The 51,664-nt window shown below is 51.2% G+C and carries 68 protein-coding genes, 1 tRNA gene, 1 rRNA gene and 1 pseudogene (1 of these 71 cut by a window edge); 35 read left to right on the forward strand and 36 right to left on the reverse strand.

Translation table 11 applies throughout. The annotated features are described in order from the left end of the window. The 4 genes from F7B33_RS07755 to F7B33_RS07770 all read right to left on the reverse strand — a co-directional run. Positions 1-531, reverse strand: a 531-nt coding sequence (locus tag F7B33_RS07755) for a nicotinamide-nucleotide adenylyltransferase (protein WP_297074033.1), incomplete at its 3' end; no start/stop codon positions are given. Then, on the reverse strand, positions 524-964 hold the full coding sequence (locus F7B33_RS07760; protein ID WP_297063555.1) for a HEPN domain-containing protein: 441 nt from the start codon (positions 962-964) through the stop codon (positions 524-526). The genes F7B33_RS07760 and F7B33_RS07755, both read right to left, overlap by 8 nt. Next, positions 954-1,493, reverse strand: coding sequence for a nucleotidyltransferase domain-containing protein (locus tag F7B33_RS07765; RefSeq protein WP_297063557.1), 540 nt, complete (start codon positions 1,491-1,493; stop codon positions 954-956). Before F7B33_RS07765 ends, F7B33_RS07760 begins: the two co-directional genes overlap by 11 nt. A gap of 37 nt (positions 1,494-1,530) precedes the next feature. Beyond that, positions 1,531-2,310 (reverse strand): S-adenosyl-l-methionine hydroxide adenosyltransferase family protein, encoded by a 780-nt coding sequence (locus tag F7B33_RS07770; protein WP_297063571.1) that lies wholly within the window; start codon positions 2,308-2,310, stop codon positions 1,531-1,533. Positions 2,311-2,359: 49 nt separating this feature from the next. Here F7B33_RS07770 and F7B33_RS07775 point away from each other — a divergent pair, with 49 nt between their 5' ends. Genes F7B33_RS07775 through pgsA form a run of 3 tightly spaced genes read left to right on the forward strand, consistent with a single transcriptional unit; the run spans position 2,360 to position 5,073 of the window. After that, positions 2,360-3,961: a transglutaminase-like domain-containing protein gene (locus tag F7B33_RS07775; protein ID WP_297074075.1), complete on the forward strand. Its 1,602-nt coding sequence runs from the start codon at positions 2,360-2,362 to the stop codon at positions 3,959-3,961. After that, positions 3,961-4,503 (forward strand): tRNA (cytidine(56)-2'-O)-methyltransferase, encoded by a 543-nt coding sequence (locus F7B33_RS07780; RefSeq protein WP_297063561.1) that lies wholly within the window; start codon positions 3,961-3,963, stop codon positions 4,501-4,503. The genes F7B33_RS07775 and F7B33_RS07780 overlap by 1 nt, the downstream gene beginning before the upstream one ends. Further along, a complete protein-coding gene (gene pgsA / locus F7B33_RS07785; RefSeq protein ID WP_297074034.1) occupies positions 4,504-5,073 on the forward strand; it encodes an archaetidylinositol phosphate synthase in 570 nt (189 codons plus the stop codon). 69 nt (positions 5,074-5,142) lie between these two features. On the opposite strand, the gene F7B33_RS07790 is transcribed toward pgsA, so the two are convergent. Beyond that, entirely contained in the window at positions 5,143-5,844 is a 702-nt protein-coding gene (locus F7B33_RS07790) for a TIGR02253 family HAD-type hydrolase (RefSeq protein WP_297074076.1), read from the reverse strand. 150 nt (positions 5,845-5,994) lie between these two features. Between F7B33_RS07790 and F7B33_RS07795 the strand changes: the two genes are divergently transcribed. Continuing rightward, positions 5,995-6,276, forward strand: coding sequence for a hypothetical protein (locus F7B33_RS07795; protein ID WP_297063565.1), 282 nt, complete (start codon positions 5,995-5,997; stop codon positions 6,274-6,276). Here the strand turns inward: F7B33_RS07795 and F7B33_RS07800 are convergent. Both F7B33_RS07800 and F7B33_RS07805 read right to left on the reverse strand, forming a co-directional pair. Beyond that, positions 6,257-6,826, reverse strand: coding sequence for an ASCH domain-containing protein (locus F7B33_RS07800; RefSeq protein WP_297074036.1), 570 nt, complete (start codon positions 6,824-6,826; stop codon positions 6,257-6,259). The two genes, F7B33_RS07795 and F7B33_RS07800, sit on opposite strands and share 20 nt — an antisense overlap. Next, on the reverse strand, positions 6,823-7,161 hold the full coding sequence (locus F7B33_RS07805) for an ASCH domain-containing protein (RefSeq protein ID WP_297063576.1): 339 nt from the start codon (positions 7,159-7,161) through the stop codon (positions 6,823-6,825). Before F7B33_RS07805 ends, F7B33_RS07800 begins: the two co-directional genes overlap by 4 nt. A gap of 68 nt (positions 7,162-7,229) precedes the next feature. Between F7B33_RS07805 and F7B33_RS07810 the strand changes: the two genes are divergently transcribed. Both F7B33_RS07810 and F7B33_RS07815 read left to right on the forward strand, forming a co-directional pair. Further along, a complete protein-coding gene (locus F7B33_RS07810; RefSeq protein ID WP_297062888.1) occupies positions 7,230-7,394 on the forward strand; it encodes a class III signal peptide-containing protein in 165 nt (54 codons plus the stop codon). A 9-nt stretch (positions 7,395-7,403) separates the two neighbouring features. Then, a complete protein-coding gene (locus F7B33_RS07815; protein ID WP_297062890.1) occupies positions 7,404-8,621 on the forward strand; it encodes an A24 family peptidase C-terminal domain-containing protein in 1,218 nt (405 codons plus the stop codon). A 136-nt stretch (positions 8,622-8,757) separates the two neighbouring features. On the opposite strand, the gene F7B33_RS07820 is transcribed toward F7B33_RS07815, so the two are convergent. From F7B33_RS07820 to rrf, 3 genes are all read right to left on the reverse strand, one after another. Next, positions 8,758-9,378 (reverse strand): HAD-IB family phosphatase, encoded by a 621-nt coding sequence (locus tag F7B33_RS07820; protein ID WP_297074037.1) that lies wholly within the window; start codon positions 9,376-9,378, stop codon positions 8,758-8,760. Between the two features lie 39 nt (positions 9,379-9,417). After that, positions 9,418-10,080 (reverse strand): protein-L-isoaspartate(D-aspartate) O-methyltransferase, encoded by a 663-nt coding sequence (locus F7B33_RS07825; protein ID WP_297074039.1) that lies wholly within the window; start codon positions 10,078-10,080, stop codon positions 9,418-9,420. A gap of 47 nt (positions 10,081-10,127) precedes the next feature. Next, positions 10,128-10,249 (reverse strand): 5S ribosomal RNA (gene rrf, locus F7B33_RS07830). A gap of 143 nt (positions 10,250-10,392) precedes the next feature. On the opposite strand from rrf, the gene F7B33_RS07835 reads away from it, so the two are divergent. The 5 genes from F7B33_RS07835 (at position 10,393) to F7B33_RS07855 (ending at position 14,445) form a co-directional block, all read left to right on the forward strand. Continuing rightward, positions 10,393-11,421 (forward strand): DUF835 domain-containing protein, encoded by a 1,029-nt coding sequence (locus F7B33_RS07835; protein WP_297074040.1) that lies wholly within the window; start codon positions 10,393-10,395, stop codon positions 11,419-11,421. Positions 11,422-11,470: 49 nt separating this feature from the next. After that, the gene (gene scpB, locus F7B33_RS07840; RefSeq protein ID WP_297074041.1) at positions 11,471-12,067 is read left to right on the forward strand and encodes an SMC-Scp complex subunit ScpB; all 597 of its coding nucleotides are present in this window, start codon (positions 11,471-11,473) and stop codon (positions 12,065-12,067) included. 125 nt (positions 12,068-12,192) lie between these two features. Beyond that, a complete protein-coding gene (locus F7B33_RS07845) occupies positions 12,193-13,263 on the forward strand; it encodes an OB-fold nucleic acid binding domain-containing protein (RefSeq protein ID WP_297074078.1) in 1,071 nt (356 codons plus the stop codon). Between the two features lies 1 nt (position 13,264). Continuing rightward, complete coding sequence (locus F7B33_RS07850; protein WP_297064074.1) at positions 13,265-13,642, forward strand: replication protein RepA; 378 nt, start codon at positions 13,265-13,267, stop codon at positions 13,640-13,642. Beyond that, a complete protein-coding gene (locus tag F7B33_RS07855; protein ID WP_297064065.1) occupies positions 13,639-14,445 on the forward strand; it encodes an OB-fold nucleic acid binding domain-containing protein in 807 nt (268 codons plus the stop codon). The genes F7B33_RS07850 and F7B33_RS07855 overlap by 4 nt, the downstream gene beginning before the upstream one ends. A gap of 37 nt (positions 14,446-14,482) precedes the next feature. On the opposite strand, the gene F7B33_RS07860 is transcribed toward F7B33_RS07855, so the two are convergent. From F7B33_RS07860 to F7B33_RS07870, 3 genes are read right to left on the reverse strand one after another with little or no spacing between them, the layout of a single operon-like run. Then, positions 14,483-14,863 carry a ribonucleoside-triphosphate reductase gene (locus F7B33_RS07860; protein ID WP_297064068.1) on the reverse strand — a complete coding sequence of 127 codons (381 nt, stop codon included), beginning with the start codon at positions 14,861-14,863 and terminating at the stop codon, positions 14,483-14,485. Positions 14,864-14,868: 5 nt separating this feature from the next. Continuing rightward, complete coding sequence (locus F7B33_RS07865; RefSeq protein WP_297074043.1) at positions 14,869-15,702, reverse strand: geranylgeranylglycerol-phosphate geranylgeranyltransferase; 834 nt, start codon at positions 15,700-15,702, stop codon at positions 14,869-14,871. A 47-nt stretch (positions 15,703-15,749) separates the two neighbouring features. Next, positions 15,750-16,811, reverse strand: coding sequence for a Clp1/GlmU family protein (locus tag F7B33_RS07870; protein ID WP_297066426.1), 1,062 nt, complete (start codon positions 16,809-16,811; stop codon positions 15,750-15,752). 145 nt (positions 16,812-16,956) lie between these two features. On the opposite strand from F7B33_RS07870, the gene F7B33_RS07875 reads away from it, so the two are divergent. Then, entirely contained in the window at positions 16,957-17,421 is a 465-nt protein-coding gene (locus F7B33_RS07875) for an Lrp/AsnC family transcriptional regulator (RefSeq protein WP_297074045.1), read from the forward strand. Here the strand turns inward: F7B33_RS07875 and engB are convergent. Beyond that, positions 17,416-17,964, reverse strand: coding sequence for a GTP-binding protein EngB (gene engB / locus F7B33_RS07880; RefSeq protein ID WP_297074047.1), 549 nt, complete (start codon positions 17,962-17,964; stop codon positions 17,416-17,418). The two genes, F7B33_RS07875 and engB, sit on opposite strands and share 6 nt — an antisense overlap. Before the next feature lie 92 nt (positions 17,965-18,056). Here engB and F7B33_RS07885 point away from each other — a divergent pair, with 92 nt between their 5' ends. Continuing rightward, positions 18,057-18,707 carry a hypothetical protein gene (locus F7B33_RS07885; RefSeq protein ID WP_297074049.1) on the forward strand — a complete coding sequence of 217 codons (651 nt, stop codon included), beginning with the start codon at positions 18,057-18,059 and terminating at the stop codon, positions 18,705-18,707. Here the strand turns inward: F7B33_RS07885 and F7B33_RS07890 are convergent. Next, positions 18,704-18,874, reverse strand: coding sequence for a preprotein translocase subunit Sec61beta (locus F7B33_RS07890; RefSeq protein ID WP_297066434.1), 171 nt, complete (start codon positions 18,872-18,874; stop codon positions 18,704-18,706). The genes F7B33_RS07885 and F7B33_RS07890 overlap by 4 nt on opposite strands. Positions 18,875-19,004: 130 nt before the next feature. On the opposite strand from F7B33_RS07890, the gene F7B33_RS07895 reads away from it, so the two are divergent. The 9 genes from F7B33_RS07895 (at position 19,005) to F7B33_RS07935 (ending at position 26,593) form a co-directional block, all read left to right on the forward strand. Then, complete coding sequence (locus F7B33_RS07895) at positions 19,005-19,385, forward strand: 30S ribosomal protein S6e (protein WP_297066436.1); 381 nt, start codon at positions 19,005-19,007, stop codon at positions 19,383-19,385. 154 nt (positions 19,386-19,539) lie between these two features. Further along, a complete protein-coding gene (locus tag F7B33_RS07900; protein WP_297074050.1) occupies positions 19,540-19,953 on the forward strand; it encodes a hypothetical protein in 414 nt (137 codons plus the stop codon). A gap of 510 nt (positions 19,954-20,463) precedes the next feature. Beyond that, complete coding sequence (gene eif2g / locus F7B33_RS07905; RefSeq protein WP_297074051.1) at positions 20,464-21,690, forward strand: translation initiation factor IF-2 subunit gamma; 1,227 nt, start codon at positions 20,464-20,466, stop codon at positions 21,688-21,690. 30 nt (positions 21,691-21,720) lie between these two features. Then, positions 21,721-22,131 (forward strand): PIN domain-containing protein, encoded by a 411-nt coding sequence (locus F7B33_RS07910; protein ID WP_297074052.1) that lies wholly within the window; start codon positions 21,721-21,723, stop codon positions 22,129-22,131. 87 nt (positions 22,132-22,218) lie between these two features. Continuing rightward, positions 22,219-22,995 carry an HD domain-containing protein gene (locus F7B33_RS07915; protein ID WP_297062601.1) on the forward strand — a complete coding sequence of 259 codons (777 nt, stop codon included), beginning with the start codon at positions 22,219-22,221 and terminating at the stop codon, positions 22,993-22,995. Between the two features lie 20 nt (positions 22,996-23,015). After that, positions 23,016-23,690: a DUF434 domain-containing protein gene (locus F7B33_RS07920; protein ID WP_297074054.1), complete on the forward strand. Its 675-nt coding sequence runs from the start codon at positions 23,016-23,018 to the stop codon at positions 23,688-23,690. A 74-nt stretch (positions 23,691-23,764) separates the two neighbouring features. Then, positions 23,765-24,874 (forward strand): hypothetical protein, encoded by a 1,110-nt coding sequence (locus F7B33_RS07925; protein WP_297074055.1) that lies wholly within the window; start codon positions 23,765-23,767, stop codon positions 24,872-24,874. Positions 24,875-24,908: 34 nt separating this feature from the next. Further along, entirely contained in the window at positions 24,909-25,556 is a 648-nt protein-coding gene (locus tag F7B33_RS07930) for a DUF432 domain-containing protein (protein ID WP_297062607.1), read from the forward strand. Beyond that, positions 25,547-26,593, forward strand: a complete 1,047-nt coding sequence (locus tag F7B33_RS07935; protein ID WP_297062609.1) for a mechanosensitive ion channel domain-containing protein — start codon at positions 25,547-25,549, stop codon at positions 26,591-26,593. Before F7B33_RS07930 ends, F7B33_RS07935 begins: the two co-directional genes overlap by 10 nt. Before the next feature lie 9 nt (positions 26,594-26,602). Here F7B33_RS07935 and F7B33_RS07940 read toward each other — a convergent pair whose 3' ends face one another. The 4 genes from F7B33_RS07940 to dph2 form a co-directional block, all read right to left on the reverse strand. Further along, the gene (locus F7B33_RS07940; RefSeq protein WP_297062611.1) at positions 26,603-27,925 is read right to left on the reverse strand and encodes an RsmB/NOP family class I SAM-dependent RNA methyltransferase; all 1,323 of its coding nucleotides are present in this window, start codon (positions 27,923-27,925) and stop codon (positions 26,603-26,605) included. Then, positions 27,925-28,845: a hypothetical protein gene (locus tag F7B33_RS07945; RefSeq protein WP_297074057.1), complete on the reverse strand. Its 921-nt coding sequence runs from the start codon at positions 28,843-28,845 to the stop codon at positions 27,925-27,927. The genes F7B33_RS07940 and F7B33_RS07945 overlap by 1 nt, the downstream gene beginning before the upstream one ends. A 101-nt stretch (positions 28,846-28,946) precedes the next feature. Next, positions 28,947-29,558 carry an METTL5 family protein gene (locus F7B33_RS07950; RefSeq protein ID WP_297062615.1) on the reverse strand — a complete coding sequence of 204 codons (612 nt, stop codon included), beginning with the start codon at positions 29,556-29,558 and terminating at the stop codon, positions 28,947-28,949. Further along, the gene (dph2, locus tag F7B33_RS07955; protein ID WP_297062616.1) at positions 29,555-30,589 is read right to left on the reverse strand and encodes a diphthamide biosynthesis enzyme Dph2; all 1,035 of its coding nucleotides are present in this window, start codon (positions 30,587-30,589) and stop codon (positions 29,555-29,557) included. The genes F7B33_RS07950 and dph2 overlap by 4 nt, the downstream gene beginning before the upstream one ends. A 211-nt stretch (positions 30,590-30,800) precedes the next feature. Between dph2 and F7B33_RS07960 the strand changes: the two genes are divergently transcribed. The 6 genes from F7B33_RS07960 to F7B33_RS07985 all read left to right on the forward strand — a co-directional run bounded on the left by F7B33_RS07960 (position 30,801) and on the right by F7B33_RS07985 (position 34,698). After that, entirely contained in the window at positions 30,801-31,385 is a 585-nt protein-coding gene (locus F7B33_RS07960; RefSeq protein ID WP_297062617.1) for a YiiX/YebB-like N1pC/P60 family cysteine hydrolase, read from the forward strand. A gap of 91 nt (positions 31,386-31,476) precedes the next feature. Next, positions 31,477-31,797: a heavy metal-binding domain-containing protein gene (locus tag F7B33_RS07965; protein WP_297062618.1), complete on the forward strand. Its 321-nt coding sequence runs from the start codon at positions 31,477-31,479 to the stop codon at positions 31,795-31,797. A gap of 5 nt (positions 31,798-31,802) precedes the next feature. Further along, positions 31,803-32,783, forward strand: a complete 981-nt coding sequence (locus F7B33_RS07970) for a DUF3887 domain-containing protein (RefSeq protein ID WP_297074058.1) — start codon at positions 31,803-31,805, stop codon at positions 32,781-32,783. Between the two features lie 41 nt (positions 32,784-32,824). Then, complete coding sequence (locus F7B33_RS07975) at positions 32,825-33,193, forward strand: PadR family transcriptional regulator (RefSeq protein WP_297062667.1); 369 nt, start codon at positions 32,825-32,827, stop codon at positions 33,191-33,193. Next, positions 33,180-33,968, forward strand: a complete 789-nt coding sequence (locus tag F7B33_RS07980; RefSeq protein ID WP_297074060.1) for a DUF1648 domain-containing protein — start codon at positions 33,180-33,182, stop codon at positions 33,966-33,968. Before F7B33_RS07975 ends, F7B33_RS07980 begins: the two co-directional genes overlap by 14 nt. Further along, positions 33,955-34,698 carry an SdpI family protein gene (locus F7B33_RS07985; protein ID WP_297074061.1) on the forward strand — a complete coding sequence of 248 codons (744 nt, stop codon included), beginning with the start codon at positions 33,955-33,957 and terminating at the stop codon, positions 34,696-34,698. The genes F7B33_RS07980 and F7B33_RS07985 overlap by 14 nt, the downstream gene beginning before the upstream one ends. Here the strand turns inward: F7B33_RS07985 and F7B33_RS07990 are convergent. After that, on the reverse strand, positions 34,695-35,087 hold the full coding sequence (locus F7B33_RS07990) for a sigma factor-like helix-turn-helix DNA-binding protein (RefSeq protein ID WP_297062626.1): 393 nt from the start codon (positions 35,085-35,087) through the stop codon (positions 34,695-34,697). The two genes, F7B33_RS07985 and F7B33_RS07990, sit on opposite strands and share 4 nt — an antisense overlap. Continuing rightward, the gene (locus tag F7B33_RS07995) at positions 35,071-35,778 is read right to left on the reverse strand and encodes a hypothetical protein (RefSeq protein ID WP_297074079.1); all 708 of its coding nucleotides are present in this window, start codon (positions 35,776-35,778) and stop codon (positions 35,071-35,073) included. Before F7B33_RS07995 ends, F7B33_RS07990 begins: the two co-directional genes overlap by 17 nt. Positions 35,779-35,872: 94 nt before the next feature. Between F7B33_RS07995 and F7B33_RS08000 the strand changes: the two genes are divergently transcribed. Continuing rightward, positions 35,873-36,637 carry a class I SAM-dependent methyltransferase gene (locus F7B33_RS08000; protein WP_297074062.1) on the forward strand — a complete coding sequence of 255 codons (765 nt, stop codon included), beginning with the start codon at positions 35,873-35,875 and terminating at the stop codon, positions 36,635-36,637. On the opposite strand, the gene F7B33_RS08005 is transcribed toward F7B33_RS08000, so the two are convergent. After that, the gene (locus F7B33_RS08005; RefSeq protein WP_297074081.1) at positions 36,625-37,419 is read right to left on the reverse strand and encodes a nitrilase; all 795 of its coding nucleotides are present in this window, start codon (positions 37,417-37,419) and stop codon (positions 36,625-36,627) included. The two genes, F7B33_RS08000 and F7B33_RS08005, sit on opposite strands and share 13 nt — an antisense overlap. A 457-nt stretch (positions 37,420-37,876) precedes the next feature. On the opposite strand from F7B33_RS08005, the gene F7B33_RS08010 reads away from it, so the two are divergent. Both F7B33_RS08010 and F7B33_RS08015 read left to right on the forward strand, forming a co-directional pair. Beyond that, positions 37,877-38,524: a metallophosphoesterase gene (locus tag F7B33_RS08010; RefSeq protein ID WP_297062631.1), complete on the forward strand. Its 648-nt coding sequence runs from the start codon at positions 37,877-37,879 to the stop codon at positions 38,522-38,524. A 64-nt stretch (positions 38,525-38,588) separates the two neighbouring features. Next, positions 38,589-38,915 (forward strand): transcriptional regulator, encoded by a 327-nt coding sequence (locus F7B33_RS08015; RefSeq protein ID WP_297062633.1) that lies wholly within the window; start codon positions 38,589-38,591, stop codon positions 38,913-38,915. Here F7B33_RS08015 and F7B33_RS08020 read toward each other — a convergent pair. From F7B33_RS08020 to F7B33_RS08035, 4 genes are all read right to left on the reverse strand, one after another. After that, positions 38,902-40,572 carry a DUF4910 domain-containing protein gene (locus F7B33_RS08020; protein WP_297074082.1) on the reverse strand — a complete coding sequence of 557 codons (1,671 nt, stop codon included), beginning with the start codon at positions 40,570-40,572 and terminating at the stop codon, positions 38,902-38,904. The genes F7B33_RS08015 and F7B33_RS08020 overlap by 14 nt on opposite strands. Positions 40,573-40,616: 44 nt before the next feature. Beyond that, entirely contained in the window at positions 40,617-41,045 is a 429-nt protein-coding gene (locus F7B33_RS08025; protein WP_297074064.1) for a hypothetical protein, read from the reverse strand. Continuing rightward, complete coding sequence (locus tag F7B33_RS08030; RefSeq protein ID WP_297062637.1) at positions 41,042-41,755, reverse strand: ATPase domain-containing protein; 714 nt, start codon at positions 41,753-41,755, stop codon at positions 41,042-41,044. Before F7B33_RS08030 ends, F7B33_RS08025 begins: the two co-directional genes overlap by 4 nt. Before the next feature lie 63 nt (positions 41,756-41,818). Next, a complete protein-coding gene (locus F7B33_RS08035) occupies positions 41,819-42,874 on the reverse strand; it encodes a glycosyltransferase family 2 protein (protein WP_297062675.1) in 1,056 nt (351 codons plus the stop codon). Positions 42,875-42,940: 66 nt separating this feature from the next. On the opposite strand from F7B33_RS08035, the gene F7B33_RS08040 reads away from it, so the two are divergent. Further along, positions 42,941-43,018, forward strand: a tRNA-Pro gene (locus tag F7B33_RS08040). A gap of 18 nt (positions 43,019-43,036) precedes the next feature. Here F7B33_RS08040 and F7B33_RS08045 read toward each other — a convergent pair. Beyond that, positions 43,037-43,468 (reverse strand): CoA-binding protein, encoded by a 432-nt coding sequence (locus tag F7B33_RS08045; protein ID WP_297074065.1) that lies wholly within the window; start codon positions 43,466-43,468, stop codon positions 43,037-43,039. A 242-nt stretch (positions 43,469-43,710) separates the two neighbouring features. On the opposite strand from F7B33_RS08045, the gene F7B33_RS08050 reads away from it, so the two are divergent. Further along, complete coding sequence (locus F7B33_RS08050; RefSeq protein WP_297074067.1) at positions 43,711-43,956, forward strand: hypothetical protein; 246 nt, start codon at positions 43,711-43,713, stop codon at positions 43,954-43,956. On the opposite strand, the gene F7B33_RS08055 is transcribed toward F7B33_RS08050, so the two are convergent. The 6 genes from F7B33_RS08055 to F7B33_RS08080 are packed head-to-tail and all read right to left on the reverse strand — an operon-like array spanning position 43,913 to position 48,108. Continuing rightward, positions 43,913-44,329 (reverse strand): NfeD family protein, encoded by a 417-nt coding sequence (locus F7B33_RS08055; protein WP_297062642.1) that lies wholly within the window; start codon positions 44,327-44,329, stop codon positions 43,913-43,915. The two genes, F7B33_RS08050 and F7B33_RS08055, sit on opposite strands and share 44 nt — an antisense overlap. Next, positions 44,308-44,955: a SprT family zinc-dependent metalloprotease gene (locus tag F7B33_RS08060; protein ID WP_297074068.1), complete on the reverse strand. Its 648-nt coding sequence runs from the start codon at positions 44,953-44,955 to the stop codon at positions 44,308-44,310. The genes F7B33_RS08055 and F7B33_RS08060 overlap by 22 nt, the downstream gene beginning before the upstream one ends. Positions 44,956-44,967: 12 nt before the next feature. After that, positions 44,968-45,609 carry a phosphatidate cytidylyltransferase gene (locus F7B33_RS08065; protein WP_297074069.1) on the reverse strand — a complete coding sequence of 214 codons (642 nt, stop codon included), beginning with the start codon at positions 45,607-45,609 and terminating at the stop codon, positions 44,968-44,970. 30 nt (positions 45,610-45,639) lie between these two features. Continuing rightward, entirely contained in the window at positions 45,640-46,944 is a 1,305-nt protein-coding gene (locus tag F7B33_RS08070) for a glycerate kinase (protein WP_297074070.1), read from the reverse strand. A gap of 30 nt (positions 46,945-46,974) precedes the next feature. Continuing rightward, a complete protein-coding gene (locus F7B33_RS08075) occupies positions 46,975-47,643 on the reverse strand; it encodes a TIGR00703 family protein (protein ID WP_297062677.1) in 669 nt (222 codons plus the stop codon). A gap of 36 nt (positions 47,644-47,679) precedes the next feature. Beyond that, positions 47,680-48,108 carry a DUF371 domain-containing protein gene (locus tag F7B33_RS08080; protein ID WP_297062651.1) on the reverse strand — a complete coding sequence of 143 codons (429 nt, stop codon included), beginning with the start codon at positions 48,106-48,108 and terminating at the stop codon, positions 47,680-47,682. Positions 48,109-48,234: 126 nt separating this feature from the next. Here F7B33_RS08080 and F7B33_RS08085 point away from each other — a divergent pair, with 126 nt between their 5' ends. Then, complete coding sequence (locus F7B33_RS08085) at positions 48,235-48,438, forward strand: 30S ribosomal protein S17e (protein ID WP_042691737.1); 204 nt, start codon at positions 48,235-48,237, stop codon at positions 48,436-48,438. Positions 48,439-48,465: 27 nt separating this feature from the next. Here F7B33_RS08085 and F7B33_RS08090 read toward each other — a convergent pair whose 3' ends face one another. Next, a complete protein-coding gene (locus tag F7B33_RS08090; protein ID WP_297062653.1) occupies positions 48,466-49,059 on the reverse strand; it encodes an ArsR family transcriptional regulator in 594 nt (197 codons plus the stop codon). A gap of 109 nt (positions 49,060-49,168) precedes the next feature. On the opposite strand from F7B33_RS08090, the gene thrC reads away from it, so the two are divergent. Beyond that, positions 49,169-50,350 carry a threonine synthase gene (gene thrC / locus F7B33_RS08095; protein ID WP_297074084.1) on the forward strand — a complete coding sequence of 394 codons (1,182 nt, stop codon included), beginning with the start codon at positions 49,169-49,171 and terminating at the stop codon, positions 50,348-50,350. On the opposite strand, the pseudogene F7B33_RS08100 reads toward thrC, so the two are convergent. Both F7B33_RS08100 and rbcL read right to left on the reverse strand, forming a co-directional pair. Continuing rightward, positions 50,330-50,868, reverse strand: a pseudogene (locus F7B33_RS08100) (thymidine kinase). The gene thrC and the pseudogene F7B33_RS08100 sit on opposite strands and share 21 nt — an antisense overlap. Before the next feature lie 134 nt (positions 50,869-51,002). Then, a protein-coding gene (gene rbcL / locus F7B33_RS08105; protein WP_297074071.1) for a type III ribulose-bisphosphate carboxylase crosses the window boundary here: on the reverse strand, positions 51,003-51,664 show its final stretch. 673 nt of this gene lie beyond the right edge of the window; only the last 662 of its 1,335 coding nucleotides appear in the window; the start codon falls outside the window, past its right edge; it ends in the stop codon at positions 51,003-51,005.

Below are 51,664 nucleotides of genomic sequence, written 5' to 3' on the forward strand. Positions count from 1 at the left end.
CTCCTTCTCGTTCTTCTCAAGATTGGTGGCGAGCATCTGAATCCTTTCGACGCCGTGGATTTCCTTTATGAACTCGGCAACGCTTTTGGGAACCAGCTCCTCCCAAGGCTCGCCCTCAACCATGCGCCGCCGTATCTCGGTCGCCGAGAGGATGTCCTTCCTGAACATGGGCTGGACGATAACTTCGTAGCCCTTCTCGCGGAATAGCTGTGCTACCAAAGAGTTGCCGGTGAAGACGACGTCAAACCTGGGAACCATACTGACAACGTAGGTCGCCCATATGGCGTTGAAGTTGATGTCCGGGAGCGGGATGAGGTAGTAGCGCTTGTTTACACCAGCCTCATCCAAAGCCCTTATCAGCATCTCCATCCTCTCGCTCGTCGTGAATGGGTTTTTCAGCGTGTGGCTGGCCTGTGCGCTCCCAATGCCGATTATCACCTCGTCAACCTGCGAAAAAACGAACTCGAGGGCCTTAATGTGGCCGTTGTGCACAGGCTGGAACCTTCCAACGAAGAGACCGCGTTTAACCATCGGTTTCACCTCCAAGGATGTTTTCAACAACCTCGATAAATGCCTCTGCCTTCGGGATAATGGTCTCAACATCCTCAGGCTCCGGGGAGAAGCCAACGTCGTACTGGCCCTGATACCCCAGGTCCCTCACGTAATCGAGGTATCTCACCCATTTAACCTCCATGATCCCGGGCTTTACGTAGAACTCCCTAAGATAGGCCGAGATGTAGGCGTGACTTTTCTCCCTCCACCCATCTCTGAATAGAAGTGTCCTCGCGGCGTGGAAGAAGGTAAGGTAAGCCATTACAAGGGCACCGTTGTGAATGCCCATGTCCAGGTTCTTTCTTGCAGATTCCAAGAAGGAGCGAGCCTTGGCAAGGATGAGCCTTCCAAGTTCAGGTTGTGGTTCAATTCTTCTAAGATAGCTCCTTCTAACGCGCTCTTCAAAGTCCATCAACGTCCCCCCATAACACCAGCGATGAAAGTTTGATGCTCCAGTAAAGATAGGGATTCTCCTTTTTGAGCCGGGCCAGTTTATCCCTTGTAAGGACAAGAAGGTCAACTTCCCTCCCGAGGGCTTTTTCAAGCTTTTCCTGGAACTCCATGATTTTGAGAGGGTCACTCTCTTCCACAAAAATCCAAGCGTCAACGTCACTGTCCCTTCCGTTTTCACCCCTGGCAAAGCTTCCATAAACCCCCAAAGCAAGTATCCAGTCCTCCCTAAGCGGTAGCAGAGCCTCCCTCAGAGTCCAGAAGTTAAGGAACCTCTTAAGTTCTCTCAGCTCGGGACCCCTAGATAGGTAGAACTTCCGCCCCCGTTTGTGGATTATACCCACTTTCACCAGCTCTCGAAAGTATGTGGAGACCAATCCCTTGCTGAGGTTTAGAGCCAAGGCAACCTCCTCCGGCCCAAACTCTTCCATCTCGAGTATATACTCGAGAATTCTCTCACGGTTTTCGGTTGATGCAAGTCTATGGATCATGGATTATCCTCTCGTTCAAAATTTTTGAACCTTTCGTTCAGGATTTTTGAACGAGCCTCACCCTGACCTCGTCCCCGACCTTCAGGTTAAGCCTTTCGCTCGCGCTACCCCTGTTTACCGCTATCTCAAGGTAGTCGTGGCTTCCGGGCAAAGCGAGGAGCTCACCGGGTCTAACCTGGCCGTAGGTATCGAGATATGGAATTCTAAGGCCTAAATCTGGAAGCTCAACGGATTTCGGCCTTTCATAGTTTTCAAGGTTCAGGATAACGTTCCCGAAGTCGTCAACGTAGATTACCCTGAGTAACCAGAGGTCACCTTCCCTTCTCGGTTCCAAATCGAGCTTAACGAGGGAATCGAGGGGAATCTCGCGAGCAAACTCCTCGGGAGAAACACCCATATCGATGAGTGCGCCGGCTGGACCAAAGACGTCCCTCCCGTGGAAGGTCGAGCTTATCCTCCACCCCGTGAAGCGTTTAATCCTTTCGAGGTCTATCTCCCAGGCTTTCCTAGCGTTTATGTACTTGAAGGGAAGCGTTGCGAGGCCATTATCTGGCACGACAAGCCACTGGTCACCCTCAATGACCACCGCCCTCCTCTCGGTCCCGACACCCGGGTCTATAACTCCAACGTGAACGGTTCCGGGAGGCGAGTACTTGACAACCTGCTCCATAACGAAGGAGCCTTCTATTATTGAGTGCCTCGTTACGGCGTGGGTGACATCGACAAGCTCCGCCCTGGGGTTGACTCTAAGCATTGCAACTTTCATCTCCCCCACGTAAGGGCCCCTGAGCCCGAAGTCCGTTGTGAGCGTTATCATCGCCACCACCCAAAGTTTAATTAACTGGTATACTTTAAAGGGTTTGGAGATGAAGGTGAGAAAAACAGCCGTACTTCTGGCACTTGCGTTCATAGTCTTTGCATCGGGTTGCCTCGTAAAGCCACCAGCAAAGGTTACATTTTCGATAGACAAAACGGTTGTACCACCTGGAGGAACGTTCCACATAATAGTAAATGTCAACAACACAGGAAAGGTCGGGCTGGTGGGAGCAAACTTGATTATCAGCAATCCCAACTTTCAGATAGTCCAAGAGCCGAGGTTTCCATCTATTCTGAAGGTTGGTCAATCGACTCAGCTCGTGTGGATAATCAGGGCCCCTCCAAAGCCGGGAATATACACACTTCAGGTTTCACTGGAGCTCAGGGATGAACTCAAGAGGACGTGGACCGGCTTTTACGGTCACTTCAGGATAACCGTCTCAAACGAGGAAAACGTTCCCATAAAGATGTTTTTAAATGTAACAGCACCTAAGAGAGTCTTTGGTGGAAAAGAGATACCCGTAACCGTTAGGATAACAAACGAATATAGTGAGAACATCGAAGTTCTAAACATAAGCTTTATGCCTCTGCCGGGAATGAACATCACGGGAGTTCCAACCCCTCCGAAGATTATCCCGGCCAATCAGAACGTGACCTTGAGATACACCTTTAGAGCACCCTATGCATATCGCGATGGGTTTGTATCAATCCTCCTCAAGTACCGCATCGGAACTGTGGAAAAGAACATTGCCAAGAGCTTTAGAATTACTGTTATATGGCAACCGTGGAACGCAAATACTGAAGACCTGAAAAGGGCTTACGGCGAAAACTACGTCTGGCTAACCTACACACACGTAGTTGACAAGTACTGGGAGGAGAAATACAACTCGAGCTCCGCCTTCAACGCCACCGCCTTCAAACCGGCCACGCTAACGATAATAGGAAACGCAAGTTCCGAATACCAGGCGGCCCTTGAGATATACAAGTGGATTAAAGCAGTATACAACTTCACAGCCAACACGACAACCATAACTCCAAAGGAACTCCTGAGAATGGAGTCAATAAGCCCTAGAGAAGCACAGGTACTTATAACAGCAATGCTCAGGTCAATAGATATCCCAGCAAGAATCGTGAGTCTCTACGACGGACGGGACTGCACCCTTCGTCCAATTACAGAATTCTACACCGAAGACGGCTGGTATGTCATTGATTTTAGGCATGGTTTTATAGGAACCCTAGACGAGTACCTAGCAAGTCCTTACTTCCCGAGGGTCTATCAGCTCGTAACGAGCAGGGGTTACCGTCTCATGGCCCTTAAATACGGGTCCAAGCTTCACAGCCACGTTGATGTTACCGCCCAGTTCACGAGCAACCTTGAGGACAGACTTATGAATGTGATTATAAACCGTGTAAACCCGCCTCTCCGTTCAAAACTCGACCTTATCCTCAACGGTCTGAACGAGCAGGAAAAACTCTATGCACTCTTCCTTTTTGCCTCCGCACCCAACAATGCCGAGCTTAACAAAGTTCTTTCTGAGTGGAGCGTTGATAGAATCCAGAAAAACATAAAAGTCATGTACGAGTTCTACAGGGACGTGTCATGGCGCGATGATTTCACATACTACTGGAGGGTTTTCACGGGTGAGGTGTGATGATAGCTGTGCTTAGACTCGGCCACAGACCGGAGAGGGACAAGAGAATCACCACCCACGTCGCTTTGACGGCGAGGGCCTTCGGAGCCGAGAAGATAATAGTCGCCGCCGAGAAGGACGAACACGTTAGGGAGAGCGTTGAAGACGTTGTAAAACGCTGGGGAGGGCCCTTTGAGATAGAGTTCAACCCCAGCTGGAAGAAAATCCTCAGGGAGTGGCGCGAGAAAGGGGTAATCGTTCACCTGACGATGTACGGAATTCACGTTGACGACGCGATGCCCAGACTGAAGGAAGAGCTCAAAGAGGGGAAGGACATTCTGGTTGTTGTCGGTGCCGAAAAGGTGCCGAGGGAAGTCTACGAGCTGGCCCACTACAACGTTGCAATAGGAAACCAGCCCCACAGCGAAGTTGCCGCGCTGGCGGTCTTCCTCGACAGGCTCCTTGAGGGCGAAGGCCTGAGGAAGGAGTTTAAAGGGGCAAAGCTCAGGATAATCCCACAGGAGAGGGGGAAGAAGGTAATCCAGCTCGATGAGGGGAGCTAAATGGTCCTCAACAGGTACCGCGAGAACGTTAAGGGTTATCTTGAGGCGATAGTTAAGCCCCTCGCAAAAGCAGGACTGACACCAAACGCAGTTACGGTGATAGGGCTTATACTCAGCCTTTTCTCGGCATACCTCTACTACCTCCGCGAGCCGAGGTTGGCAGGTTTAGTCCTTCTAATCGGGTCCCTTGTTGATGCCCTCGACGGAACGCTGGCGAGATTAACTGGAAAAACCAGCCGTTTTGGTGCCTTCTTGGATTCGACCTTTGACAGGATAAGCGACGGAGCGATACTGTTTGGAATCGCCCTCGGTTCCCTTGTGGACTGGAGAGTTGCTTTTTTAACCTTCATGGGGAGCTATTTGGTGAGCTACGAGCGTTGCAGGGCAGAGTTGGCTGGCTCTGGAAAACTGGCGGTTGGCATAGCAGAGAGGGCCGAGAGGCTGATAATCCTGATGGTCTTCTCATTCCTTGGGGTTAGATACGTTGAGTACGGTGTCTACATAGTCGGAATCCTCGCGTGGATAACGGTCGTTCAGAGGTTCTATGTAGCCTATCAAAGGCTGAAGTGAAAAAGAGGGGGATGACGAGAATTTCGCTAGGCGAGGTCTGCCGATGAAGAGCCCTGCCGTTTCCGACCCCTACTCAATCAAACCTTTAACTATCTCAACAACATCGCTCAGCTTTGAAACGACGAAGTCGCAGTTGGCCCATAGCTTTCTCTTTTCACCCTTCGGGTCGAGGAGGACGCTGAGCATTCCAACGTTTTTGGCTCCAACACAGTCCTTGGCAGGATTATCACCCACGTAAAGGGCTTCCTCCGGCTTTACCCCCGCCTTTTCGAGTGCCAGAAGAAAGGACCTTGGGTGGGGCTTGAAGTAGCCGGCCTCTTCGCTCGTCGTTATGCTGTCGAAGAACTCGTAAATCCCAAGGGCCTTCAAATGGGCCATGATGTAGTCGTTGTCCGAGTCAGTTATGATTCCGACGTGGAGACCCAGTTCCTTCAGGGCCTTAATCGTTTTGACGGCATCGGGGAAGAGTCTGCCGTAGCGGGCGTGCATCTCGAGGCTTATCTCCCAGAATTCCTCAGGAACGGTGAAGCCGTAGCGCTCGGCGACACGCCTTAAGGCCTCTGTGTCAACCTCCCGGATTTTTTTCGCCTCCTTTCCGGCCAGCTCGCTGAAGAGCTTTGAGCTCTCCTCTTCATAGACATCCCAGACCTCCTTGGCGTCGAGCTCTGCCCCGACCCTTCTGAGAACCTCGCGGATTATGTTGAGGTGCGTTACGTTTTCCCCTTCCTTCGTTATCAGGGTCCCGACGAAGTCGAAGAACACGGCCTTCATAACCACCACCGCTCTGGATTCGGGAGGGGCGTTAAAACACTTCCCGCCATAGAGACGAATGCAGGTCTAAAATCCTTCGGGGATTTGGAGGTTTGACGGAAAAAATTGAGAAAGACTTTTATCGGGGAGAAACCCTTTTCCCACTAGGAGGTGGGAAAAATCGAGGCAATACTCCTCGTATGGGGAGTTAGGGACGAAGTCCTTGAAAAAATTCCAGTAAAGGGACACTGGCTCTACGGCGAGTACGACTTCATAGCCAAGGTCGACTTCGCGAGTGAGGACGAACTCAAGGAGTTCGAGAAGACCCTGAGGAGGTTAATCAACGGAAACACCTTCAAGCTCATGCCCGTTAAGCTCTCGGCAGTTAAGAGAGAAGTTAATGGCGAGGAGACGGTAGCGTTCCTCGAAAGCGTTAAAGCTTTGGCCCCATGATTCCTCTCTTTTTAAGCTCCTCATAGGCTCTCCTGAGAGCTTCCCTTATGAGGTAGCGCTTGTTCAATCCCCCAAGTTTGTAGGCCGCTTTTCTAAGGCTTCCCGTCTTGAGGAATAGCTCTACGAGCTTTCTGTCTTCCTCTGGGAGGTCAAGGTATTTGAGGGCCTTCTCGGCTATCTCCACCGGAAGGTTCCCCTCATAGGCGTAGTCGGAACTCATCACTGGTTTATCAAACTTCTCCACGAGGCGGAAAACGATAACGTGTGCTCTCGAATCATCGTTCACCCATTTGTAGTGTTCCTTTAAGGCGTTGATTAACTCCTCCCTGCTGGGGAACCCGTCGAGAAAAGCGTCCTCATCGGTGAGCTCTTTGACCGTCTTGCTCTCAACCCTTTCGATTACGGCCCTACCTATGGCGTAGCCACCTGCGTGGATTAGAACCTCATCCCCCTCCTTGAGGTTGGGCCTCCTGCCGAGCCTGACGGTTGCCCTCTTTTTTCCCTTCAGTATGGCATCGGCATAGCGACCGTCGAACTCAAGGTGCTTCATCTCCCCTCACCGATGAGCTTGAACTTGATGGCTATAACACCGTAGCGGTTCTCCTTCCACTTGGGGTAGAGGTTGTGGAACCTCTTTACCGCCCTCTCAAAGCTGGGTTCATCCGGAAAGATTTTCTTTATCGGTTCCTCCCTCAGAACCTGACGAAACGTCTCGTAGCGCTTGACCTGGGTCACCACAGCCGGAATCGAGTCGTTGAAAATAATCTTGTCCCCGGGCTGAATTTTTCTGAGCTGGGGATAGGCTACCCGCACCTCAATCCTCTTTTGGCCGGACTTTATGAAGTCCAGGTATTCATCCCTCACGAAGAGCCGGTAAACCTTCATCTTCACTCCCGGAAAGAGTTCGGGGAAACTTTTAAAGCCTTTGGGCCGTAACCCTATTGGGAGGAACCATGAGAAGGGCTCAAACGGCTATTGAATACCTTTTCATGCTCGCCGCGGTTCTAGTCCTAGTACTGATTGCGGCTAGAGTCATCATGAATTCAATAAATTCCCTCAACAAGAGCCTCGGTAACTACGTTGATAAAACTAGAAAAGAACTCCTTGAAAACCTGTGAGGTGGAAGCATGGAAGTCATACCTCTTCTGGCGGGCCTAGTTATGGGTTTCGTTACCTCTTACACCGACCTGAAGACTGGCTTCATCTTCGACAACCACGTCTCGGTTCTGTTGGCACTCATAGGTAAGTTGCTCGGGTGGGATGAAGGCGATGAAGAGGTGAACCTCCCGGGCTGGCTCGTTAAACTGCCGGTCCCGGCCGTTGAAATCGGAATACTGTATTATCTCTACAAAGGCCTGAGTGAAGGAAATCTCCTGGTTGCCATTTCGGGTATTATAGCCCTCTTCGTGGGTCTGGTTCTCGGCCTGTTTCTGTTCTACATAGGAGCATGGGCAAGCGGTGATGCCATAATTCTCGCCGGATTTTCAGCCCTCTTGCCCTATCCTCCTAACACGGCTAAGATAACCGCGCCTTACTACATCTATTACCCCCTCTATCCCATGGCAATCCTCCTCAACGGCCTCATCGCGGTGTTTCCGTTCATATTCATCTACGCCTTCGGCCTTATACTGCTGAGAAGGCAGTATTCAGAACTCAAGGAGATATTCGTCTCCGGAGCGGGCATTACCGTCGAGCTTTCCCTCTGGATTATAGGGGCCATTGGTGTTCGGGTTATCCTCGAAAAGGGTCTCGGTCTCCAGTTGAACCCCATAGCCGGCTGGCTCCTCGCGATAGTTCTCATAACGGTCTTCGGAAAGCTTAGGAAAATCGGGGACGTTGTTGGAGCCCTTGCCCTGGCCTATCTCATCTACCTCTCGCCGATGAGCGCGGTTTTTGCCTTCGTAAAGCTCCTCGCGTTTCTCTACGCCTTCAAGGTCTTCCTGGCTCTCGTCAGGTTCATAAGGCGAAACGTCCTCATCGAGGAGGTTCCCGTTGAAGAGCTCAGGGAGTGGGACATACTGGGTGAGACAATCTTCGAGAAAGACGGAGAGGTAAAACGTGACAGAACGGACCCCTTCGAGAGGCTCAAGGTCGCGCTCATGAACGCCGATTTATCAATCCTCAAGCCGGGCTATGAAAAAGTCATCGCATCACCAACGGCCGAAGGCCTGACGAAGGAGCAGATTGAGAAACTAAGGAGGCTTGTCGCTGAGGGAAGACTTGAGAACAGGTTTTTGAGGAAGAAAGCTATGCCCTTCGCTCCGGCAATATTCCTGGGTTTCTTGATAAGCTACTTCGTCGGCGACATATTCTGGTGGCTCGAGCTCAAGATGATAGGCCTTTAATGTTTTAAGGTCTTATCCAGAAACATCTCATGGCCCGGCGCCCGCCCTCCCTGGGGAATCGTGAACCGGGGGTTCCGGCCGGGCCGACAGGGGGATGACGAGCTTTTGCTTTGCTGAGGCATGATGACCACGCCCTTCACCGACCCCCAATCAAGCCTTCGACTATCTCCCGAACTTCTCTCAGGCTCTCGACGACGTGGTCGCCCTCAACACCCTCGTGCGGGTTTATAGCTATCGCCACATCCGCTTCTCTGAACATGCTGAGGTCGTTAAAGCCATCGCCAACGGCCACCGTCAGTTCCGGCTTGAGTTGCTCCTTTAGTTGTCTCAGGATTACCCCTTTGCCCTCGAAGTCCACCCTTGGTATTACCCCCACAACCTTACCGTCTTCAAAGACCAGCTCGTTCGCGAAGACGTAATCAGCCTTTAGCTCTCTCGCAACCCTTCCCGCGAGGCACATGAGACCGCTCGACAGGAGGGCTATTTTGAAACCGTTCTCGCGCAAAAACTCCACCAGCTCAAAGGCGTGGTCGTTATATTCAACCGAGTTCGCCCACTCAAGGATTTCTTTTCTTCTTCTGCCGAGCCAAAGAGATGCATCAAGCTCGGCCCACTTAGCGTAGTCAATCTTCCCGGTAAAGAAGAGTTTAGCATACTCCTTTCCCTTCTCCCACGTGCCGAACCTCTTGTGGAGTTCAACCCAGCTTGAGCGCGCCTTTACGAGCGTCCCCTCAACGTCAAACGCTATGAGCCTCATTCTATCACCAGGTTATAAAAGGGAGGGGAACTTAAAAGCCTACTCCTTCCAGCCATATTCACCTATGAGCGGAACGAAAGCCACTCCCCCATGGTTTTTAACCTTAATTGAACCGTCCTCACGCTTGATTACTTCAAGCAAGTTCTGCCAGAGATGATAGCTCCCAACTGGGATTATGAGCTTTCCTCCAGGCTTGAGCTGTTCAACCAGAGGCTTCGGTATGTCGGGGGCTCCAGCGGTAACGATTATTCTGTCGTACGGCGCTTTGGGAGGAAACCCTCTACTGCCATCACTGAGAATCACGTGGACGTTCTTAACCCCAGCCCGCTCAAGGTTTCTCCTCGCGAATTCAGCCAGCTCGGGAATTCTCTCGATGGTGTAGATATCTCTCTTAACGAGCTCAGCTATTAAGGAAGCGTTCCACCCGCTTCCAGTTCCTATTTCAAGAACGTTCATACCGGGCTTTAGGTCGGCCAGCTCGAGCATTATGGCAACCATATGGGGAGCACTTATCGTTTGTCCAGCAGGAATCGGCAACGGCTCGTCCAGATGGGCATACTTTTTATACCGTTCCTCCACAAAGAGGTAGCGTGGGAACTTGAGAAACGCCCGCCTTACGGCCTCGCTCCTGATGATGCCTTCCCTGACAAGGTTTTCAACGGTTCTATTCCATAGATACCTCAGCTTCTTTTCATCGAACATGGAGAACAGTCAGCTCATGATAATTTAAGGATTGTGAGAAAGTTAGTGGCCGGCGGCGTTCCCGGTTTCCCGCCCCCTCTCGGAGGGCAGTACACCCGGGAACGCTGGCGGGCTTAACTTCCGGGGTCGAAACGAGACCGGGTGTAACCCCGCCGCTATGACCGCCGTGCCGTTACATACCTGCCAGGGCGGGTTTATAAATTTTGCGGTACTCTGCATGAAAAACTGTGTTCCCCATGAAGTCGCAGGATTATGACGTGGAACGGGGAAAACATTATAATCGGTTCATTGGACTTAACCTGAGTGGTTTAAGTGAAGAGTCTGTTGCTTGCTGGACAAGTTCTCAGCCTGACGGCTAAGGTTATCGTTGCCTTCTTCCTGTTCCGGGCGTATAGGGTATCGGGGAGACTATCTTCATTTCATTTGGGAGTGGGCTGGGTTATCTCGGCTATCGTTGTTCTTATGGACGTCCTTAGAATGGAGGCCTTTGTCGTTGTTTTTTATGCACTCTTTTCTTCGATTCTCTTCTATGGCTCGTTGCTTTTCTTAATCGAAGAAGGTCAAATTGCATTTAAAAGACCGTGGATTCTGGGTTTGACACCATTCTTTGGGGCCTTCTACGGGCTCCTCTTGGGTAACACTTGGGAATCAAGAGTGGGAATCCCCTATGGCATTGCGGCTTTCTACGTGTTTCTAGCTGGTATTATGATATCCTCCACGGAGAGAAACTTCCCAACCGCCAGAAATGCTGGTATAGCACTCGCGCTCTTCGGTCTTCACGAGATGGACTATCCCGTTCTGAGAGGTGTGGAGTGGTTTGCCCCTATCGGCTTTACCCTTGGGGCAATCTTAACGGTTCTGTCTGCGTATTTAATGGCCAGAATGGTGCTCTCCGAGAGGTTCATACGGAAGAAGCCCAAAATAACGGTTGAGCCGGGTATAAGGCTCATTACAAGCGATGATTACCGGAACGTTATTGAATCACTTAAAGAATACCCTGTTCTGGCCTTCCTGAGGAAGCCCGTTGAGTTCCCCACCTGGACCGTTTACATGATAACGGCCGTTGGCGGCGAGATGAAGGTTCACCCTACGAACCTTCCGAGGATTAGTGAGCTCGTGAGCAGATACCTCAAGGAGGCCAGTTCGCGTGGAATCACCGGCGTTGTTGTACTCGATGGCCTTGAGTTCCTCGTTACTTATAATGGCCTTCAGCCGGTTCTTAAGTTCCTGGCAACCCTCAGGGACATGGCATTCGTTAATAACGCCCTACTTGTAGTTGTTCTTGACGAGGGCTCTTGGGACGAAAGGGAGCGTGCCATGCTGAGAAGAATCTTCGAGTAAACGGAAGTTTAATAACGAACCTTGAAGAGACCACAGACAGGTGTGACCCATGGGACTGCTTGAGGACAAGGCCCTCGTCGAGGCGGCTCTTTTTGTTGCTGGAAGGCCCCTCAGCGTAAAGGAACTCTCAAGGACCCTCGGAATAAAATCCCTCGATTACCTTGAAAAATTAATCGAGCTCATAGCGGCAGAATACGCAGAGAGAAAGAGCGCGATTGAGGTTGTTAGGGTTCTCGGAGACAAATACGTTATGCAGGTCAAACAGGAGTACAGCCAGCGGGTAATCCACCTGATGCCAAGGCCGGACTTAAGGACAGGAGAACTGAAAACGCTTGCACTTATAGCTTACCTCCAGCCGATTGAACAGAGCAAGATAATAAAGCTCCGCGGGAGTCAGGCTTACGAGCACATAAGGAAGCTAACGGAGATGGGTCTAATCTATGCGGAACCCTACGAGAGAACGAAGCTTCTCGGGACGACTCAAAAGTTCGCCGAGCTCTACGGCTTCCCCGAAAACGACCCGGTTATAATCAAGGAGGCCTTTAAGAAGGTCGTCCACGCCGAGTACAGCGACCTCATAGCAAAGCTCGAGGGCAAAAATAGTGACGACTCCAAAACTGGAGAAGAAAGTTCTGGAACTGAATAAACTTATAAGTCTTTCAGTTGCCCTTTTTTCTCAATAGGGCAGAAATAATGTCCATTCTCGGCTAAAGAAGTCAGTAACAAAAAGTTTAAATACTCGAAATGATGATTACCATCAAGGTGAGTGGTATGGTAGGCCTTACAAAGGAGCAAATTATCAACAGGATTATCCGCCACAGGGGTCTTTCAAAGGAGGAGGTAGAGAGAAAAATCCGGGAACTGGCTAAAACCCACGGGATTTCCGAACACGCCGCGGCCGTAATGCTCGCGGAGGAGATGGGAATCAAACTAGAGGAGGGTGAGGAGTTACTTCATATAGCTGACCTTGTCCCGGGAATGAGTAACGTCAACATCGTTGCAAGGGTCCTCAGGAAGTTTCCGCCGAGGGAGTACACTAAGAGGGACGGCTCAACGGGTAGGGTTGCGAACCTCGTAATCTACGACTCAACAGGCCAGGCGAGGCTCGTCCTATGGGACAACTTCGTGAGCAAATACTACGACGAACTCAGTCCCGGAGATGTCATCAAGGTCATAGACCCCCTCGTTAAGGAGGGTATGAGGGGAATAGAGCTTCACGCCAACTTCAGAACGAGGATTATTAAAAACCCGGAAGACCCCCGCGTTGAGGAGATACCTCCCCTTGAAGAGGTCAGAACATACAACTACAGGAGGATGAAGATTAGGGACTTAGAAGGCAACGAGCGCTTCGTCGAGCTGAGGGGGACGATAGCGAGGCTCTACCGCGTTGTAACCTATGAGTCCTGTCCCGAGTGTAGGAGAAAGGTTGACTACGACCCGGCGAGTGAGACCTGGGTCTGTCCTGAACACGGCCCAGTTGAGCCGGTGAAGATGGTCGTCCTCGACTTCGGCCTTGATGATTCTACCGGCTACATCAGGGTTACCCTCTTTGGCGACGAGGCGAGCGAGCTACTCGGCGAAAGTCCAGAGGAGATAGACGAGAAACTCAAGAAACTAATCGAGGAGGGTCTGACGATAAGGGAAGCCGGCAGGAAGCTCGCGGAGGAAACCTACTACCCGCTCCTCGGGAAGGAGATAATCGTCAGGGGCAACGTTACCGAAGATAAGTTCCTCGGAACTCTCCTAAAGGCGAGGACATGGGAGGAAGTTGATGAAAGGCGTGAGATTGAACTCGCGAGGAGGGAACTCAGGGAAGTTTTGAAAGCCCTCGGTGGTGAGTGAAATGGAGGAGGTTCGCTTTAGAAGGAGAAAACCCGCGGTTGAGAGGAAAATTGCCGAGATTAGGGAAGACGACACCAGGGTTTCTCTCATTGGCAAGGCCTTCAAGGTGGACAAGCTCGACTACACCTTCTGGCTAGACGATGGAACCGGTGTTATACTCGTTGAGAGCGAGGAGAACGTTTTACCCGAGAACGGCCAAACGGTAAGGGTCATCGGGAGGGTCATAAGGGGTGAGGAGAGCGTCCACATCTTCGGCGAGGTGATACAGGACTTCAGCGAGGCAGACCTGGAAGCGCTTGAAGAGATAAGGGAACTCGAGAGAAAGGTCCTGCCAAAGATTGAAAACGTCATCAGCTTCTTCGGGGGTGAGGAGCTATGAAGAAGCGCCTGCCAGCGAGCAGGGTCTACGTCAAGGACATTCTTGACGGCTACTACGTGAGAAGCGAGGGCGACTTCGAGCCCAACTACCTAATAACGCGCGACGCCAGAAAGGTCTATCGCGTCAAGGTCGTCGCCACCGTTGTCAGGGAGCCCGTTATAAGCGACGATGAGACCTACGGCAAGTTCCAGATTGACGACGGGACGGGAACGATATGGGTTCTCGGTTTCAGAGATGATACCCGCTTCATAAGACTCGTTAAAAAGGGCGACCTCGTCCAGATAATCGGGAAAGTAGCAGAGTGGCGCGATGACAAGCAGATACTTGTAGAGGGCGTTTCCAAAGTTAGTCCGAACTTCTGGATACTCCACCGCTTCGAGACCCTGAAGGAGAAGGTGGAGCACGCCGAGAAGGCTAGGATAGCCTTTGAAATCTACGACCGCTACGGAATAACGGCCAAGGCGAAGGTCATAGCCAAGAACAGGGGGGTTGATGAGGAGCTTCTCCTCACAATAGACGAGCTCTACACAATGATGCTTGAGCAGAGGGCCCTTGAGGAGGAGCTACTGGGTGAAGAAACGGCCGAAGAAACAGAGGAGACGCCACTCAATCCAGAGCTTGAGAAGGCAAAGGAAGCTGTAATGAACCTGCTCCGCGAGAAGGGGAAGGCTTTATCGCACAAGTTCATTGTTAAAAAGCTTTCAAAGGAGTTCGACGAGGAAATAATCGAGGAGGCGATAAGCCAATTGCTGGCTGAGGGGGAAATCTACGAGCCCGAGATAGGATTCTACGAACCCCTCTGAGCCTTTCTCCCTTTCAAATTTCCAAAAAATAAAGCCGTCAGTACTGCTCGCGCATTGTTCTTATAACTGGGTCGTGGATTAGCGTTGAGGTTATGCTGTCCACCATACGGAAGAACTCGTCCTTTCCGCGTTCAAGGTCGAGGCTTTCAATCCGTATGAGTTCGCATTTTTCCCCTAGAATCCACTTGCCAAGGAGAATCTTCTCTCTTCCATCTTTCTGGAGGTCTATCCTTATCAGGCCGTAGGGAATGTCAGCGGTCCACCAGTTGGCTTTGAAAGTGACCTTCCAGCCGGCATCCTCAACGACCTTCACGAGCTCGTTCAGGGTTGTCGCAGGCCCGTGAGGGGTCTTGAAGGTAAGCACCGTCCAGAGCTCATCGTTTTCCAGTTCCCTAACTATCTCGTCCTTAAATTCCATACCAATCACCTCACAAGTGAAGCTATCAGGAAAGCCATCACGGCTAGGAATATGCTGATTTTGAGCAACTTTTGGGAGCTGTGGGCGGTTTCCCTGTCCTGCGAGCGGAGGATAAGGAATGCCGAATAAAGGATTATGGCATCAACAGGAACCATGGCCAAGTAACTAAGTCCAACACCAGCTTTGATAGGTAGGAATGACGCTATAACAGTCAAAAACGCAAACAACGCCCCGATGTAGGCCGATTTTTTCTTCCCGATGACTATCGGCAGTGTCTTAGCACCCTTCGCTAGGTCGCCTTCCACATCCTCAATGTCCTTTATGACCTCCCGAGCGACGTTGACGAGGAAGGCACAAAGTGCCAGATATCCAGCGAGACCGATTTTACCAACGGCTATTGCTCCATAGAGCGGAGTCGCACCAGTTAAGCCGGCAACGGCCAAGTTACCGATGAAGGGCAGGGGCTTAAGCTTCCAGGCGTAGAGGAACATCGTGGCGTAGGCGATGAGGGCCAGTAAAAAGGCGTAGACGTTTATGAGCGAGGCGAGGACTAGGCCAATAGCGAAGAGCACCATCGCGTACCAGAAGGCAGTCCTCCTGCCCATGGCTCCTCTGGGGAGGGGTCTTTCCGGCCGGTTTATCCTGTCTATCTCGTAGTCGAAGTAGTCGTTTATGGTGTTGCCGGCCGAACAGCCGAGCGTTACAACGAGGAACACTAAAATTGCCTTCGTTGGCTCTGGAAAGTGTCCCACTGCAACTATCGAGCCGAGCAGACCGACTATACCAGCTAATATACAGTTGTGGGGCCTCGTGATTTCGATGAACGCCCTAGCCTCCAAGGTATCACCTTCCGACCATTGTGGTTGAACTTTAAAACCTTATGGGCTCAAAGTTCGTCTCTCCTTAAAAGGCTCATCTCCTCACCGGTTTCCAAAACCCTCATCCTTCCAAAACGGATTTCCCTAACAGAGCTCAATGAATCCTTCTCAAGGGGAGTTAGTACCTGAAGCGTTCCGGCACTGAAGTTAATCCACTTCAAAATTCCAAGGCCGAGACAGAGGCCGTTTTCGTCAATCAGGCCAACAAGGAGGTTGTTCAGCTTTTCAAAGTCTACGGCGTGAATCGAACGGTAGCCCCTCGGAAAGCTATCCTCATCTGCTTTCACAACTGTGTAGCGTTCATTGTTCTCCCATCCGGCAAGGACGAGCCACCGGAAGGCTCGCGAGAGGAGGGTTTTCTCCATTTCATCAAGGGGACGGCCATGGAAGAGGGAAGTTCCGGTAATAACTATCTCCGAAAGGTCAAACTCGACAAGACTGGAGTTCAGGAAGTATGTCCTCCACTTCTCAAACCTGATTTCTCGCCTTTCCTCTCTAGAGACGTTCCTTGCGTTTTCGCTGACTCCAAGCCTGACCACGTTTCCATACGGTGAGAGTGCCCTAGCAAGTGAGCTAAGTTCACCATTCCTCTCGAGGAGGACTATCAAATCCGGTTTCACTAGCTCTGCTTTAAGGCGTTTCATCTCAAAACCCGGTCCGGTAACGAAACCGGTCGTGTCTATTAAAACAACATCTGCACTTTTCTCGGCCAGCTCAACGAGCCTCCTAACGCCAACGGCCACCTCACCGATAAACTGGCCAGGAGAGACCGTTCCTATGAAGTAGTGAGCCATTCCAGTGAGTTTGGAAAGGCTTGAGAAGTTTTCCTCCGGGAGAGCAAGGCTTATCGTGGCTGGTGGGAGAACACCCTTCTGACCAACGTCGGAATCAACTACTGCAACGCTCTTTCCGAGGTTCATGAGCTCGTTTGCCAGAAACGTTACAAGGGTGCTCTTTCCCGTATCAAGGTCCCCAATAACCATAACCTTAACGGCATCTCGTGAAGAAAGCTCGGCAAGGAGTTCTAGCCTGTCGGGGGGAACATCGTTGGTGTAGATGGCCTTGTTCATGGTTTAGAGTTTCTGTGGAAGGTTAAAAACCTTGAGTCCAAAAACCCTAGAAAAACTTATAAGATGCCTCACTTTCAGTGAAGAAGTGAAAATGGAAGTTTGACGTTTATCGCGATTAAATTAGAAAAAGAATAAGGTGATACTCATGCCAGAGAGGAACTCCCTGACACCGAGGCAGGTCAAACTCCTGAGGAAGCTCTACGAGGACGGCAAGACAATCGAGGTTCATACCGTCGAGAAAACCCAGGACGAGCTGGCGAAAGAGCTTGGCATAACAAGACAAGCCTTGAGCAACCACCTCAAGGTTCTCAAGGAGCTCAGCTACATAAGAACCGGCAGGGGTTTCATAGACCTGACCGACAAAGCGCTTGAACTTTTGGGCGAGAAAAAAGGAGATGTTTTCGTTTTTGTTAAGATTGAACCGACAAAGAGAAGGCACGTCTATGAGGCCATAAGAAGACTCAAAATAAAGAAGATTTACCGCGTTACCGGCGACGTTGACCTGATAATCGAGGCAGACAAGACGAAACTTGACGAGATACTCGAGGAGATAGCTTCCCTCGACGGCGTCAGAGAAACCAACACCCACCTCGTCTTGGAAGTGCTATGACCTGAGTTTCTCTTCCATCAATCTTTTCAGCTCGTCGAGGTTCTTTCCGAACTTGGCCGAGACTGGAACAAAAGTCCTTGGAATTTCCGAATAGGGAACGCCGAACTTTTCAGCTAAAAAGTATATAACCCCCTGGACGTTCTTGACTTTGTCAACCTTGTTGACGGCAACTATGGTTGGTATGTCAAGCTCTTGGAGGAACTGGTAGAACTCCACATCTATCGGAATCTCGCCTCTCTTCTCCCAGCGTTCTATTATCTCAGGCGAAGCCTTTCCGTCAACAACAAGAACCGCGAGCTCTATCTCATCGGCGTTGTCCTCGATGAAGTGCACTATCTCATCCTTTACTCTCTCTTGGACGTGCTTTGGAAGCCCGCTCATGAAGCCAAAACCGGGCAAATCAACGACCTTTTTGCCCCTCCACTCGATTTCAACGGGTTTCCTCGTCACGCCGGGCCTCTTTCCCCTCTTAACCTTCTTCCCTGTAAGTTTGAATATCAGCGTGCTCTTGCCGACATTTGAGCGCCCGGCGAATATTATCATCTCTCCTCACCTAGCTGAAGTTCTTTCGGGCCTTTAAAAGGTTTGGCGGAAAGGTTAAGTATGCCTAGAAACAAAATCCTGCGGTGGTGAATATGCCCGAAGAGGCAAGGACTAACCAGTTAATAAACAAGTTCGTGATTTCTCTTACCGATGGCAAGATACTCGGCTATGTTACCGACATAAACGTCGAGGTTGAGGGAGACAAGTTCTACTTTATACTCAAGATGAAGGAAGTCGAGAACCTTGGGAAGGGCCAGAGCATTTTCACAAGCGAGAGGAAGATGAAAATATCCCCGGACGACATTGTAAACGTGGGGCCAGATGTTATAATCCTCGGCGACGGCAAGGTTCCCCCCCTGCGGGAAATCGAGAGACTCCACCAGATAGCTGAGGAATACAACTCCCTTGTGAAGGAGCTTGAGGCCAAAGAAAAACTTATAGAACAGCTCAAGGAGGAAAACTACCGCCTCAAGAGGGAAATCGAGGAGCTCCAGCGTGAGCTCAGGAAGTTCCAGGTCATGAAGGACGACTTTGAGCACCTGAAAGAGCAACTCGTAAGGCAGGAGGGGCAGCTTGAGATGGCTAGAGAATACATCAGGCTCCTCGAAGGCCTTAGGGGGGACATTGACAAGATTAAAGCTGACGTTGAGGCGCTCATCCAGAGACAGCTCGAAGAAGTTGTTAGGGGAATAATAGACGAGGAGCTAAACGCAAGGGGATTAAAGAAAACGAGCTTCCTTTAGCCGAAGATACTTGGACCAAAGACGTACAGAAGAACCTCAGCTGCAATGAGCACGAGGGTCATTGCTATGACGCCCTTCGGGCTGACCTTTATGGCCTTTGTGTCCTCGTCAAAGAACCTCATCAGCCCTGCTCCGGTTGGTGGGAGTGTCGTTTTTTCTTTCGCCATACTACCACCTGCCCTTGAGTTTTCACTATTATATTTAAACTTCACGGTAAGGTTTTTAAACGCTCCGTTCAAGACCGCTCGGGAAAGGGCTCTGCCCAATGAATCCCGCTGATGAATGGAGGTGGGAGGAATGGCCACTTTCAAGCTCGTTATATCGAACCCGAAGACCGGTATAGCAAAGCAGGTTGAGATAACCGGTGGGGAGGCAGAGAAGCTCATAGGAAAGCGCATAGGTGAGGAAGTCCCAGCGAAGGAGCTCGGTCTTAACCTCAGGGAGATATTCGGCGACGAGAGCATTTCCGAGGATGCGAAGCTCAAGATAACCGGAGGGACAGACAAAGACGGCTTCCCGATGAGACCAGACGTCCACGGCCCGAGGAGGGTTAAGATACTCCTCTCCAAGGGGCCGGGCTTTAGGCCCAGGGAGAAGGGTGAGAGGAGGAAGAAGACCGTCCATGGCAACACCATAAGCCCAAACATCGTCCAGGTCAACATGAAGATTGTGTTTTGAGCTTTCTTTACTCCTTTCTATGGCCATTTAAACTCTCAAATTGTACGGCCACTCGACTCTTTTACTTATACTTCTTTACCATTAGCAAAATGAAAAAAGTTATGGGGGTGAGTTGCATAGTTGATATCGGAGATAATTCTCACGGGTGGTTGTTGTGGGTGAGATGGTGGGGAGATTGGGAATTTCAATCCTTATGGTTGTCCTATCCTTTTTGGCAGTTTTTCTCCTTGGAGTTAACGCGGGAGGAATACCTCCACTTGCACTCTATCTCGTGGGCCTGCTGTTGGGTTCTATCGCTGTGGCGTTCCTTGCATCTAGGCTTGGTGTTAAGCCCGGAGACCTTGCAACGGTTACTTTAACCATCGTGCCAATCCTTCTCGTGGCAGTTCTTGGACTGTTAAAGATTGTGGCCTCTTTCATAGACGGTCCAATATCGGGCCCAACTGAGGGCGAGGGGTTCATATTGGTGCTACTGTTCCTCCTACTTCCAGCAGTTCTGCTGGGCCTTCTAGGAAGCTTTTTCGAGCTTACCCTGTGGAGGAAGGATAGAGAATCCTCCATGCCATGATTAACCGGGGAGTCGTTCATGGTTGCCAACAACAAAAAGTTCGCGTACAATTTCCTCACTCGCTTGATTGCGGTCGAGGTCTTGGTAGTCAATAATCCTACTCATTTACAGGGATGAGTAGATAGCATTCTCAAAATATATCCTAAGGAGAAAGCCGAGATTGTTACCAACAATCTCTTGGTTTCTCGTTATGTGATAGACTTTATACTGGTAATGGCATCTCTTTTTGGGTGATGGTTTGATAGCAACCTCCTCATCTTAGGACTGCTGGGGTTGATATTTGCACTGATAAGGGCCAAGCTCCTCACGGATGCAGGACACCCGTTTAGCAAAGACAAGAAGGAGAAACTCCTTCAGGCGAGGAATTTCAGGGTTTTTAATACATCGTAACCATCCGCTTGTTCGATTTTCTTCACCTGACTACTCCCAGAACGTTCAGCAAAACCGAAGGTGGGTTATAAAGAAACCTTAATAAGCGCCCCCAGTTTCTACTTCTTAGGGGTGAGAGAGATGGCCAAGGAGTTTAGACAGGCCGAGGTTAACATAGGAATGGTTGGTCACGTTGACCACGGTAAGACGACACTCACCAAGGCTTTAACCGGAATATGGACTGACACGCACAGCGAGGAACTGAGGAGAGGTATTACGATAAAGATAGGCTTCGCCGATGCCGAGATAAGGAAGTGCCCAAAGTGTGGCAGGTACTCAACCTCACCGGTCTGCCCATACTGCGGTGCCGAGACCGAGTTCGAGAGGCGCGTTTCCTTCATAGACGCCCCCGGCCACGAGGCGCTGATGACAACGATGCTCGCCGGAGCTTCCCTTATGGACGGTGCGGTACTTGTCATAGCGGCCAACGAGGGAGTCATGCCCCAGACGAGGGAGCACCTGATGGCCCTTCAGATAGTTGGGAACAAGAACATAGTCATAGCTCTCAACAAGATTGAGCTCGTCGACAGGGAGACCGTCATGAAACGCTATGAAGAAATCAAGGAGTTCGTGGCTGGAACTGTCGCTGAGAACGCCCCGATAATCCCGATTTCAGCTTTACATGGAGCTAATGTTGACGTTCTTCTCGCGGCAATAGAAAAGTTCATTCCAACTCCAAAGCGCGACCCGAACAAGCCGCCGAAGATGCTGGTTTTGAGGAGCTTCGACGTCAACAAGCCGGGAACTCCCCCTGAGAAGCTCATAGGTGGCGTTATCGGTGGTTCGATAGTCCAGGGCAAGCTGAAAGTGGGAGACGAGATAGAGATAAGGCCGGGCGTTCCCTATGAGGAGCACGGCAGGATTAAGTACGAGCCGATAACCACTGAAATAGTCTCGCTCCAGGCCGGTGGTAGGTTCGTTGAGGAGGCCTATCCGGGAGGACTCGTCGGCGTTGGGACAAAGCTCGACCCATACTTAACGAAGGGTGACCTTATGGCAGGAAACGTCGTTGGAAAGCCCGGCAAACTCCCGCCGGTGTGGAAGGAGCTCAGGCTTGAGGTTCATCTTCTTGAGCGCGTTGTTGGTACTGCCGATGAGCTCAAGGTGGAGCCAATTAAGAGGAAGGAGGTTCTCCTCCTCAACGTTGGAACGGCCAGAACGATGGGTCTCGTGACAGGCCTTGGAAAGGACGAGGTCGAGCTCAAGCTCCAGATTCCGGTCTGTGCTGAGGTCGGCGATAGGGTTGCCATAAGCAGGCAGGTCGGGAGCAGGTGGCGCCTCATAGGCTACGGTTTCATAAAGGAGTGAGCCCTTTCCCTTCTTTTCTTGGTGGTTTTTATGAGGAGGGAATGGATAGTCATCCCTGACACGAACTTTCTCCTTGTCCCGGGCCAGTTCGGCGTTGACATAATCTCGGAGCTCAACAGAGTCCTTGACGTTAGGTTCAGGATAGTCATTCCAAACGTTGTCCTCGATGAGCTGAGTGTCATAGAGAGAAAGACCCGGGGAAAAGACCTGCTCGCGGTTAGGATGGCTAAGAAGCTCGCGGAGAGGTTCGAGACCATCGAGATAAGTCGCTTTGGTGAAAAACCTATAGACGACCAGATTTACGATTTTGCCGTCAGTAACGAGCGTGTTATAGTCTGCACGAACGATAAAGGGCTGAAGAAGAGATTAAGGGAGAGGGGCATCCCAGTTGTTTACCTCCGCTCAAAAAAAATCCTCGAGCTTGAGGGCATGCTGGAGTGAAAAGACGTGCCTTATCCAGGCGGGTTTTCACCGAATCCCGTTCAAAACCCTTAAATTCTAAGCGCCGTTTGGGCTTTGGGTGGGAGAATGTATACGGAGGAGGCACTCTTAAAGGAAATTAGGGAACTCTTTGAGGACGACAAGCTCTTCGAGGCCTACGAAAGGACTTTTCGAGAGTACCACTACTACTTTGACACTACAAATTACATAGTGCTCAACGTCTACCAGTTCAACGACCATGGTCCCGTTCACGTTCTCCTGACGACAAGAAGGGCCCTTGAGTTGCTTAGGATACTCAAGAAGTTTGAAATCCAAACGACGGCTGAGAAACTTGGCAAGCCCCTCTGGTGGAGCAAGTTTATAGTCGCCTTTGGAGCCCTATTTCACGACATAGGCAACATGATACACAGGATAAACCATTATGAATTCAGCGTTTTCCTCGCCGAACCCATAATCGAGAGGCTCGTGAGGGAGTTCGAGAGGCACGACCCCCTGTTGCTGAAAGCTTTAACCCTCAACGCAATTTACACCCACGACGAGCACGTGCCGTGCACAACCATAGAGGGCTCTATCGTTACCATAGCTGATGGCTGTGACATGGAGGCAGGAAGGAGCAGGCTCGTCCACAAGAAGGACCGCGTTGACATACACGCCGTTTCTGCTCTAGCAATAGAGCGCGTTGAAATCCGCGAGGGTGACGAGAGACAGCCGATACTCATCGAGATATGGATGAAGCACCCGGCAGGAATCTTCCAAGTCGATGAGATTCTGACGAAGAAGGTCAAGAGCTCCCTCCTTGCAAGCAAGGTCAAGCTCAGGATTCACACCGGCAAGGACGGAGAAACCCTCGAAAAGGTTATCTGAGCTTTCTCCTATTTTTTGTCATGCTGGTTGAGGCATATCGGGACCTTAAATACCTCCTCAACAGGGGTTACAGGAAAAGCGTTGCCCTGAATTTCGTTTCCAACCACTACCAGCTTGGAAAAAAGGAACGGCACCTTTTAGCTCGCTGTGTCTTCTCGGATTCGTGGGTTGAGGAGGTTAAGCGAAAACTCCTCAGGCCCCATGAAGTCCGGGGTAGAGTTCTGGCGATAGACGGCTTTAACGTCCTCATAACCCTTGAATCCCTCTTAGCTGGGAAGGCAATACTCTGCGAAGATTCGCTCGTTAGAGATTTGGCCTACCGGGGGAAGTACAGACCTCATGAGGAGACTGAGCATAATCTAAAACTTATAGTCTCGGCCTTAGCTGAGCTCTCCCCGCAAAAGGCGGTCCTCTTCTACGGGAAGAACAACCCGGGGAGTGGCGTCGTTAAGGCAATCACCGAAAGGTTTCTGAGAGAGCTTGAGGTTCCAGCTGAGGTTCGCCTCGTCAGGAGTCCTGACTACGAGCTGAAAGCCTTTGAGACCGTCGCTACCGCAGACGTTGGCGTTATTGAGAAAGTCGAGCACGTTTTCGACCTTTCAAGGTTCGCCGGGGGCTTAGCCGGGCTGGAACCCCTTCCCTTGAGGGGAGTTTTAACAAGTTCAAGTTCGCTCGAATCTTTAAAAAGGTTTTAATAGAATGAACACCAAATACGTAAAGATGCCCTTTGCTTTTCTGGGCCTTACTCAACAAGAAAGGAGATGTTGGTATGAAAAAGTTTGCACTCGCCCTTTTGCTCGTGGCGGTTGTTATTATCGCAAGCGGATGCGTTGGTTCGGGTGGAAGCTCATCGGGAACGCCAGAAACGGGCTCCCAGTCCACCGGATGGGAGAGCTCAACATCTAAGTCCACTTCCTCGGTGGAAACGACGAAAACTACATCAGAGACGCACTCGACATCCTCCACCCCGAGCCAGAGCGAAACCGGAACCCAAACGTCAACCTCAATTCCACAGGGTGAGCTCTACTGGAAAAACCCATGGGAATACTCTCCGATAGTGGTCGATGGCGAGCGCTACTTCGTTACCCACTACGTCGTCCTCTACAGGGTCAGGCCGAACGAAACGAGCCCGCTCTACGAGTACAGAATCGAGAAGACAGAGAGGAAAACCAACGTTACGGTCTATGGCCTCGACTTCTCAGGTTCCAAGACCGAGGTAGGAAGCTTTGAGGTTTACGAGTACGAGACGGTTATAACGCCAGTCAAGGCCGTGGAAATGGACAAACCCGTCACGATTAGGGTCTGGTACACCACGCGGACGAGCGAAGCCTTCATATACCCCTGGGACATGGGCTGGGCCTCCTCAACCTACGGCGACAACGACTTCGTCGGCTTCAAGATTGAGTACGACGGAAGGGAGCTCCTCTACACCAATCCCCCAGCGGTGGGTAAATCGGTCATTCCCTATATCGGTGGCGACCAGGATATCATGAGCGACCTGAATCCCGACCTGATGAACCTCTACACTGGCTGGTTCGCGGTCCTGCACGTTGGACTATGGGGTGACTGGAGTGCTAGAAACCTTCTGGAGCCTCAAAAGGGGGCCTGGAGCGACTACCTCGGCCACGCCTGGGAGTGGGAGACGAGGCCCGATGGAACCGTGGAATTCTCAGGTATAGAGTTCCGCGTTGTTGAAGGAACTTGGAGCTACTCTGGGCCGGAGGGGGTTTCGATGAGTGGAAGGGCGAAGATCGCGCCGAAAATCTTCATCCCGCTTGAGGTTGATGGAAACTTTACGTCCCTTGACGAGAGCGGGAACCCAATAACGATATACGGCTACTTCAAGGTTGAAAGGCTGGACCTGGTGAGGGCTCCTTAGGAAACTTTAAATTTTGGCTCTCAAATTTTTCAACATGAAAACCTTCGGAGAGCACGAGCTCAAAACGCAGTTCATACACGTCGGAAACAAAAAAATTCATATAATCGAAAACTCAGAAGGGGTTTTCACGTACAAGCGAGACGATGTTGTTGTGAGAATTCTTAAGGGGAGAAAGCTTTCCATTCTTCCTGCCCCCGCTGAGGGATACGGCGTCAGGTTTCTCATGATAAGGCTCAGGGAGAGACTTACCGTTCCACCTGGAGAGACGGTTCACGGTTATCTCAGCGCACCAGTGGACGTTGTATCCAAGACCGGAAACACAACAATAGACCGCTTCGTTGTTGGAAAGGAAAAATACGCCCTATACGGAGAGCATTCAATTGGGATTATTGCAAGATACCATGTAAGTCCGTTTTACGAGAGCGAACCGGACTCTCTGGGTGTGGTCAAGCTGATTATTAGGAATCCCACAAGGGATTGGAAACTGGTTGAGCGAGTCGTTATCCCAATAAAAAACAGCACCATGTTCTATTCCGGGGAGAGGGCCTACTACCCCCTTATAATTCTCACGACAAAGGAACCCTACGAGGTTAACAACACGGGGAATCCTCCAGATGGAAGGCTAAAGGCGACTCACAAGGCCGAACCCATGCCAAACTTCAGGATGAGGTGGTGGCCGTGAACACAACTGCCTTATCAACGCCAATCGTTCCGGGAATCACCGTTGAGGAGTTGCTCAAGGCCATCTTGGCTATGGTTATCCTGACGTTCCTCGGCGAACTTATGAAGAAGGGCATAATTCGGGCCTCGAAAGAAACGGACCTGACGTGGATACTCAATGAGGACACAGCAGAACTCGTCTTCAAGCTCTTTATCCTTGGCGGCATAATCGGGGCCCTCTACGCCCTCGGTCTGATGAAATACAACGTAGGACCGACGACAATAGGAAACCTTGCCTTTGCAGTGGGGTTTTTCTACATCTCCTACCTTATAGCAAAGAAATCAAAGGACTACCTCATTCAGACAAAAAGAGGGCCAGAGGACAAAATCAAGGCAAAGCTTTTCTATTATACTTTCATAACCTTGGCGTTTTTCCTTGCCCTTAGCTTTGCGGGTATCATGGGTGAGCTCGGAGCCCTTCTAGCCGCGGCAGGGATAACGGGTATCGTTCTCGGTTTCTCGTCGAGAACCGTCGTTTCTAACTTCGTCTCCGGAATCTTCATGTACTTTGACAAACCCCTCCAGATAGGCGACGCTGTCCAAGTCGGAGATGTCCAAGGGATTGTCGAGGACATAAGGATTCTCTCGACGAGAATAAGGACATGGGATGGAACCCTTGTCAGGATTCCAAATGAGACATTATTTAACAGTAACATTGTTAATCTAAAGCGGTATCCGGTTCGGAGGGTTGACGTTCAGGTGGGCATAGCCTATGCAGAGGATGCCCAAAGGGCGATTGAGGTTATAAAGAAAACCCTCGATGAGATGCCCCTCGTTTTGGCAGAGCCCGAGCCGAGGGTTTACGTCGAGGATTTGGGAGACAGCGCCGTTATCTTGAGGGTCTGGGCATGGGCCCCGAGCGAGAAGTGGTTTGATGTAAGGACCGAAATCGTGAGGAGAATAAAGGAGGCCCTTGACAGGGAGGGTATAGAGATACCCTTCCCGCAGAGGGTCAACTGGTTCGCGAACGAGTTGAAGGTAAAGTTAGAGGGCGAGTGAGGTGTTTTCTTACTCCTTTTCAATCAGGGCGTAAAAGAAGCCTATTGTGCCATGTCTGTGGGGCCAGGCCCTCATCGTCTCGGGTAGGAAACCCTCATCGTAGGGTCCACTTATAGGGACAAGCCTGGCATCGCTGTGCCCCTTAAGGAACCACTCCACAACATCCTCGTTCTCCTCCCTCAGCATGGAACAAGTCGAATAGAGCAACCTCCCGCCGGGCTTTAAAAGTCTCCAAGCGCTCTCGATGAGCTCCTTCTGGAGCGCAACAACCTTGGGAATGTTCTTCTCCCTCAACCGCCACCTCAGTTCGGGGTTCTTTGCTATCGTCCCGTCGCTCGTGCAGGGAGCGTCCAGAAGGACCCTGTCCGCTACTCCCTCCCCCAGCACTTCCGGGGCATTCCTGCCGTCGAGCTTCTTTACTTCCGCTATCTCAACGCCCATCCACTGCAAGATTTTCCTCATGCGCTTAATCCTCTCGGGGTCAACGTCGAGGGCATATATCCTTCCCTCGTTATTCATGAGCTCGGCCATGTGGGCGGTCTTTCCTCCTGGGGCCGCGGCCAGGTCAACGACGGTTTCACCTGGTTTGGGAGCGAGAATAAGTGACGCAACGGCTGAAGCTTCCTCCTGCGGGAGTGCCAGACCCCTCTCCATCAGCTTCCCAGGGTTAAAGGGGTCGAGAACCCGGATTACTGTCTCAACCCTCTTGCTCCTTTCAAAAAGGAGGTCCCTTTCCTTTAGGTAATCCTCAACTTCCTCAACGCTCGCCTTCAGTCTGTTTACCCTCAAGCTAACCGGCAGGGTTTCGTTGAGCGCTTTGAGGAGTTCCTCCGCTTCGTCACCCAGAAGTTCACGCATCTTTCCAATGAACCACTCCGGAAACAGGTAATCCCACTTTAGCCTTTTTTCCTCAGAGTCTAGCCTTGGGACGTAGTTGATAACCTTTGGGAGAAGGTCGTAGTAGTAATAACCCACGTAGGGGTGGGTTCTGCTTGAGAGGAACTTGGCCAGACCTTTAAGATGTTGCAGGGTCTTTTCGTTCGGGTTTCTGAAAACGGCAACCTCAACGGCCACTCTAAGCGTTGCCCTCAGCCATGGGTCTAAAATGAGCGGAGAAACGCCGACGAGCTCGCCTATAACCTCGTCTATGAGTCCGAGTCGTCGCTGAATTGAGTAGAAAATTCCGGTAAGCTTGGAGTTCTCCCATCCCTCTATTCTGTACTTGGAGAAGGCTTTCCTCTTAGCCTGCTGGCTCGGTTTTATCTCCTCTCCAAGTTTAACGGCCTCGATGAGGGCGTAGAGCTGTCTGTCGCTCAGCTTGAGCTTTGGCATCAGAGCTTACCCCTGTTTCCGTAGAATTCCCATGGAGACGTTGGAATCGTGCCTATCGCGGAGGAAATTAGGTATGCCTCATCGCCCAGCCCGATGCTCAGTAGCTCCTCAACAACGCGCTGGGCTTCTTTGGGCCTAAATCGGTAGTATCTCGCCAGGGTCTCTCTCAATTTATCAAATACTTCAATGGCCTTTGCCTTTCTTATGTGGTCGTTGCAGTTAAGCATCGCCTTTCTCAACGCTGGAAGGAGTTCTTTAATAAGGACATCCATATGATAGACGGGTGGGAGCTTCGATATCTTGAGTGATGCAACTAGACCAGCGTCAACAAGCCTTGGCTCGCCGCTGAGGAGTGCACCCGCAACTCTCTCCACAAGGGTTACCCAGCAGTCCTTGTCTATAGCCCCTGTCTCAAGGAGCACCATGGCAATGACTATCGCCTCCGCAGTGGTGCCGTTTTTCAGCATACTCTTCAGCTCTCCCGCAACGCTATCGTCTATGTAGGGGGCCATAACGTTCTCGACGACGTTGAGTAATTCGTCCCACACCATTGTGTTTTTAGTTTCGGCTATTGCTGTTATTGCCCTCACCAGCTTGAGAAGCCTCACCCCGTTGAGGGGATTGTTCTTCAGAAGTGCTGAGAGTATCGCTAGGGTTCTCCACTGGACGCGGGGGTCTTCCGTTGAGAGGCTGTCAATGAGAACGTCAAAGCCCAGTTCGAGAATCCTCTTCCTCTCACGCCAGTTTGAGGTCTGAACGAGCTCTAGAAGCGCTGAGAGTGCGGCGAGCTTTACGTCTGTATCCTCTGACCCAATTGCATTTAGTATTTCAATCAGAGCTTCGTCGCTATTTCGTGCAAGTCTTATTAAATCCTTCATCTCCCACTTTTTGAGCAGTGAATCAAAACTACCCCGGGGCATTCACGTCACCGATATTGATTCTACCATTTAACCTGACGTTTGGCATAAATATATTTTTTTCGGTGAAAAACCTGGACCTTCTAATAAATCCAAATGAATATCTATAGTGAACGCCTTTCGAGGAGATAGAGGTCAACGGAAATTCTCCCCAGTCTTTTTCTGTGAAAATGGAACTGGGCAGGAATCTCGAAGGGAACCGTCCCCAGCAGGGTTGCTTTGAATCCAAAGTCTCGGGAAAACTTTTCTATGAACCTCCTCACCTCAGGCTTTGCCAGATGTATTGAGTAAATAACATCGGCAACTTCAAAGGCCTTCATAAGGAATGGTCTATCGGCATGTCTCCTCTGACTCCCGAATGGAGGGTTCATAACAACGGTGTCAACGCTTTCATTGAACTCCGAGACATCGGCGTTTATGAACTCAACCTCAAGTCCAAGGACTTTTGCGTTTTTTCTGGCAACTTCGAGGGCTTCTTTGTCAATCTCAACAGCGTAGACCTTCCTCGCCCCAAGGAGCTTCGCACCGATTGAGAGAACCCCGGTTCCGGCACCCAGGTCAGCGATAGTTCTGCCGACTATATGCCCCGAGGAGTGAGCAAGCCACAGGAGTTCGGCCGCTACATCTCCCGGGGTTCGATACTGCTCCAGCTCGGGTTTTGGATCCCTAAATCCTTCGAGCCTTGAAAGGGTCATGGCAAGGTGCTTTTTCTTCATTTTCCTACACCGTGAACGGCTATGCCGAGGGGCTCGTCCTCCCTTCGTTCAGCCCCGAGTATTTCATCGAATTTGTACTCGTCGGTTAAACCTAGAAGTAGCTCTACCTCCCTCGGAGTTAGCACGGGCTTCCCCCAGTTCTCGTAGTCATCTATCGGAACCCTTGGGCATGCGACAACAACATAGGCATCGAAGGGGAATCCCTCCACCTGTGGGTAGCTTATGTGGTCCATTGCTATAAGTCTGGCCTTCTTCCCGTGCTCCCTGAGAAGCTCCAAGGTTCTCTTGGCTTCAGCAAGCCTTAACTGGCCCTTCTTCGTGCTTACTATAACCCCAAAGCTCTTCGCGTCTATGGCCTTCGCTATCTGGGCCCAGCGCCTTCTGATTATTCTCTCTGCCTCCTTGGCCATCCAGATTGCGTCTCCAGTGTGAGGGTTTACTGCCAGGGTTGGTTTTTTTGTAGCAAGGGCAACCCCCAGGGGGTGAAAGTAGCCTGAACCGATGAAGAGAATCCCCTCTGCCTTTACTCTTGCACTTGAAAAGTTACACCCGAGAACCTGTCCCGGCCAGGAAACGCGGGAATCCCCCCGCCCAATAACGACCTCAAAGCCGTTCGTTTCCAAGAAGTTCTTGGCATCTTCGAGTTTGTGGATGTGCTGGGCAGTTGTTACAAGGGCTATTTTCTTTCCAAGTTTTCTGATTTCCTCAAGGTTTTTCTTCAAGGACGGAATAACATCCACTCTGGAAAAAGCTGGAACGAAAATTGTTGGCACTTCAAGATGAAGCGTCATATAGCTGTGCCCGAGATGGATTAAAGCATCGCAACCAAGCCGTTTCGCTTCCAAATCCGCTGGGTCGCAGGCGCCGTAGTTAACTTCTCCGTAGAGGGTGACTTCAAGTCCCCTATCCTCAAGGAAACTGGCCAACTCTTCAGCTTCTCTCCTGAGGCCTTCCGGTGACTGTATGAGGACACGGTTAGCGTTGAGCCTTCGCAGTTCGGCGAGTATCTCTTCGAGGGGAATCACGTACATTCAACCACCCACTAAACCCTGTTTTGATGGGTTTAAATTTTCATCGGGGAGGTTACTAATAACAGTTGCCGGGCACCTAAGATTAAATATAAAGTTTTCTTGGTAACGTTGTGGTATGTAAAATTTCTTAGATATTTCACAAATTTATTCGAAGGGTTTATTAAGCATTGTTGAGCAAAGATACTCTAAAATCTACGTTGGAGTGAAGCAAATGAGGAGGGTTGCATTTATAATGAGTGTGTTGCTCCTGATTGTGACGTTGAGCCCCGTTTCAGCGTCTTCAAGCCTGTCTCAGGACTATTCCCACCCATATCCAACGGGTATTATCCCCGGAGATATAGTAATTGGACACAACCCCATATCAGATCTTATAATCCCAGGATACTGGACTCACACGGGTATAATAGCATACTATGACTCCTCTGCCCAGGACTGGGTGGTTGTCGAAGCATGGGATAACCCAAGCGAAGTTAGGACCGTGTATCTATCGGACTTCTTGAAGAGGTACGACACGGTGGCGGTTCTCAGGGTTGATACAACAAACGAAGTGAGGGAGGCAGCGGTCAGGTTCGCGCTTCAACAGCTTGGCAAGCCCTATGACTGGGGATGGTGGACAAAAGAGGTCTATGGAGACAGCTATTACTGTTCCGAACTCGTGTGGGCATCATACATGGCGGCGGGAGGCCCCGATATCGACGCACACCCGGGATTCTACTGGGAGTACCTCTGGGGAGTTGCCCCACAGGAAATCTACGACGATGATGACACCTACGTAGTCTACTACGACTCTTCTTGAGCCCCTTGTTTTTCTTCATTTTGGTGGCAAAACCCTTTTATATTTCCTTCGCATATAATACCTCGAAGTTCGAGGTATTGGGGGGCTGACCATGATTGTTGTAACCACGGAAAAAATTCCGGGCTACAGGATTGTTGAGGTCAAGGGACTCGCCCGGGGAGGGGTTGTTATGGCAACTCACCTTGGCCGGGACATTCTTGCCGGTTTAAGAAACCTTGTTGGCGGGGAAGTCAAGGAGTACACCGAGATGATGGCACAGGCAAGGGAGATAGCACTCCAGAGGATGATTGAAAATGCCAATGAAATGGGTGCGAACGCTATAATAGGGATGCGCTTTATGACCTCCAACGTTGGTCAGAGGATGGCGGAAGTTTACGCCTTTGGAACCGCCGTTATAGTTGAGCCGGAGTGATTCATATGAAACGCCTTCTGGCGCTTCTCGTTTTTCTGCTTCTCTTGGACTACGTTTTCGCTTTAACACCTCAAGAGGCAATGATGGAAGCCCTTAAAACAGGTAACTACTCCCTTGTTGAGCCGTACCTCGGGGACGACATGAAGAAGCTCTTCACCGAGAAGGTGTTCAACGGCATCAGAAGTGAACTTGTGAAGGAATACGGGCCGATTAGTGGCTACAAGCTCGAGAAAACGGAGGAGAAAGGCGGATACCAAATCTACTACTACCGTGTTATAGCCGAGAAAGGCAACTACACCGTGAGCGTCACAGTAAAAGATGGGAAGGTCGAAGGCTTCCATTTCGCCCCGGGTTTTAGTCCAGGAAAAGCGATCTATCCGCTCCTCGGAGGACTGCTCGGTTTACTCCTAATCTGGGCATACCTAAGAAAGTTCCATACGGGGGAGCTTATCCTTGGAGCGTTCCTGATAATTCCCGTACTCGTGGTCCAACCCCCGATACAGATGATTCCAGGCTACCTTGGTATAACCAACCCGGTCGTTCTCTCCCTCTGGGGCGGTTTCATAGCGGGCCTCCTCCAGGAACCGTTGAAGTACTACTTCTCTAGGGACAAAACCCTCGGAAAAGCGGCCTATGTAGGCATTGGTTTTGGGCTCGGCGAGACCACCTACGTGGCAATTATCTCGGCCATCGCAGGAGGTTCCCTTCTGGGACTCATTGAGAGAACCCTTGCGCTACTCTTCCATACGTCCACAACGATTCTCTTTGCGTACTCCTACAGAAACGGCCGGGGAAAAAAGGCCCTCTTGGCAATGGTTCTCGTTCACTGGGTCGTTGACAGCATGGCCTCCTACTGGCATGTGGCCCAGTCGAGATTCTTCCTCTTAGCTGGATATGGGATTATGCTCGGAGTTTCATTAATAGTCCTTCCAAAGCTCCTTCCCTTGGCGAAAGCCGAGAGCGAAGAGCCTGCAGTAATATGGTGAAGTTTTATGTTTCATCCTGTATTCACATGGGGGTAAGGAGATTGCTTGGAAATCCAAAGGAAAAGGCCCTCAAAAAGCTCAGAAAAGACCTCCGCTCCGGTCTTTATTCTTATCTGATTCTCTCCATTCTTGAAAGGGAAGAAGAGCTCCATGGTTACGCGATAAGGAAAAAGCTAAGCGAGCTGAGCGGTGGAAAGTTAGTTCCAAGCGAGGGAGCCCTTTACGACATCCTCAAGAGCCTGAAGAAGTACAAGCTCGTCGAGGACCTCTGGGTGGAAGTCAATGGCAGGCCGAGGAAGTACTACCGCCTCACAGAGCTCGGGTGGGAGGTTTTGAATGGGCTGAGGGAGGAGGTTGAGACTATAATCAAAACCCTTGAAAGGTGGGGTGATGAGATTGGACGCCTTTGAAATGTTCATCTCAATTACGTTTCTCTTAGCAGGTCTCCTGACCTTTGCCGTCAGGAATAAACAGAACCCCTTCATTGGTGTTAGGGTAGGTTACACATACGTCTCAAAAGAAGCATGGAGGAAGGCCAACACAGTTGGAGGGCTGTTTTTTGTGTTTTTCTCCCTTCTTTTGGCCGGTCTCTCCATTATAGATACCTCCGAGGTTACCTTCATGCTCGTCATGGTTGCAGGGCTCATTGGAGGTTTAATCCTCTCAATAATCGTTGCCAAGAATACATATGAGATGGAGGAACTGTCCCTAGAAGCCCCTGAAAAACCCGCCGGGAGAAGAATACTGGTAAATATTAAACCTTACCTCTTCCTCCAGCTGGCCTTCATGAGTGTGTATCTCCTCATCGTTGCCCTGAACTGGGATAAACTCCCCGAAATTATTGCAGTTCATTTTAATGCCTTCAGAACTCCAAACGGCTTCATGTCACGGACGTGGGGAGCCCTGGGAATGCCCATATTAACATGGGGACTCTTTTTCCTTCTGACAATTCTCGGAAGAAACCCGGGCTTTTCCGCTGGAAGAAAGCGGTTCTCGCCCCTAGGATGGTTTGAGTTCAACACGTTGATGAGCTTTGGAACTGTTCTGATGTTCTCTGCAATTGTCCTATACAACGCCGGGGAACTCTCTTCGCGAGCAGTGTCCTACTCGGTTTGGCTTTTCTTGGCCCTTGCCTTCATAGGAACGTACAGACTCCTCACGGTGAGGGGGAATGAACGAGTATGAGCTCCTCAAAATCCTCTGGGCAGTCTTTCTCGGGGTCTTTCTTGCAATAGCTGGACTGCTAACGTTTAAAGCTAAGGACGAGCCGGGAATCGGTTTCAGGATAGGATACACCTACCTCTCGGAGCGCGCAGGGAGAAAAGCAAACCGCGTCTCTGGAATAGGAACGATAATAACTGGTCTCCTCCTCGTGGTTCTCTCCCCATTCCTCCCGATGAACTGGTTGATGTTCCTCCTGTTCATTTGCCTCGGAACAACGGTGGTCCTCGCTTACCTGGTGGCAAAGCGCGAGTACGAGCTGGAGGAATCCCTCAAGGAAGCGCCGGAGAAACCCGGAAGAAAGATAGAGCCTCCACGGGTTGGGAAACACATCGCCCTCCAATCGGTCTTCACAAGTCTCTCATTCGCCTTAATCCTCACAGGAGAACTCCAGGGGGATTCCGGATTTGTCCTAATCGTCCTCGCCCAGTCCTTTCTCCTCGCGCTGACGGTTCTCACCTCCCGACCCCTCGTCTTCCAGCTGGCACCGAAGTTCAGGGGAGAGATGGCGCTCGGCTTCGCAAGAGCGATGACGGTCATCTCGGCGATGATGACTCTCCAGCTGGCCGTTGTTGCTTTAAAGCCAAACGCAAGTCCGCTCGTTGGAATCCTTCTGCTCCTCGTTTCCCTCGGGGCGGTATTCTATGCGGCCTTCATAGCTTTAACTAGCACCTACGAGGAGGGCTACTATTAGCTCTCAAGCGCCTTCACGAGTTCTTTTTTGTCGGGCTTCTCGATTATTCCCATCTCGACCGCGTGCTTCAGAATGTACTCTGGAAACTCTCCTTCAAAAAACGCCCTTACTCCCTTCCCAGGAATGTAGAATGCATAGACACGCGCGTTCTCATTGCCACACTCTCCCAGAGCGACCATGAAGCCCTTCTCAACGTTTACCCTTGCTACCTCCCACGAGAAAACCTCGGCAAGGCCGAAAAAGGCCTCGAAGAGCTTTGCCCTCGCCTCTTTCAGGGCCTTGTTGACGGCCTGCCTTGAAATCCCGAGGGTCTGGGCTATCTCCACCTCGCGCATTCCTTTGGCCTTCATGAGCCAGACCCGCTCCATGCCCTCAGGCAGTTTGAACATTTGGACCACCGCTCGAAAGCCTCCCTATGGTCTTTAGGAGTTCAACTAACTTCTTATAATCAATTGAATATATGAAATAAGTGCCCTTTTCTGTTACTAAGATAATGGCTTTCTCTCGGAGGTCTGTAAGATACGAAAGGACGAGGATAAAACCCAGAAAGATGTAGAAGGGATACAAGCTAACGTTTAGCAAATAGAGTACGTAAGACACTATCACGCTGAAGCTAAGGAGAACAATCGCACCCTGTTTTCTGAGCTTCTTAGGAAAAATTAGAGTCAGAAACCCAATGATTCCCCAGTAAATCCACCCAGCCCAAACAAAAGCCCATTCTGGCTTCTCAATTAGCCCAGTAAATCCGACCAAAAGCCACAGAAGGGTAAATCCTAGTGCCTTTTTGTAGTATTTTATTGGAGGCACTTCTTCAGCCTGCTCAAGGTCAATTATTTCTACAATATCTCCTGGGGAGACTTCTATTTTGGGGAAAAACGGTGGGCACTCAAATTTGAGGACTATTCTATCCCCACGAATCTCTACTTTCCTGCCGAAGAGAAATGTTGGGAGGAAAATCATGAACATAATCCCTCCAAGTGTCACTAGCCAGCTGGCTTTTGTTAGAAGTGAGACAAAATAAAGTCCTCCAATGAGTATGACTATTGCATCTTCAATTGGGTGGCCTTGAAAACGTGCCATTGTTATCACCCCTCGTCAACCTATGTAAGTTGACAAGGTCTTAAACCTTTCGATGGGTTTAAAACCCTTCGCGAGAAGGGCCAAAGGTGGGAGCATGGAGGAGCTCTACCGCTACCTGAGAACGTTTATGGACCCAAAAAGCGAGGTCGCCCAGAACAGGTTTATCGGCTTACGTTCCTTCTTCAACTGGGCCGTTAAGGAGGGCCTGTTTCCGGAGAGGAGAAAACTCCGCGTTCTCGACCTCTGTGCGGGAACTGGAATTGCGGGAGCGTCCCTTTACGAGACGCTGAAGGAGTGGGGCTACGAAGCTTCCCTAACGGTCGTGGACAAGAGAAAGGAGGACTTGCTCCTCGTTGAAAACTGGACTAGCGGAGAAATCTACGGGGCCGTTATGGACTGCCTCGACGACCTGAGAAAGCTCGGGAAGTTTGACGTGGCGTTAATCTTCGGCCACACGATGCCCCACTTCGACCCGTTTCAAGCGGCGAAGCTCTTCAGGAACGTTGCGAGGGTTCTTGAGGGCGACGGTGTATTCCTCCTTGAAGAAACCGACCGCTTTGGGGCCTTCTTCTACAGGAAAGCTTACCGCGAGATTGTGCCGGAGGTAAGGGGCGAGGACTACATGGTAATTTCCCTCGACGAGGGCTACAACCCAGTGAGGGGGGTAATACGGCGTGGCTACTACAAGCTGCCGGACTGGGAGAAGATTGGTGAGATAGAAACGCGCTACTGGGACTTGGCGGGGTTAGCTGGGATAGGAAAAGCCCTCTTTGAAGAGGCAAGGATAATAAGGAAAAGCGAGCACGGAGTCGTGAACGTTGGGGACATAATTTACCTTCGTGGGCCTTATAGAACATAGTACTGGGGCCTTCTGTCCTTGAATACGTCGTTGCGTTCGTTTATCCTCTTGTCCCTCGCCAGCGAGAGGTTAACCTCGACGACGGCAACTTCTTCACTATCCTCACTACCCATGGCCAGAACCTCCGCTAGGGGGGAGGCTATCGTGCTCTTCCCTATGAACCTTAAACCCCTCTCTTCCCCGATTCTGTTTGCCGTTATCGTATAAACGCGGTTTTCCAGAGCTCTAATCGGCATTGCTTTGGGAGCGTAAGGCATAACAAGGTTGCTTGGGTGGGCTATTATATCCGCTCCCTTCAACGTCAGCGTCCTCGCGCTCTCCGGGAAGAACCAGTCGAAGCATATCATGACCCCTACTTTTGCTATGCCAATGTTGAAGACGTGGAAGCCGAGGTTTCCGGGCTTGAAGAAGAGCTTTTCCCTGTTGAAGAGGTGGATTTTGCGATACTTCCCGATATAGCCCCAGCCGAGCGGGCCCACTATAACGGCCGAATTGTAGAGGTTCCCCCTCTCGTCCTTTTCCGCAGTTCCTCCAACTATAAAAACCTCCTCTTCCCTCGCGAGCTCCACGAGGAACTCCGTCGTTGGGCCGTCTGGAATCTGACCAGCGACGCTTTCGACCTCGTTCTTGCTCTCGAAGTTGTAGCCCGTGTCAAAGAGCTCGGGAAGAACGACCAGCTGGGCTCCCTTTTCCCTCGCTTTCCTCACGAGTCTCTCGGCCTTCGAGTAGTTCTTTTCCGGGTCGAGGAACGTAGGTTCCATCTGGACGTAGGCCACTTTCATGAGCATCACCCCTTAGAATACTCCTTTGAGATAGATAAGCTTAGCGGAGGCTGAATCACGATTCTCATTGATGTTTTAGCCAGAGAAAAGGATTTTTACAGGATAAAGTTTCCATGAGATACGAACAACAACGCATGAATAAAACTAGAGGATTAAACGTCCTTAAATTTAGTAAAAAGGGTGCCAAAGGCTGAAAAGTTTAACCAATCAAAACCCCTTGTAAAGTTTTCTGAACAAAAATCAGCGGATTTTGGGAAGTTTCAAACCCTGAGAAAAGCTTAAAAAGGGACTTCTTGAGCTAAGGCTGAAGGAACTCCGGGGTGATGCTCATGAAGCGCAGACCAAGGAAGTGGAAGAAGAAGGGTAGGATGAGGTGGAAGTGGATTAAGAAGAGGATTAGGCGCCTCAAGAGACAGCGCAGGAAGGAGCGCGGGCTTATCTGATGCCCGGTGGTTCTATGTCTCCTTTTTCCGATTTCGAGCGTCTATCTCTTTTGATTGACACGTCCCTAGGAAAAACGCTTCTTATTGCGGACCCCCATATAGGGTTTGAGCTCTCGCGTGGTCTTAGGATTAGAACCCGCTTCGAGGAAAGGCTTGCGGAGTTCGTCCTTGAAGGCAAAGTGGATTCCCTAGTAATTCTGGGGGACCTGAAGGAACCGCTCGGCCTGAGTTTTCGCCTGAAGGAGATGCTACTTCGCTTTTTCTCGGCACTGAGGGATGTTAGGGTTTTCATCGCAAAGGGCAATCACGACGGAAGGATTGAGGAAGTTGCAGAGCATTTTTCGAACGTCGAAGTGCGGGAGTATTTTCTAATAGACGGCCAGCTCTTTCTCCACGGGCATACGAAGTTGCCGGGGGTGGAGTTTGATGAGGCCTTTCTCGGCCACGCTCATCCGGCCTACACGCTGAAATCCGGCGGGGTTGCCAGAAAGGTCAAGGTCTTCGTTAGAACTGGAAAGTTCCTTGTCTTGCCGACGGTAAACCCTTACATAGAGGGCTTCGACGTCAGGGAAGGGCTGAAGCTCGTCCCGTTTCTGAAAAACACGGAAAAAGCTGAGCTGTTCCTTCCCGAGGGAATTTATCTCGGCGAGCTCAAACTTTAAGAAAACCCTTATTAAGACCCATGCATAAAGTATTTCATAGGTGAGAACCTGAGTGGTGAGAGAGATGAGCGACGTTTATGAGAGACTGGAAGCGCTCCTTCGCTCATTGGGAGTCAAGAAGAACGAGCTAAGAATCTATCGCTTGCTCCTTGAGAAGAAGAGGCCAATGAGGATTACCGAGATAGTCAGGGAGCTCGGCATAAGCGAGCGCTCCGTTAGAGAGCACGTTCTCAGCCTCTACAAAAGGGGAATGCTGAAGAGGGAGCTAATCCAGCAGGGTTGGCTTGGTTACACCTATACGGCAGTTTCCCCCGCGGAACTCCTTGAGAACCTTAAAAGGTATCTCCTTGAAAGGATAGATGAAATAGAAAGAGAGCTTAAGAGGGAGTAACTATCTTCACATCCTCAAGAAGCTTTACCAGCCTCTCTAGTTTTTCTACTGCGACATTGCCGTATTCCTCGGAAAGAGTTCTAAAGGCTCTCTCCTTTGGAAGAACCTCTGATAGCATTAACAGTTCGTGGAGCTGGGAGTAAACCCTTCTGTCCTCGGTGAGTTCTCTGAACTCCTCCCAGTTTCCGTTCCTCGCTCTAATCAACCTCTCGTTCAGAACTCCTTTGACATTCCAGTGGAGCCAGGGTTTGTCCTCAAAACCGTGACCGAGATTCAACCCAAGGAATTCCGAATCCCTCGCGAGGCCCCTCATTACGAGCCTCTCGCTCTCCTCAGTATCTCTGACCATCGAGAGCTCGCCGAGGACCTTCATCGCGTAGCCCCTCGCGAACCTTCTCAGCGTTTTCCTTTCTCCTTCCGCGAGCGAGAGGGCCGTGGAAAGAACCGCGTTACCGATTATTGAAATCGTCTCTAGGCTGACCTTTTCTAATGTGTCACCGCTCGAATGGTAGAACCTGTCGGGCCAGGTTATCGGCATGGTTCCAGGAATACCAAAGAAGTTGAAGACGTCGTGGTCACTTCCCATTTCATAGGGATAGGCCTTGAACGCTATTGCAGGAATCTCGCTTCCGGAGAAGCTCTTTCCTTTCCTGTTAAAACTCCAGAGGAAGTGCTCAAGCAGGCCGGAAACTACGGAAAAGCGCGAGAGCGGAGTCCTCACGAGCATCAGCGTTGAACCACTCCTGTCTGGACTCCCTGCAACCATGTCGAGGTTTATGTTTGCGTAATACTCCTCCGGTTTCGCCCTCTCGAAGAAGGCCTGCGTCCCATGGTACTCGGGAACCCAAAGGAAAGCGAAACCGAAGCGGAATGCGCCCCTGTAAGCCTCGCTGAGCTTTCTCGCCAGCTCGATTAGCATCGCACTCCCGCTCGCGTTGTCGTTGGCCCCTGGCTTTGGATGGCAGATGTGAGCGGAGAAAACTACGTAAGGCGGTTCGCCCACCTTTGCGTAGAGCATTGGGAGGTCTTCTCTGGAGGGTGTTTCAACGTGAACGGACAGGCTAACCTCAAGACCACCTCTGAGGGATTTGGAAACCATTTCCTTTGCGACGCTCTCGGGAACTGCCAAGGCTGGAATCCTCGCCCATTCAAGGTCCTCTTTTGTAAGGAAGAGGCCTATGTATGGATAGAACTCCCCAGTTCCCTCGCGATAGGCTATGAAGGCCTTTGCCCCAGCCTCGTTGGCCTTTCTGTAGGAGTTTCTCCAGTCTTTGTTGGTAATAACGACCTTTCCTTCCGCCTCATTCCAGTCTTCCTCGCGGAAAATCGGCAGGACCTCGGCCCTGACCTCTCCCCCCGGCGAGTGGGCCATTATCAGGAGCGGGCTCTCGTCGGTTGTGAGCGCCTTTCCATTGTAGGAGAGCTCACCGCGAATTGGGTTCCACGCTATGGGAGAAGCTAGGGTTCCATGCCAGGTTTTTCCATCGTAGGAGTCCATTAGAAGTTCGTTCTCAACGCCAAAGGAGTCGAGCTTTTCTTTGATAAACTTAACGCTCTCAACGAGTTCGCGCGAGCCCTGAATCCGATGGAACTCGGCTATCTCAGAAATATTCTTCAGAACAAGCTCCGGGCTGAGCAGGACGTCTGGTAACTTCATGAAGGCCACCGTATTAACGTGGAGAAAGAAGTATAAAAGGTTGCCTACTCACCAAGGCGGAGCATCTTCGGGAGTTCCAAATGCTTGAGGGAGTCGAGCAGTTCAGGAGGCATCGTGAGCTTTGTGCTCTGGAGGAACTCCACGTAGTCGCGCTCGATTTTGGAAGGTGTTTCCTCAGGCAGTTTGGCCTCAACCCTATGAGGGGAAATCTTTCTTACCCTTGGCTCTTCCTCCTTTTCAACCCTTGCAACGAGGCCCTCGTAGAGCTTCTCCTCCTTTTCCCTCTTTCCGAGCTCTTTTCCCTTCCGGTATGCATCCTTAACCAGCTCGTAGATTCCCAGCTCCTCGGCCCGTTGGTAGAGCTCCTCCCTCTTCTGCCTGACCCACTCCGCCCACTCGCTGTGACCCCTGAAGCCGACGAAGTAGCCGAACTGGTAGGCCTCCTTGAGGAGGGCCTTTCTCTCGTCCGTCATAGCGGAGCCTCCGGGTAGACCCTTATCCCGTCGGTTGTGAAGCGGAGCCTCTTAAGGTTGCTGTCGTGGGGAACGCCACGCATCTTGAGTATCTGGAGCGCCCTCACCATTTGGTAGTTGCGCATGAAGTGGTGGAGCACTATGACGCCGTCAGCTAGGTAATACTCGTCGGTGTACTTTTCGGAGCTCAGCATCTCCGCGAGGAGAAGTGTCGTGACCTCAAGGGAGCGGAGCAGTCTGACGAACCTCCCCAGGGCCTTTTTCTTTCCGGCCGGGTCACTGACGAAGGACTCGAAGAGGCTGAAGGAGTCAATCACAACCCTCTTGGCCTTTTCGCGCTTGATAATCTCGATGAGAAGCTTGAATAACTCCTCCCACGTTAGCTCGCGGTTGGCACTCAAGAGAATCTCGCCGAGGTCGTAGAAGGCTATCTTCTTTGACTGAAAGTGCTCTAGGATTCCGAAGTTGTAGCGGAGCATATCACGTAAGATAACGTCCTGTGTTTCAAAGAGCGAAATGAGAAGGCCCTTCTCGTCGTTGTTGGCGCCTTCAACAAGAAACTGAATTCCCAGGGTGGTCTTTCCGCTCCCCGGGGGGCCTGTAACGAGGTAAACCCTTCCCGGCAGAAAGCCACCGCCGATAAGGTTATCGAGCCCCGGAACGCCGGTGGGCAGTCTGTCGAGTCCCTTGAGTAGCTCGCCTACGTACATTTTCCGCGCACCCCCGAGAAGTTAGAGAAAGCCCAGTATTAAATGTTACCCCTGGGAGAAGATTCAACCCCACGTGACGTGCCTGTTAACTGCGAAGCGCACTATGAAGGAAGCCCCAATGCCGATTAGGTTGGCTATGAGGTAGTGGAGGCCAAGCCACACGAGGGGAACGTATATCGCCCACTGGACTAGGGCACCTGTTAACGCGGCGATGTGGAAGCTAACGAGCCTCTTCCACAATGGCTTCCTCTTGAGGTCCTTAAACGTCCAGAGGTCGTTCCAGAGGAAGTTGTTGAGTATCGCGAGTTCCGTCGCCGGTATGTTGGCAATGTACTTATCAATGCCCAGATGAACGAACAGCCATAGAAAACCCTCGTTAACGATAATCCCGGAAAAGCCGACGATGGAGAACTTTATCAGCCTGTCTAGTTCCCCTTCCCAGCGCATGAGCCTGTAGAGGTGCCTAAGGTAGTTAAGCATCGTCTTTCCGCTCAGCTTGCTCTCGCCGGCTTTCCTCAGGCCGAAGACGAATGGAACTTCCACGACCCTCTTGTAGTTGCCCTTTATGAGAATTTCCATGAGGATTTTGAAGCCAACGGGATTGAGCTCAACGTTTTCCACAACATCCCGCCGGAGGGCAAAGAACCCGCTCACCGGGTCCTTCACCTTCCTTATCTTTGGAAGGGCCAAACGACCGAGCATTATAGCACCCTTTGAGATGAGCTTTCTGTACCAGTACCAGTTCTTAACGCCTCCCCCCGGAACGTAGCGACTCGCTATCGCTATGTCGGCCCCCTCTTCGATTGCCCTGAGGAGCTGGGGGATTACCTCGGGGGGATGCTGTAGGTCCGCATCCATAACTACGAAAACGTCGCCCTCCGCTTTCTTAAACCCTCTGATTACAGCAGAGGAGAGGCCCTTCTCGTCGGTTCTTCGGATTACCCTGACGGGATACTTATTCGACAGCTCTTCGGCTAGCTTCCACGTTTCATCGGGGGAGTCGTCATCAACGACGATTATCTCATAATCGTAATCCCTGAGGGCCTTCGAAATCCTCTCGAAGAGCTCAGGAAGGTTCTCGCGCTCGTTGTAAGTCGGAACGATGACGCTAACCTTCATTCCACACACCCTGCCGTGGTAGTCCGTAAACTTTATAAGCCCTGCGAAGTCCTTATGAGCGGGCATGGGGCCGTGGGGTAGCTTGGTCTATCCTTCCGGCTTCGGGAGCCGGAGACCCGAGTTCAAATCTCGGCGGCCCCACCAGAGAACTTTTCTCCCGCTTCAGTCCTCAAAAAGTCTCTCGTGCTCCCGCTTTATGCAACGGTGGGCGACGGCTATTAGACCGGCCTCTCTGGCTCGCTTAAAGGCCTCCCTGTCGTAAGTTCCGAACTGGAACCACACAACCTTTGCTCCCTTCTTTATCGCCTGCTCGACGTAGTCCCGCGTGAATTCCGGTCTCACGAAGAGGTCAACTATCTCAACTTCGTCTGGAATGTCCAACACGCTCGGATAGCACTTCCTCCCAAGGACTTCTGAATAGCGCGGGTTAACGGGATAAACCTCGTAGCCCTTCTCGATTAGATAGCGCATAACTTCGTTTGAATCCCTCTCCGGTTTTGGTGATGCCCCAACTAGGGCAATCTTTCGGTATTTCGTCAGAATCTCCCTCACATCATTGTCGGTCAGCCTGTCAACAGGGGTTATCCTAACCATAGTATCACCATCATGAGTTTGGGAAGGAGTTTAAAGCGTTGGTGGAAACTTCTACCAATGGTCATGCTCTATGAGGAAACTCCAAGTGGATAATCGCGCTCCTCGTCCCGCCGTTGGTAGCGATGGTCACCGGCCTCTACCTGAGCGTTTCACAAGGTAGGGGAGTCGAGATAATGACCATCGCTATGGGCTCACTCTTGCGGTCGTCCTTGAGGCCATGGCAACCAGGATAAGGATTTACGATGAAAGATTCTCATAACGGTTATCTCGGCTTCATGATTCGGAAGACGGTTAAGCTCGACGAAATCGAGTGGTTCGCCGTCAGAGGGGGCTGGACGAGCTGTCCTGCAAAAGTCCACTTTACCCTTCCGGGGAAGGCCTGCGTTTACCTGAGAAGGCGAAGGAGCTGGGACGTCTCCTTTACGACCAACAGGCAGGGGGAACTCAGCGAGGTTCTTCTGTCTCTAGGCGTTCCACGAGGAGCTTAGTCCCTCCAACTTTTACAACCCTAACCGTCTCCCCCGCTTTTGCGATTCCGTTAACGCACTCAGCCCTCCACAGCTCGCCGTCGAGCTTGACGATTCCTTCGGGGGTTAAATCTTCAACTACCCTCGCTTTTCGGCCTATTAAGGCCTCGGTCCCAGTTGATGGCTTTTTCTCAAGGCCCCCGCCGAGGACGTATGATGCTATTAGAATGTCCTTGATTAACAGAACTCCCAGAATCAGCCCTGTAATTGGCGGGGGCACGCCTATTCCAGCGGCGGGTAGAACAACGAGCAGGACGACTGCCACGACTATCTCATCGGCAGTCAGTGCTATAAATTTGAGAATCCTTCCGCTCATTCCCGACCTTCCAGCCATCTCCACCCCTCGTTTACTTCAATTATTCCCCACCAGCGCCTTAGTTCCCTCCTCGCCCTTCCGTAGTCGGGGTAAAATCTCCCAACGAGGGTCCAGAACTCGCGGGAGTGGTTGAGGTGCCTCAGGTGTGCCAGTTCGTGGATTACAACATAATCTATTATGTCCCCTGGTAGCGCGACGAGACGGAGGTTAAAGCTCAGGTTTCCCCTGCTTGAACAGCTCGCCCACTTCGTCTTCTGGTTTCGGATGTAAATCCTTCCGGGCGAGACGTCGAGGAGCGTTGAGTAGAGGACAATCAACGGCGTGAGCCTCTCCCTGAGGAGCTTTTTGAGAGATTCCCTGGCTTTCTCTCTGTTGGCTGGCAGAATGAGCGTTTTTCCCTTGATTTCAGCTCTTACAACGTTTCCGTACTCCATCCTGTAGAACTCCCCAAAGAGCGGGAAGCCCCTGTTAGATTCACGCCTGACCTCTTCGAGCTCCGCCAGCCGGTTTCGCAACCAGCGTTTGTGCTTCCTCAGAAAGGCCTCGACGTCAAAACCTTCCGGTGCCGTAACGACAACCCTGCCATCGGGCTTTATTTCAAGCCTCGCGTATCTGACGGGCCTCCTTCGAACCTCGACCTTCATCGGACCACCAGATTACCACGCTGTTTGGAGCAGACTCCCGCCGTAGGCGAGCCACAGAAGGAATGTCGTGGCGAAGGGAACTGTGAACTCGTCGTAGGCCGAGCGCAGGGGAAGGCTCTCGATTAGAGTCACGATAAACGCCACTCCAAAGATTAAGTTCGAATTAGGGTTCAGCGAAAGAACTCTATGCGCTCCCCAGAGTGCGAGGGCTGAAACGAGGAACATCGTCGCGCTCCCAACGAGCGTTTTTCGTCTGTTCCAGGGAATCCTCAGCCCGCCAACGGCCTGGCCGACGATTGCGTTAAAGCAGTCGCCGAAGGTTGAAACCCAGAGCGCGGAGAGGGCGATGAGCTTTGGAAATACCGTGCATATAATCCCCATCGTTGTCCAGAAAAGAAAGCTACCCATGAAGTTGTCCCTCTCGTCTTCCCTCGCCATCGTTTTATAGCTTAAATCCGCTATCGGCACGGTGAACTTCCATCCCCTGAGCAGTTTTAGATGCTGTAGGGTGTAGAGAAAGGCCAGCGACCAGACGACGAGCAGAGTAACCCATTTCGGCGTGAACAGTATTATTGGAGCGCCGAGGATTCCAGGGGACGCGTGCCAGAGCTTTCTAACCAGCTCTCTTCTGGAGATTGACTTCATCTTTGGCATGTCTGAGACTACTGAAAAGGGACTAAAAATTTAGCGAACCATTACAACCACCATGGAGTTCACATTCGTCCCCGTCGGCCCTGTCTTGAGGAGCGCTCCAACTTTCTTGAGGGCGCGGTAGCTATCGTGGTTCTTCAATACCTCCTCAATGTCTATTCCGGCCTCTTCGAGCTTCCTCAGGGTTTCCCCATCTACTATTCCGCCAGCTACTTCAGTAGGTCCATCGGTGCCATCTGTATCGAAGGCCACAACCGTCGCGTTCAGTCCTGCTATCTTCCTCGCTATGCTGAGGGCGAACTCCTGATTTGGACCGCCTAATCCCTTTGAATCGCCAACCGTTACCGTCCACTCTCCTCCGAAGATCATGAGGGCTGGCCTTTTCAGGGGTCTGTCCTTTTTTGCGATTTCTTCCACGATAGAGCCCACTGCAAGTGCAATTTCCTTTGCTTCACCCTCAAGCGTCGTTGTCATGACCGCGGAATTAAACCCGAGTTCTCTGGCCTTCTCCGCAACGGCCTCGCAGGCTTTCTCGTTGTTGGCTATTATGAAGTTGTGAACGTTTGGAAGGCTCTTGGGAGTTTCCTCTATTAGACCTTTGAGTCCCATTTCTATGTGTTCCCGAACCGACTCGGGTAGCTTTTCCAAGATGCCTCTCCTAACCAGAACCTCGTAGGCATCTACGTATGTTGTTGGGTCCGGTGCCGTTATCCCCGAGGCTATTGAACTCACGTCGTTCCCAATAACGTCCGAGATAATCAGGCTAACCACCGTTCCCTTTACAACCTTTGCAAGTCTCCCTCCTTTAACCCGGGAGATGTGCTTTCTCACGGTGTTTATCTCCCTTATCGTTGCCCCACTCCTCAGGAGGAGTTCGTTCGTAATTTTCAAGTCGTTCAGGCTTATGTCCCCAGCGGGATACACAAAAAGGGCACTGCCTCCCCCCGAAATCAGTGTGAGGAGTATATCTTCCTTTTTCACATTTTTTGCCAGTTCCAGCCCAAGTTTCCCGGCCAAAAGGGAATTTTCGTCCGGAACGGGGTGTCCGGCCTCGATTACCCTGACCCTTTTAGGAGAGTCCTCTGTGTAGCCGTATTTCGTCACCACAAGGGACTTCCCAATCGTCTCCTCAGGAAGAACGTCGAAAAGGGCCCTGGTCATTTTGCAGGATGCCTTTCCGATGGCCAGGACGTGAACTTTTCCCTTAATCTCGAATTCGGTTTCTTCTACCCTAAGTTTTCCCTCTTTGAACATCAGAGAACGTTTAACCGCCAAGTACGGGTCGGCTGACTCCAGTGCTTTTCCAACCAGCTTAAACAGGGTGTCTTTCTCTGGCATGTAGAAGGCTAAAGAAAAAGGGCTTAAAAATCAGTCGAGCATAGCCAAAACCTTGTCGACCTCGTTCGAAACTTCGATGTCAAAGAGGTGTATCGTCGGCAAGAGCCACCAGAGGCGGTAGTTGTGGCTCTTGTCTTCCTCGCCGTAGTACTGGAAAACGAACCTTCCGAAGCCCGTCATGTCGCGGTGTATGTCCCTGACTTCTCTGATTACACGCCTGACCTTCGGCGGGTACTCCTCATAGGGGAGGGGAATGCTCTTGACGAAAACTCTGTCCTTGAAGAAGTCCGTTGTTAAGCCCACGCTTCCCACGTGCTTTTCGAGCTGGTTAAATTTCTTGGCCGTCCAGAAGCGATGGAGGATTATCCTTGGGTCCTCCTTCGCCAGGGGGAAGTTGCCCTCCTCAGTATCGAGCCAGAACTCAAGGTAGGGCTGGCCCTTCTCTATGATTATCCTTGCCAGGAGTCTGGCGTTCTTCGGTATCTCCCTCTGGGTCTCGTTGATGTGGTACTCCTTGCCGTCCTGAGTGTAGGTTTCGCCCTCTTCCCTCGTTCCGGCCCTTGAAACGAAGTACGCCTCCCTTCCGTCTATGGTTCCAAGGTGCAGGTCGTAGCCCCAGGCTTTCAAATCTTTGAACTTGAACCTCCTCTCGGCTGGAACCACTCCGGTGTTCTCAACTATGTAGTAGCCCTCAAGCATTTTCTTCACCTCAAGTAAATAAAAGAGTTGAGACTTTTAAGCTTTTTCCTCCTCAATTATGAGCTCCACAGTAACCTTGGTTTTCGGATTTTTGAGGAGCTCCACAAGCTCTCTCTTCAGGCCCTTGGCGGATTTGTTGGCCCTTATAGCTAATGTCCTTCCGTCTATGTAGTCACTCTTCCTTATCACCATCGAGACTGAACTTTCGAGTCTTAACTCCGGGCTTCCATGGGCAATTACTTCATCTTCAACGTCTCCAGCTCTAATCACTACCCTTAGTTTGGCCCCCTTTCTCAGGGCCTCCTTGAACTCCTCGCTCAGGTCTTTCAGGGCCTTATCGGCTGAAACGCAGATTATGCAGTCCCCCCTCGGGGTGAGGAAGTCCTCCGTGGTTATCTCCAGTGTTGAGCGGTGTGTTGCCCTAACGTTTTTATGTCCCCTGCAGTGTATTGTTTCCATGAGCATAGGTTCAGCTTTTCTTTGCCCTATAAAACCCTTGGGTTTTCATCTGCTCGTCTGATGGTGGGAAAACTTTTAAAAGATGCCCTTGATTTGAGATACGGCCACAGGGTCAGAGTAGAGGTGGTGGAGATGGGAAACATAAAGCAGACCTTCATCAAGAGGACCGCTCGCGAGCTCTTTGACAGGTATCCGGATAAGTTCACGAGGGACTTTGAGCACAACAAGAAGATGGTTCAGGAGCTCACCAACGTCACGAGCAAGACCATCAGAAACAGGATTGCCGGCTACATAACCAGACTCGTTAGAATGAAGGAAGAGGGCAAAATACTTTAACGGCCCTCTTTATTCTCTACTCGCTTTCTAAAAGTCGTTCAGGTCTTCCATTATCTTCCTTGGGAGCCTCGGGCCCAATTCACGTATAATCCTCTCGAATTCCCTTTCGTTCTCCTGGGCTATTCTCCTGAGGAGGTTCTCTATGTATGTTTCTACGAGCAGTCTGACTTCCTCCAGCTCCTGCTTAGTCTTCATTACCTCCTCAACCCGCCTCTCAATCTCGTTAAGGAACTGGATTAGCTCGTTTATTTTTGTCTCCACGGGCTCGGTGGACTTTATGAGTTGCCTCGCCTGGGCGTATTCAGCGGTTTGCCTCGGCTTCTTTGGCTCGTACATCTCCGTGCCAAATGTGTAAGGTGTTAGAAGGACCTCTAACCTAAAGCCACGCTTTATGGTGTAGTACTTTCTCGGCCTTCCTCGGGGTATCTTTTCTGTTCTTCCTTCGATGAGACCTGCCCTTTCGAGGATTCGAAGGTGTTCAAGGACCGCCTTTTGCCCAACTCCAAGTTCTTGACTGAGCTCGCTGACGAAGTAGGGTCTCTTGGTGAGGAGGATGAGAATCCTACGCCTGGTTTCATTCCCCAGTATGTCCAGCAACTTACCCATCTCGCTTGATTCCATGCTCTCACCCCCTTTCCCTAACTTAAAGTTAGAAAACAGCCTTTAAACGTTTTCGGTGTAAAAGCTGGGTTTAAAAACCCCATGGGTTAGATAGGGTCTGGTGGTTGTCATGTTCGAGGCTAAGCTCGTTTGCACTCACTGCGGTGCCGAATACCCTTTGGCGTCAGGCATATACAAGTGCCCCAAGTGCGGGGCCCCTCTCGATGTGACCTACCACTATGAAGACATAGCCAACCTCATAGAAGATGATGACCCATGGTTCAGGGAAAGCCCGCACGTCTGGAAGTACTGGATGTTTCTGCCGGTTTCGAACCTTAAGAGGATAGTCACCCTCAACGAAGGGGGCACGAGGCTCTACAGGCTCAAACGCCTTGAGGAAAAGCTAGATATAGGAAAGCTCTATGTCAAGTATGAGGGCGAGAATCCAACAGGGGCATTCAAGGACAGAGGTTCAAGCGTTGAAATAACGAAGGCCCTCGAATTCCACGCGAGGAGGGTTATAGTGGCCTCAACGGGAAATATGGCGGCGAGCGTTTCGGCTTACGGCGCCAAAGCCGGCCTCGAGGTGACCATAGTGGTTCCCGAGGGCACCCCGGAGGAGAAGCTGACCCAGGCGAGGATGTACGGGGCCAGAGTTGAGGTCTTCGGAAAGACCTACGACGAGGCCCTCGCCGAGGCCGAGAGGAAGGCTATGGAGGAGGACTACTACTTGACTGGCAACTACCACTACCGTGTCGAGGGACAGAAAACTACGGGCTTTGAAATACTCGACCAGCTCCGCTACAACATTCCTGACTGGATTATCGTTCCAATCGGTGCTGGAACACACCTCAGGGCCATCTGGAAGGGTGTTAAGGAGTTCTACAAGGTCGGCCTCATTGAGAACCTTCCGAGGATTGCCGGGGCCCAGATAGAGGGCTACGATGCGATAGTTAGGGCGTGGAAGACGGGTAAGCCGATTGAGAGAATAGAGAAAAAGGTTCCAACGATAGCGAGCGCCATAGCTGTGAAAAAGCCAGTTGACGGGGAGAACGTAATAAAGGCCGTTAATGAGAGTAATGGCCACCTGGATACGGTGACAAACAGGGAAACTGCCGAAGCTGGAATGCTCCTCGGCAGGGAGGGAATCTTCGTGGAACCTTCATCTGCAACAGCCTTGGCTCTCGCCAAGAAAATGCGCGAGGAAGGGGTAATAGACAAAGATGAAACAGTTGTGGTTGTCGCAACAGGACACGGCCTTAAGGACGTGAAAACGTGGGAGAAGGTTCTCTCAGGGGACTTCGTGATGTAAACGGCACCTCGCCTCGTAGCTTTCCTTTCCCCCCATTATCACCGGCGAATCCTTCGGCGCTGGTTTTCCGTCTATGAGCCTCTGACTCCTCGTCGCCGGTCTCTCTCGTAGACCGTGCAGACGGCCGTAAGGTAAACGATGTTGTCCGCCCTGACGAGCAGTTCCCTCGTAACAGGAAACGGCTCGGCCTTGAAATCGAGGTTGAGACCGCTCGCTATGACGTAAACTCCCCCGTCGGCGAGCTCGTTTAACGCCCCAACGATTTCCATCGGAAAGAACTGGACCTCGTCAACCCCGATTACCTCAAAGCCCTCTCTGGTTTGTCAATTCGACTATCTTTTGAACACCATTCTCGCCCCTTGGAACCAGTAGGCTTTGTACCTTAGACCGTTGTGGACAACGACGTCGCTCGTTGAATAGCGGTTGTCTATGCTTGGCTTGAAGAGCTCGACTTTTCTCTTTGCATAGGCCTGTCTCTTGATTCGCTTTATCAGCTCGCTCGTTTTTCCTGCGAACATCGAGCCCGTAATGACCTCGGGAAGGCCTCCTGGATGCGTGGGACCACCACTTGACCTTGGGCTTGTGCGTTAAATCACCTTCAGAGAAAAGTTTGAAGAGAAGACAAAAAGAAATCCCAAAAACGGGCACTCCATCAGACAGGCGTAACGTGGCCCCACTTCTCGAGGGCCCTTGCAAGCTCCTTGTGGGTCTTCGCGTATTCGTCAAGAGGTATTCCCTGCATTATGGCATCTATCGCCTGCCTGACGGCTCTGGCTCCTGCCTTGGGTCCATCGGGGTGGCCCATCGTTCCACCGCCGAGCTGGAGCACTATGTCCTTGCCGAGGGCCTCTATGACGGGCTCGATATTGCCGGGGTGAAGACCACCGGAGCTCGTCGGGAAGACGGGCTTCATGTGGTAGAACTTCTGCTCGAGGTGGAAGACGTCGTTTTCATCGGGGACATAGTGGCTCTCGGTGATTATCCTCTTGTACTGGATTACCTCCCACTTGGTTCCCTCAAGCTTTCCGGCACCGGCGGTTCCAACGTGGAGCTGGTCAACACCGATTACTCTGGCGAGCTTCGCTATGACGAACATCGAGATGCCGTGGTAGGGGTTCCTGTCGAAGGCAGCATGCATCGCCCTGTGGGCGTGCAAAGCTATACCGTAGTCCTCTGCAAGCTCGCGGATGTAATCGAGAACGCCCCAGCCGAGGACGACGATGTCAATCATCGCATGGGGAACTCCGTAGTCTGCTAGGATTTCAAGCCTCCTCTCCATTTCCAGAACTGGGGCGGTTATGTTTGCAAACCAAG

This window comes from Thermococcus sp. (genome assembly GCF_015523185.1).
Taxonomy (GTDB): Archaea; Methanobacteriota_B; Thermococci; order Thermococcales; family Thermococcaceae; genus Thermococcus.

Coding starts and splice junctions, on each gene's coding strand:
- F7B33_RS07820 (WP_297074037.1), bottom strand. CDS start 9,378: ATGAGGCTCATAGCGTTTGACGTTGAGGGGACGCTCGTAAAGGCGCGC.
- F7B33_RS07950 (WP_297062615.1), bottom strand. CDS start 29,558: ATGAAGAAAAAGCACCTTGCCATGACCCTTTCAAGGCTCGAAGGATTT.
- F7B33_RS07945 (WP_297074057.1), bottom strand. CDS start 28,845: ATGCCCCGGGGTAGTTTTGATTCACTGCTCAAAAAGTGGGAGATGAAG.
- F7B33_RS07780 (WP_297063561.1), top strand. CDS start 3,961: ATGATAGCTGTGCTTAGACTCGGCCACAGACCGGAGAGGGACAAGAGA.
- thrC (WP_297074084.1), top strand. CDS start 49,169: ATGTTCGAGGCTAAGCTCGTTTGCACTCACTGCGGTGCCGAATACCCT.
- F7B33_RS08060 (WP_297074068.1), bottom strand. CDS start 44,955: ATGAAGGTCGAGGTTCGAAGGAGGCCCGTCAGATACGCGAGGCTTGAA.
- F7B33_RS07775 (WP_297074075.1), top strand. CDS start 2,360: ATGAAGGTGAGAAAAACAGCCGTACTTCTGGCACTTGCGTTCATAGTC.
- F7B33_RS07990 (WP_297062626.1), bottom strand. CDS start 35,087: ATGTTCAAACTGCCTGAGGGCATGGAGCGGGTCTGGCTCATGAAGGCC.
- F7B33_RS07920 (WP_297074054.1), top strand. CDS start 23,016: ATGCTGGTTGAGGCATATCGGGACCTTAAATACCTCCTCAACAGGGGT.
- F7B33_RS07895 (WP_297066436.1), top strand. CDS start 19,005: ATGGCCACTTTCAAGCTCGTTATATCGAACCCGAAGACCGGTATAGCA.
- F7B33_RS08030 (WP_297062637.1), bottom strand. CDS start 41,755: ATGTACGTAGGCGAGCTACTCAAGGGACTCGACAGACTGCCCACCGGC.
- F7B33_RS08010 (WP_297062631.1), top strand. CDS start 37,877: ATGTCTCCTTTTTCCGATTTCGAGCGTCTATCTCTTTTGATTGACACG.
- F7B33_RS07810 (WP_297062888.1), top strand. CDS start 7,230: ATGAGAAGGGCTCAAACGGCTATTGAATACCTTTTCATGCTCGCCGCG.
- F7B33_RS07770 (WP_297063571.1), bottom strand. CDS start 2,310: ATGATAACGCTCACAACGGACTTCGGGCTCAGGGGCCCTTACGTGGGG.
- F7B33_RS08025 (WP_297074064.1), bottom strand. CDS start 41,045: ATGACGGACGAGAGAAAGGCCCTCCTCAAGGAGGCCTACCAGTTCGGC.
- F7B33_RS07845 (WP_297074078.1), top strand. CDS start 12,193: ATGGTAGGCCTTACAAAGGAGCAAATTATCAACAGGATTATCCGCCAC.
- F7B33_RS07970 (WP_297074058.1), top strand. CDS start 31,803: ATGAAACGCCTTCTGGCGCTTCTCGTTTTTCTGCTTCTCTTGGACTAC.
- F7B33_RS08020 (WP_297074082.1), bottom strand. CDS start 40,572: ATGAAGTTACCAGACGTCCTGCTCAGCCCGGAGCTTGTTCTGAAGAAT.
- F7B33_RS07805 (WP_297063576.1), bottom strand. CDS start 7,161: ATGAAGGTTTACCGGCTCTTCGTGAGGGATGAATACCTGGACTTCATA.
- F7B33_RS07985 (WP_297074061.1), top strand. CDS start 33,955: ATGAACGAGTATGAGCTCCTCAAAATCCTCTGGGCAGTCTTTCTCGGG.
- F7B33_RS07875 (WP_297074045.1), top strand. CDS start 16,957: ATGCCAGAGAGGAACTCCCTGACACCGAGGCAGGTCAAACTCCTGAGG.
- F7B33_RS07940 (WP_297062611.1), bottom strand. CDS start 27,925: ATGCCAAAGCTCAAGCTGAGCGACAGACAGCTCTACGCCCTCATCGAG.
- F7B33_RS08015 (WP_297062633.1), top strand. CDS start 38,589: ATGAGCGACGTTTATGAGAGACTGGAAGCGCTCCTTCGCTCATTGGGA.
- F7B33_RS07915 (WP_297062601.1), top strand. CDS start 22,219: ATGTATACGGAGGAGGCACTCTTAAAGGAAATTAGGGAACTCTTTGAG.
- F7B33_RS07910 (WP_297074052.1), top strand. CDS start 21,721: ATGAGGAGGGAATGGATAGTCATCCCTGACACGAACTTTCTCCTTGTC.
- F7B33_RS07855 (WP_297064065.1), top strand. CDS start 13,639: ATGAAGAAGCGCCTGCCAGCGAGCAGGGTCTACGTCAAGGACATTCTT.
- F7B33_RS08085 (WP_042691737.1), top strand. CDS start 48,235: ATGGGAAACATAAAGCAGACCTTCATCAAGAGGACCGCTCGCGAGCTC.
- F7B33_RS07885 (WP_297074049.1), top strand. CDS start 18,057: ATGCCCGAAGAGGCAAGGACTAACCAGTTAATAAACAAGTTCGTGATT.
- eif2g (WP_297074051.1), top strand. CDS start 20,464: ATGGCCAAGGAGTTTAGACAGGCCGAGGTTAACATAGGAATGGTTGGT.
- scpB (WP_297074041.1), top strand. CDS start 11,471: ATGGGACTGCTTGAGGACAAGGCCCTCGTCGAGGCGGCTCTTTTTGTT.
- F7B33_RS07800 (WP_297074036.1), bottom strand. CDS start 6,826: ATGAAGCACCTTGAGTTCGACGGTCGCTATGCCGATGCCATACTGAAG.
- F7B33_RS07930 (WP_297062607.1), top strand. CDS start 24,909: ATGAAAACCTTCGGAGAGCACGAGCTCAAAACGCAGTTCATACACGTC.
- F7B33_RS07925 (WP_297074055.1), top strand. CDS start 23,765: ATGAAAAAGTTTGCACTCGCCCTTTTGCTCGTGGCGGTTGTTATTATC.
- F7B33_RS08080 (WP_297062651.1), bottom strand. CDS start 48,108: ATGCTCATGGAAACAATACACTGCAGGGGACATAAAAACGTTAGGGCA.
- F7B33_RS07790 (WP_297074076.1), bottom strand. CDS start 5,844: ATGAAGGCCGTGTTCTTCGACTTCGTCGGGACCCTGATAACGAAGGAA.
- F7B33_RS08065 (WP_297074069.1), bottom strand. CDS start 45,609: ATGCCAAAGATGAAGTCAATCTCCAGAAGAGAGCTGGTTAGAAAGCTC.
- F7B33_RS08090 (WP_297062653.1), bottom strand. CDS start 49,059: ATGGAATCAAGCGAGATGGGTAAGTTGCTGGACATACTGGGGAATGAA.
- dph2 (WP_297062616.1), bottom strand. CDS start 30,589: ATGTACGTGATTCCCCTCGAAGAGATACTCGCCGAACTGCGAAGGCTC.
- F7B33_RS08005 (WP_297074081.1), bottom strand. CDS start 37,419: ATGAAAGTGGCCTACGTCCAGATGGAACCTACGTTCCTCGACCCGGAA.
- F7B33_RS08035 (WP_297062675.1), bottom strand. CDS start 42,874: ATGAAGGTTAGCGTCATCGTTCCGACTTACAACGAGCGCGAGAACCTT.
- F7B33_RS07765 (WP_297063557.1), bottom strand. CDS start 1,493: ATGATCCATAGACTTGCATCAACCGAAAACCGTGAGAGAATTCTCGAG.
- F7B33_RS08000 (WP_297074062.1), top strand. CDS start 35,873: ATGGAGGAGCTCTACCGCTACCTGAGAACGTTTATGGACCCAAAAAGC.
- F7B33_RS07870 (WP_297066426.1), bottom strand. CDS start 16,811: ATGAACAAGGCCATCTACACCAACGATGTTCCCCCCGACAGGCTAGAA.
- F7B33_RS07760 (WP_297063555.1), bottom strand. CDS start 964: ATGGACTTTGAAGAGCGCGTTAGAAGGAGCTATCTTAGAAGAATTGAA.
- F7B33_RS08075 (WP_297062677.1), bottom strand. CDS start 47,643: ATGCTTGAGGGCTACTACATAGTTGAGAACACCGGAGTGGTTCCAGCC.
- F7B33_RS07860 (WP_297064068.1), bottom strand. CDS start 14,863: ATGGAATTTAAGGACGAGATAGTTAGGGAACTGGAAAACGATGAGCTC.
- F7B33_RS07850 (WP_297064074.1), top strand. CDS start 13,265: ATGGAGGAGGTTCGCTTTAGAAGGAGAAAACCCGCGGTTGAGAGGAAA.
- F7B33_RS07890 (WP_297066434.1), bottom strand. CDS start 18,874: ATGGCGAAAGAAAAAACGACACTCCCACCAACCGGAGCAGGGCTGATG.
- F7B33_RS07995 (WP_297074079.1), bottom strand. CDS start 35,778: ATGGCACGTTTTCAAGGCCACCCAATTGAAGATGCAATAGTCATACTC.
- F7B33_RS07960 (WP_297062617.1), top strand. CDS start 30,801: ATGAGGAGGGTTGCATTTATAATGAGTGTGTTGCTCCTGATTGTGACG.
- F7B33_RS08045 (WP_297074065.1), bottom strand. CDS start 43,468: ATGGTTAGGATAACCCCTGTTGACAGGCTGACCGACAATGATGTGAGG.
- engB (WP_297074047.1), bottom strand. CDS start 17,964: ATGATAATATTCGCCGGGCGCTCAAATGTCGGCAAGAGCACGCTGATA.
- F7B33_RS07825 (WP_297074039.1), bottom strand. CDS start 10,080: ATGTTCGATGAAAAGAAGCTGAGGTATCTATGGAATAGAACCGTTGAA.
- F7B33_RS07815 (WP_297062890.1), top strand. CDS start 7,404: ATGGAAGTCATACCTCTTCTGGCGGGCCTAGTTATGGGTTTCGTTACC.
- F7B33_RS07965 (WP_297062618.1), top strand. CDS start 31,477: ATGATTGTTGTAACCACGGAAAAAATTCCGGGCTACAGGATTGTTGAG.
- pgsA (WP_297074034.1), top strand. CDS start 4,504: ATGGTCCTCAACAGGTACCGCGAGAACGTTAAGGGTTATCTTGAGGCG.
- F7B33_RS08055 (WP_297062642.1), bottom strand. CDS start 44,329: ATGGCTGGAAGGTCGGGAATGAGCGGAAGGATTCTCAAATTTATAGCA.
- F7B33_RS08070 (WP_297074070.1), bottom strand. CDS start 46,944: ATGCCAGAGAAAGACACCCTGTTTAAGCTGGTTGGAAAAGCACTGGAG.
- F7B33_RS08050 (WP_297074067.1), top strand. CDS start 43,711: ATGAAAGATTCTCATAACGGTTATCTCGGCTTCATGATTCGGAAGACG.